Genomic DNA, 57,671 nt, shown 5'->3' with positions numbered 1-57,671 from the left:
GGGGCGGATGAGCGCGGCCGATCGCGCACGCATCCTGCTGAAGATCGCCGACCGGATGGAGGAGCGGCTCCCGCTGCTCGCGCTGGTCGAGACGATCGACAACGGCAAGCCGATCCGCGAGACGACCCATGCCGACCTGCCGCTGGCGATCGACCATTTTCGCTATTTCGCGGGCTGCCTGCGCGCGCAGGAGGGGTCGATCGCGGAGATCGACCACGACACCGTCGCCTATCATTATCACGAGCCGCTGGGCGTCGTCGGCCAGATCATCCCGTGGAACTTTCCGCTGCTGATGGCGGTGTGGAAGCTCGCGCCGGCGCTGGCGGCGGGCAATTGCGTGGTGCTGAAGCCCGCCGAACAGACGCCGATGTCGATCATGGTGCTGATGGAGATCATCGGCGACCTGCTGCCGCCCGGCGTGCTGAACGTCGTCAACGGCTTCGGCGTCGAGGCGGGCAAGCCGCTGGCGCAGAACAGGCGCATCGCCAAGATCGCGTTCACCGGCGAGACGACGACCGGCCGCCTCATCATGCAATATGCCACCGAGAACCTGATCCCGGTGACGCTGGAGCTGGGCGGCAAGAGCCCCAACATCTTCTTCGCCGACGTGATGAACGCCGACGACGACTATCTCGACAAGGCGCTGGAAGGCTTCGCGCTGTTCGCGCTGAACCAGGGCGAGGTCTGCACCTGCCCCAGCCGCGCGCTGATCCACGAATCGATCTACGACCGGTTCATGGAAAAGGCGATTGCCCGCGTGCAGGCGATCAGGCAGGGTAGCCCGCTCGACGCCGCGACCATGATCGGTGCGCAGGCGTCCAACGACCAGCTCGAGAAGATCCTGTCCTATATCGACATCGGCAGGGCGGAGGGCGCCAGGGTGTTGACCGGCGGGACGCGGGCGAGGCTGGGCGGCGAGCTGGACGCGGGCTATTACGTCACGCCGACGATCCTCGAAGGGCACAACAGGATGCGGGTGTTCCAGGAGGAGATCTTCGGCCCCGTCGTCGCGGTCACGACGTTCAAGGACTTCGAGGACGCGATGAGCATCGCCAACGACACGCTCTACGGCCTGGGCGCAGGCGTCTGGTCGCGCGACGGGACGACGGCGTACCGCGCCGGCCGCACCATCCAGGCCGGGCGCGTCTGGACCAACTGCTACCACGCCTATCCGGCGCATGCCGCGTTCGGCGGGTACAAGCAGTCGGGCATCGGGCGGGAGACGCACAAGATGATGCTGGACCATTACCAGCAGACGAAGAACCTGCTCGTCAGCTATTCGCCCAAGGCGCTCGGCTTCTTCTGACATCCTCGGCCGGGACGCCCCTTCCTCCACGCGCTTCCCGGCCTGCTCCGAACGGCGGCTCTCCGATCGCGAGGGCCGCCGTCTTCGTCCCCGGGAGACGCCGACGATGACCGCCCCGCCCCGTGTCCTCTCCACCGCCGATGCCGATGCGGTCATTGCGATGCTGATCGCCCGGCACGGGCCGTTGATGTTCCATCAATCGGGCGGCTGCTGCGACGGCTCGGCACCGATGTGCTATCCCGCCGGGGAGTTCCGCGTCGGCGGCCAGGACGTGCTTCTCGGCCATATCGGTCCCGATCGCGCGATCCCGGTGTGGATCGGCGCGGCGCAGTTCGAATATTGGCGCCATACCCAGGTCACCATCGACGTCGTCCCCGGCCGCGGTGCGGGCTTCTCGCTGGAAGGCCCCGAAGGCGTCCGCTTCATCGTGCGCAGCCGGGTGTTCGGCGATGCCGAGGTCGACGCGCTGGAGGCTGCCGGTCCACCACCACGCGGCGACGGGACGTGACCGCCCGGTCATCTGCTGCCATCATCCCGGACGTGCCGACCCACACCCCCCTTCGTGTCGCCGCATCGCGCGAGCAGGATCCCGAGCTGGCGATACGTGCGCTGTTCCGCGAACTCGACGTGCCCGAATTGTCCGGCATGCTGCTGTTCTGTTCCAACCGCTATCCGCTCAGGGACCTCGCCCGATCGATCGCCGGGCGCAGCGACGGGCTGACCATCGTCGGCTGCACCTCATCGGGCGAACTGACGCCGGGCGGCCTCGACGAAGGTACGCTGACCGCCATCGGCTTTCCCGCCCGCGATTTCCGCCTGACCGCCACCTGCTTCACCGATCTCGACCATTTCGACGCGAGCGACGCGCAGCAGCGGGTGCGGTCGTTGGTGGCGGAGGCGACCGAGGAAACGCGCCATTTCGACCGGCCGGTGAACCATGCCGCCATCTTTCTGGTCGACGGCCTGTCGCATCGCGAGGAAATGCTGACGCTGACACTGCAGGACGCGCTGGGCGACGTGCCGCTGATCGGCGGGTCGTCGGGCGACGGACTCGATTTCCGCGAGACGTTCGTGCTGCACGACGGCGTCTTTCGCCGCGACGCCGCGGTCATCGCCATCCTGTCGACCAACCGCCCGCTGTCCGTTTTCCGCGCGCAACATTATCGTCCCGGCGCGGCGAAGATGGTCATTACCGCCGCCGACACGACGCGGCGCATCGTCCATGAAATCAATGCCGAGCCGGCGGCCGCCGAATATGCGCGGCTGGTGGGAACCAGTGTCGATCGACTAGGGCCGCCGGTGTTCGCCGGTCATCCGCTGATGGTGCGCGCGGGCGGCGAATATTACGTCCGCTCGATCCAGTCGGCCAATCCCGACGGCAGTCTGACCTTCTATTGCGCGATCGACGCGGGGATCGTGCTGACGCTGGGCGAGGCCGACGATATCGTCGCGGGGCTGGACCGCCTGTTCGACCGGCTGGACGCCGACGTCGGGGGAATCGATCGCATATTGGGGTTCGACTGCGTACTGAATTCGATCGAGATCGAACAGCGGCAGGTCCGCGGCGCGGTGTCCGAGCTGTATGCGCGGCGCGGCGTCGTCGGGTTCAACACCTATGGCGAGCAGTTTCGCGCCCTGCACGTCAATCAGACCTTCACCGGCCTGGCGATCGGGCGACCGTGACGGGCCGAGCCGACGATGGCGCGCGCATCGCCGTGCTGGAAGCGCGGATCGCCAAGCTGGAGCGGATCAACGCCGCGCTGATGGACCGCGTCGAACGGTCGACCGACCTGCAGGGTAATGCCTTCTCGGTGTTCGAGACGGCGATCGCGCTGGAGAGCAAGGTGCGCGAGCGGACGGCGGACCTCGAGCGCGCGCTCGACGACCTTGCCGCCAGCAACGCGGCCCTTGCCCATGCCCGCGATACCGCGGATGCCGCGCGGCGGCGCATGGGCGATGCGATCGAGGCGCTGGACGAGGGGTTTGCGATCTTCGATGCCGATGACCGGCTGGTGCTGTGCAATCGCCCCTATCTGTCGCTGTGGCCGACACTCGCCGATCGTATCCGGCCCGGCGTCGCCTTCGGCGAGATCGCCGGTGCGATCTGCGAGGTGGGCCCCACCCTCGGTCGGCTGGTCGCTCCTGCGCGCTGGGTATCGGAACGTATCGGCCACCACCAGGTCGCCGACGGCGGCCATGTGATCGCACTGGCGGACGGCCGGTGGATCCAGGTCAACGAACAGCGCACCAGCGAAGGCGGCATCGTCGGCGTCTATACCGACATCACCAACATCAAGGCCGAGGATGCCCGTGAGCGGGCACGCGAACTCGCCGAGCGCGCGCTGGTATTGCAGGGGACGCTCGACGCCATGCCGCAGGGGGTGTGCGTTTTCGCGCCCGACCGTGCGCTCGTCGCCTGGAACGACCCGCTGCTGACGCTGCTCGACCTGCCGCCCCGGCATGCCCGCCAGCGCATCGCGGATCACGCCGCGCTGCTCGACTGGTGCAGGGCGAAACTGCCCCGTGCCGATGCCGCCGACACGCTCGGCTGGGTCGGCACGAGCGCCGCCGGGCGGGTCGGCACGGACGAAGTGGTCGCCGTCCGCCGCCTGTCCGATGGCCGATCGATCGAGATCCGCCGCCGGCCGATGGGTGACGGCGGCATGGTCATGAGCTTCGACGACGTGACCGAGCGTCTTCGCACCGCCGATGCGCTGGAACAGCGGGTCGCCACCCGAACGCGCGAGCTGGAGCAGGAGGTGCGCGAGCGACAGGCCGCCGAACTTGCGATGCGCGCGGCCAAGACGGCCGCGGAGCAGGCCAATCTGTCAAAGACGCGATTCCTGGCCGCCGCCAGCCATGACCTGCTCCAGCCGCTCAACGCCGCCCGTCTGTTCGTGTCCGCGCTCGCGGGCCGCCGTCTCGCCGCGGGCAACCGCAAGATCGTCGATCAGGCGGCGTCTGCGCTCGACTCGATCGAGGGGTTGCTGGAGGCGCTGCTCGAAATCTCGAAGCTGGATGCGGGCGCGATCACCCCGGAGTTCGGCGACATCCCCCTCGACGAGATGTTCACCGCGCTGCGTGCCGAATTCGCCGTGATCGCGACCGAACGCGGGCTGACGCTCCGCGTCGTGCCGACCCGGCTATGGGTCCATTCCGACCGCCGCCTGCTGCGCCGCATATTGCAGAACTTCCTGTCCAACGCCGTCCGCTATACCCGGCAGGGCAGCATCACCATGGCCGCGCGGCAGGATGGATCGGCGGTAGAGATCACCGTCGCCGATACCGGGCCGGGCATCGACGCCGCCCATCATAGCGAGATATTCGAGGAATTCCGTCGGCTCGACGCCGGCGCGTCGCAGGGCATCGGCCTGGGCCTCGCCATCGTCCAGCGCGCCAGCCGGATGCTGGATCACCCGATCGCCCTGAAGAGTGCGCCGGGCGACGGTGCGACATTTTCCGTCGCCGTCCCGCTCGCCGTCACGGGAACCGCGCGCCTGCCGGCCCCCGCGACACCGGTGCGCGGGATCGGGGTTTCGACGGTGCTGGTGCTCGACAACGAGGAATCGATCCTGGCAGGCATGAAGGCGATGGTCGGCGGCTGGGGCGTCCGCGTGCACACGGCCGCAAGCCTCGACGACGCGCGGGCGATGGTGCGCCGCACCCGGCTGCGTCCCGACGTGATCCTCGCGGATTATCATCTCGGCGGCGATACGCGGGGCGACGCCGCGGTCGCGGCGCTGCGCGCAGATATCGGCGCCGAGGTGCCCGCCGCGATCATTACCGCCGATCGCATGCCCGCCTTGCGCGAACGGCTGATCGCATCGGGGCTGCATGTCCTGCAAAAGCCGGTGAAGCCCGCCCAGCTACGGGCATTGCTGGCCAGCGTCCGCTAGCTGCCCAGGCCGACCTTGCTGGCCTGGATCACCGCCTGTGTCCGGCTATGGACGTTCAGCTTCGACAGGATGGCGGAGACATGCGCCTTCACAGTCGTCATCGACACGTCGAGGTCGTAGGCGATCTGCTTGTTCAATTTCCCCGCGACGACCAGTCCCAGCACCACGCGCTGCTGCGGAGTCAGCGTATCGATCCGTCGGCGGATGCTGGCGATCTCCGCCTCGGCAGCGGAACGCGGCCCGAAATCTTCGGGGATGAAGACGTTGCCCGACAGGATCGACCGGATCGCTGCGACGATCTGGCTGCGCTTCATCGATTTGGGGATGAAGCCTGCGGCCCCATGGGCGATGGCGCCGTTGAGGACATGACTGTCCGCGACCGCCGACACCAGCACGACGGGCAGCGCCGGGAACCGCTCGCGCAGGGTCGCGAGGCCGGAAAATCCCCGCGCATCGGGCATGTTGAGATCGAGCAGGACGAGGTCGAAGTCCCCCTCCCGCTCGACGATCCCGACCGCTTCGGCAACCGACGACGCCTCGAACAGGTCCGCCCGGTCGAAGGCGACCGCGATGACGGTGCGCAACCCGTCGCGCACCAGCGGGTGATCGTCCGCGATCAGGACTCGTTCCACATCCACTCTCCCCGTGGCCGACGATAGCGCCGCTTTCGACCAATGCGAGGTCCGGGTCGTAACGCTCGACACTCCTGCCGATCGATTGCGCCGTGCACGGACGGGAAAGCCAGGGACGCCGGTCGCCTGCAACCCATGTCCAGCCATGCCCGGACGGCGGACTTATTGCACTATCACCCCGACGTGACGCCATTCGTCACGCCGGGGCTTCCGTGAACGCGCGGCCGGCGCGTGTCGCGGGTTCAGCGCAGGTGATGGACCGGCTGAAGCCCGTAGACGGGGGTATCGATCCCCTCCATCCGCGCCTTCAGCTGGAGCGCGAGGTACAGCGAATAGTGGCGCGACTGATGCAGGTTGCCGCCGTGGAACCAGAGGTTCTCCTGCTGCGTGGGTTTCCACATGTTGCGCAATTCGCCCTCCCACGGTCCGGGATCCTTCGGCGTGTCGGAGCCGAGGCCCCAGACCTTCCCGACCCTGTCGGCGACCTCCTGGCTGATGAGGTCGGCGGCCCAGCCGTTCATCGAGCCATAGCCCGTGGCATAGACGATCAGATCGGCCGGCAGCTCGGTACCATCGACGAACCTGACGCCCGTCTCGGTGATCTCGTCGATCTCGACGCCGCTCTTCAGCCCGATACTGCCGTCGATGACCAGATCGCACGCCCCGACATCGATGTAATAGCCGGAGCCCCGGCGCAGATATTTCATGAAGAGCCCGGACCCGTCGGCACCGAAATCGAGCATGAAGCCGGCCTTCTCCAGTGCGGCATAGAAGTCGCGGTCCCGCTTCTTCACCTCGTCGTACACCGGCACGTGGAAGGCGTGCATGATCCGGTAGGGCAGCGAGGCGAAGGTCATGTCGGCCTTGCGGGTCGTCACGCCGTTCGCGACCGCATTCTCCGAATAGAGGCCGTCGAGCACCACGCCGGTAAGCATTTCGGAACGCAGGATATGCGTGCTGCTGCGCTGCACCAGCGTGACATCCGCCCCCGCTTCCCACAATGCCGCGCAGATGTCGTGGGCGGAGTTGTTCGCGCCGATCACCACGACCTTCCTGCCCGCATAGGCATCGGGGCCGGGATGCTGCGAACTGTGATGCTGTTCGCCCTTGAACCGCGCCATTCCCGGAATGTTCGGGATGTTGGGCTTTCCCGACATGCCGGTCGCCAGCACGAGTTGCGTCGGCCTCAGCACGACTTCCTCGCCGTCGCGATCGACGGTTACGGACCATGTTCCGGTCGCCTCGTCGAACGTAGCGTTCCGGGCGACGGTCCGCGACCAATAGTTCACTTCCATGATGCGGGTGTACATCTCCAGCCAGTCGCCGATCTTGTCCTTCGGCGCGAAGACCGGCCAGTTCTTCGGGAAGTCCAGATAGGGCAGATGGTCGTACCAGACCGGGTCATGCAGGCAGAGCGACTTGTAGCGTCCACGCCATTGATCGCCGGGTCGTTCATGCTTGTCGATGACGATGGTCGGCACGCTCAACTGACGCAGTCGCGCGGCCAGTGCGATGCCGCCCTGGCCGCCGCCGATGATGAGCACATAGGGCTGCTGCGTATATCCGAGCGCGGCGGCCTCGTCGGCGCGCTTCTCGGACCAGGTCTTGCGCCCGCGCTTGACGCCGTGTTCGGCGCCCATCGGGCGGGAAAAGCCGCTCGGCTCCTCATGGCCCTTCAACTCGGTCAGCGTCGTCAGGAATGTCCACGCCTTTCCGTCGACCAGACGCAGGACCGCCTCGCCGCGGCCGATGCCGGTTTCGAAGGCCAGCCACGCCGTGACCACGCCGTCCGCCGCTTCCGGCTCTTCCGCGATGCGGAAGGCGACGGTGCCCAGCCCCGGAAGCGTCGCCGCCAGCATGTCGCGCACGCCGTCCGGATTCTCGACGGTCTTCAGGTTCCAGGTGAAGGCGACGAGGTCGCGCCAGAAGCTGACGTCCGCGAACAGCGCGGCGGCGGCATCGGCGTCCCCTTTGGCGAGGGCGGCGTTGAACCGGGCGAGCCAGTCCTCGGTCTGTTGCCGGGCAGCGGACGTGGTTTCGGCGGTCGCAATCCTGCTCATCTCGTTCATATCGTGATCCTCTCGACTATCATGGTGGGGGCGGCGGTCAGGCGAAGACCATGCCGCCGTCGGTCATCAGGCTCCGGTCGGTCATGAAGGCGCGCTGGTCGGACGCGAGGAAGCGCGCGACGCCGACGCTGCCGTGCGGCTCAGAAGACCGCCGCGAGCTTGAAATAGGCAGCGTCGGTGATGGGCACGTTGCGCCCCGCGACGCTGCGCGCGTAGCGCGCCGTCACGGAAAACCTGTCGCCCAGCCCCACCAGCACGCCGGCACCGAGCGCGGTATCGCTTCCGGACGAAAGGGCGACCACGGTGTCGCCGATGCGGCTGCGCGCATTGCGTTGCCAGTCGATCGAGGCGAACGGCTCGAGGCGCGTGCCCGTCTTCACGCTCAGGCGGCCGTTGGCGTGGACGCTGTCGCCCTCGTCCACGATCGGCAGCCGCCCGTCATTCCGCGTGCCCCGCAGGACCACGCCGAGATCTCCCGTGAACGCAAGGCGCTTGCCCTGCCAGTCGAAGAAGACGGAGCTGAGATTGGCCCAGTAGTTGTTGGTGACTTCGCTCGCGCCGATGGGGATGCTCGCGAAGGTCTGGACGCCCGCCGTCGTATTGCCGGTCGGCTTGATCCACATGGCGAAGCCGGTCAGCGGATCGCCGAAGCCGCTCGCCTTCAGGCCCGGTCCGGTCAGGCGGACTTCGGGCTGGATATACTCCCAGGCGAAACCGACGTCGGGCAAGCCCTTGAACGTCCAGAACCTGACATATTTGGTCAGGCCGACGACGAGGGTCTGGTCGGGGCCTGCGACCTCGTTACCGCGGTCATCGAACCGACGCGCGCTATTGTCGTATTCGACATACTGGACCAGGGCGTCGAACGGTTTGAAGCCGTCGGCGGGAAGATTATATTCTTGCGGCCCGATGATCGCAAAGGTGATGTCGCGTGCGGACGCGGGGGTGGAACCGAGCGCGGACACGACCGCGAACCCGGCGCTTGCGATGCGCCGCTGAAAAATCTGCATGGGATTTCCTCTCTCGTGCGCTGCCGCTGACGGGCAGTCGGGCGTCAGGCGTCGAGATCGATCAGGATCTTCAGATGCTTTCCCGACGGGTCCAGCAGCGCGTCGAAGCCATCGGCGACCGCGGCGTCGAGGGCGATGCGCCGCGTGACGATCCGCTTCGCGGGGAGCGCCCCGCTTGCGATCAGGCGGATCACGCGCGGCCAGTAATGCGTCGGATAGGCCCAGGCACCGCGGATATCGATGTCCTTGAACGTCACCTGAAACCAGTCGACCGGGTTCTCGTGCGGATGCAACCCGGTCTGCACCACCACGCCCTGCTTGCGAACCGCATCGACACAAGCCTTCAGGGCATGTTCGTTGCCGACGCATTCGATCGCGACGTCGCATCCGACCTTGCCTTCGGTGCCGTCGCGCACGATCGTGCCGACATCGTCGCGCCGTGGATTGACCGTGATGACGTCCGGTACGATCCCGCGCGCGAACGCCAGACGCTCGTCATTGACGTCGGACAGGAACAGCTGCGTGGCCCCGGCGGCGCTCGCCGCCAGCAGGGTGAGCATCCCGATCGGTCCGGCGCCGGTGACGAGAACGCTGCTGCCCGCCGTCACGCCGCCTCGATCGGTGGAATAGACCGCGACCGCCGTCGGCTCGACAAGCGCGGCTTCCTCGTCCGTCATCGCATCCGGAATGGGGACGACATTATATTCGTTGAGCACGGCATATTCGCCCATGCCGCCCCATTTCCAGCTGAGGCCCGCGAGCGCGAGGTGGTCGCTCAGGTGGAACAGCCCGCGCGATGCGTAATAGTCGCCTTCCCGCGGCATGATAAGCGGCTGGATCGAAACCCGGTCGCCTGGCTTCACCAGCGTGACGCCCGCACCGACCGCCTCGACCACCCCGCCAAACTCGTGCCCCAGGATCTGCGGACCCGACACACCCGTATAGGGGTGCGGATCCTTCGGCACGAAGATCGGACCATAGGAATATTCGTGCAGATCGGTTCCACATATCCCGACGAAGCGATTGCGGACCAGAACCTGTCCCGGCGGCAGCTGGCGGTCGGGTGCGGCAACATCCTCGACCCGCAAATCCTTGGCGGCATGGAAACGCAACGCCTTCATCATTCTCTCCTCTCGTTGTTCCGGGGAGAGAGCGTCAGCAAGCGGTATGCCAAACGGCGTCACAAGGGCACGGGCGCGTCATCGGTCGCACCGGATGCCACAGGTGGTGTGGCGCACCTGTGGCATCCGGCCGGGCGATGCCACAGGCATGGTACCACGCATGCAAGGCGCATGTGCGTGGCACAGGCGTTGCCGCCGCCCGGGCGGGCGCCCGGCGCCCACCCCGGCCACGACCGGCGGCGGCATGATCCAAGCGGGAGGAGCGCATGCCGAACGGCACCATCGCGGTCGCGCCTGTCCGGCCGGGCCGCACGATGGACTCGACGAGCCCTGTACGCGGCGGGGCCAGAACACGCCGGGCAGCCGGGACGATGTGGATCGAGCAATCGCGAGGGCGGCTGCCGGGCGCGCCCTCGATCGCCCGCGACCCTCAATTGCCCGCGACGATGCCGTAACGTCGCATCTGGCGGTGGACGGTGGTGCGGTCGACGCCCAGGCGCCGCGCGGCTTCCGACACGTTCCCGTTGCAGGCGAGCAGAAGCGAGCGCAGCCGCCCCCCGGCATCGCCGCTGTCAGATGCGGAAGACGAACCGGCGAAACCATCCGGCAGATCGTCGATGTCGATCGTCCCGCACTCGCTGAGCGCAAGCGCCACCGAAAGGACGTTATCGAGTTCCCGGATGTTTCCCGGCCAGTCATGGCGCCGCAGCGCGACGCGCGCTGCGGGCGTGACGTCGACGGGCTCGCCGCCCGTCCGATGCCGATCGAGCAGCCGCGAAAGCAGCCAGTCGAAATCGGCCCGCTCGCGAAGGGGCGGCAACCGCAGGGTCGCGGCGCACAGCCGGTAGTACAGGTCTTCGCGGAACACGCCCTTCGCGACCAGTTCGGGGAGCGGCCGGTGAGAAGCGGAGAGCACCCGGATGTTCACGGGCCTGGGCGTGGCGGCGCCGACCGGCTGAACCTCACGCTCTGCGAGGACCCGTAGCAGTCGGCCCTGCAACATCATCGGCATGTCGCCGATCTCGTCGAGGAACAAGGTTCCCCCGTCGGCCTGTTCGATGAGGCCCTTGCGCCCTTTCGGTGCCGCGCCGGTGAAGGCCCCTGCGGCATAGCCGAACAATTCGCTTTCGATCAGCGTTTCCGGGATCGCGGCGCAGTTGATCGCGACGAACCGCCCGGCACGGCCACTGTCATGATGAATCGCCCGCGCCAGATGCTCCTTGCCCGTTCCCGTCTCGCCCTGGATCAGGATGGGCAACCCGGTACGGCTGAGCTTGGCGGCCTTGTGTTGCAGGGCGGCCATTTCCGGGGTCTTGTCACCCAGATTCCGGATCGCGGCGGGCAAAGCGCGCGCGACGACGGTGCGCTGCGCGGGCTTCGGTTCGATGGCGTGCGCGAACAGCCTGTCGCCGTCACGCGCGAAGACGATGCGTTCGTTCGTAGCCCGACCGCGCGTAAGGTCGGGAAAGTCGTCGATCCCGAGGTCGAGGAAACGGGAAACCGGCTTGCCGATCAACGCGCGGGGATCGCGCCAGTCGCCCCCGATCGCTCGGGCCAGAACCCGGGCGCCGCCGTTCGTCATGCCGGTGATCCGGCCATTATCGTCGATGGCGATCGCCGCCTCGGGATCGACCTCGATGAATTCGGGTGAGCGCGAAAATCGCAGAACCCACTGGTTGCGCGTCCCCGCCATCAGATGGGCAAGCTCGATCCTCCGCGCGGCCGCCTTGACCAGATGCAGGGCCAGATTCTGGCTGGTCTTCACCGACGGCGACGACAGGAGCGAGATGTCCAGCACTGCCGACAGCTCCCCGCCGGCGTCATAGATCGGCGCCGCCGTGCAGGACAACGCCGTGTGCATCGTGTCGAAGTGATCGGTCTGGTGGATGGTCAGCGCCTCCCCTGTGGCGAGGCACGACCCGACGGCACACGTCCCGCTGAGATCTTCGGTCCATTTGGATCCGAGATAGAGGCCCGCCTTGCGCAGATTTCCGTCGAACAGCGGGTCGCCGATGAAGTCGACGGTCACCCCGCGGCGATCGGCCAGCAGCAGCACATAGGCCTGTCCCGCGACCTGACGGTACAGGCACTCGAGCCCGGACCGCGCGATCGTGATGAGTTCCTCCGCCTGTTGACGATGTTCCTTCAGCCGTTCCGACGGCAGGATGACGGCCTCGCGTGCTTCGGCAGGATTCAGCCGATACCGATCGAGGCAGCGCCGCCAGGATTCGACCACATGCGGGTCCCGATCGGTAGAATGCCCGAGGCCGACGCGCTCGATCTCGCGAATATGGTCGCCGTGCGAATACATGATCGTTCGCGACGTCGTTCCGACGCCCGCGCCTCTCCAGACTTTACGCATATTGTGCATGGTTTTCGACGGGAGGCAATTGGTGCGCGCCGCAGCGACGCCGCAGGTCCGCGTGATCGCGAGCGGCAGCGACGGATCAGCGCGAAGCACCTTCGGCGAAGGCGGCGCGTTCCAGCCGCGCGCGCACCTCCTCCGCCGGACGACCGGCCGTCGCGCGCGATCGACCGGAAGCTATTCCCGTTCCGCGCACGATGCGGTGGCGGTCGCGGGTGCGGCTTCGCATCCGGTGCGACCCGCGAACGGGAAACTGACATCGTCGAGACGAATGTCCTGGGTAAGCGATGGATCGGCCCCCGATGACGTCGCTGCGGCGATCCGGTAGCTGTCGGAACGGATGCGCCAGCGCCGCCCCGCGACATCCGGAACCGCAAGGACGCGCGGATCGATGCGCATGCCGACGCGACGCACGCCGCCCGGCGGGAGATGCAGGCTATGCCATCCCGCCAGCCTGCGTGGCGCTTCCCAGCCGCCATGGGCCGGCCTGACGTAGAGCTGCGGCACCGCCGTCCCCGGTCGGGCGCCCACGTTGCGAACCGTGATGTCTGCGCGAAGACCGAGCCCGTCGCGGGCAAGCCGCAGATCCTCGAAGGCGAACTGCGCGTAGCCCAGCCCGTGACCGAACGCGAACGACGGGACATGCCCGCGCGCCTCGTACCAGCGGTATCCGACCGCAGCCCCTTCGGAATAGGCAACATCGAACGGCCGTTCGACACCCGCGGTCGCCACCGGCCGGTCCAGCACGGGACGGGGCAGGTCGGCGGTCCTCGCCGGAAAGGACACCGGCAACCGGCCGCCCGGCTCCGCAGCGCCGGTGAGTATCCGGGCGATCGCTTCGCCGCCCGCCGTTCCCGGATACCAGGCCTCCAGTATCCCGCCCACCCGATCGGCCCACGGCGTCAGAACCGGCCCGCCGGTCTGGAGCACGACGACGGTGCGCGGATTGGCCGATGCCATGGCCGCGATCAGCTCGTCCTGCCGGTCCGGCAGGGTCAGCGAGGCATCGACCGATTCCGTCGTCCACTGGTTGGCGAACACCACGACCACCTCGGCCGCCGCGGCGGCGGCGCGGGCGGCGCGCAGGTCGGTGCCGTCGACATAGTCGATACTGGCCCGGGGCAACAGCTTGCGCAGTTCGACGAGGGGCGACGAGGGGAAGTAGATCACCGGCCCCGGCCAGCCCTTCGGCTCGAGGTCCGGCACGGCGTTGCCACCCCGGGGAAAAACCCGGGACGAACCGCCGCCCGACAGGACACCGCGATCGGCATGGCCGCCGACCAACAGGATGCGGCGGGTCGACGGCGCCAGCGGCAGGATCGCGTCGTTCTTCAGCAGCGCCGCGCCGCGCTCCGCCATGGTGCGCGTGACGAGGGCATGGGCCGCGAAGTCGATCGTCGTCGGACCGCCCGCGACCGGATGGTCGAGCGCGCCGGTCGAGATCATGCCCCACAGGACGCGCCGGGCCATGTCGTCCAGCCGCTCGGCTGCGACCGTTCCGGCAGCAAGCGCCTGCACCAGCGGCGCGCCCAGATAGGGTCGGGTGTCGAACGGTTCGGCGGACTGCTGGTCGAGACCGGCATTGACCGACTTCACGGTCGAATGCACCGCTCCCCAGTCCGACATCACGAAGCCCCGATACCCCCAGTCGCGCTTCAGCACGTCGTTCAGCAGCCAGCCGTTCTCGCAGGCATAGTCGCCGTTCACCCGGTTGTAGCCGCACATCACGGAGGCCGGTTGCGACCGTTCGATGGCGATCTCGAACGCCAGCAGGTCGGACGCGCGGGCCGCCGCCTCGTCGATCTTCGCACTGAGGATCTCGCGACCGCTCTCCTGCGCGTTCAGCGCATAATGCTTGATGGTCGACATCACGTGACGCGACTGGATTCCGCGTATCTGTGCCGCGACGATGTCCCCGGCCAGCAGCGGATCTTCGCCGGCATATTCGAAGTTGCGCCCGTTGCGCGGTTCGCGCACCAGATTGACGCCACCCGCCAGCAGCATGTTGAAGCCGGAGCGCCGCGCTTCCTCGCCGATCATGGCACCGCCCGCCTCGACCAGATCCGCGTCCCAGCTGGCGGCCTGCGCCAGCCCGGACGGCAGCGCCGTCCGTTCGAGCCGGGTGGCGGCGCTGGCGACGGTCCCGACGCCCAGCCCGGCATTGGTCTGCCATTGCGGTTCGATTCCGAGCCGGGGAATGCCCGGGACATAGCCGGCCGACCCCGGCTTCGCGCCGCGCGGCGGAACATACGCGGGCCGGTTCGCCATCCTCGCAGGGAAATAGCCCCGCACGAGCAGCAGCTTTTCGGCCCGTGTCATCGCCGCGACGGCCAGCCGGGCGCGCACATCGGCGGGCAGGCTCCGGTCGCGCCAGTCCGGGCGCTCGACGCCCGGCGCGGACTGGCGTGCCGATGCCCATTGGTACGGCAGCACGCCGCCGACACCCGCCGCGCTCAGGGCGATCATGGTCGCGACGAAAGGGCGGTTCCTGGTCAATGCGGTTTCCTTGCTGCTGCGTGTCGCGCCGGTGTGGCGATCGCTCGGGCTATCGTCGGATGACGACGTCATCGATCCGGCCCTTCGAGTTCGCGGTCCGCGCGCCGATCCGTCCCGCGGCCGGAGCGGTGGCGGGAAGCGTCGTCGCGATCGCCTTCTGCCCGTTGAGCCAGACGGTGATCCGCTGTCCGGCGACATCGACGCGAAGCGTCGCGAACGTGCCGGGTTCGACCGCATGCTGCACCGAGCCGAGCGTGGTGAACCCGCTGCCGCTGCGCTGCAGCAGCTCGAGCCGGTCGTTTGCGTCGTTCAGCCGCGCCATCAGGAACGACGCGCTGTTCGCATAGCGCAGCAACAGGCCCGCATTGCCGACGGGCGTATCGACCGCGACCGTTCCGCCGACGCTGTAATCGGTCCAGCCGGCATCCCCGGTAATCGCCACGCCTTCGACGGACGTGCTGCGGCTTTGCAGCGCGCCGGGGGTGCCGCCGACGATCCAGTCCCCCGCGATGATGCTCCACAGGCCGAGGGTGCCCGCCTCGAACTGGTTGCTGTTCGCCGCGATCGCCACCGCATCGCCCTCGATCGCGCCACGATCAAGGCCGCCGGACGGAAGCACGCGACCGGCAAAGTCGATACCGCCGTTTTCGGTGATCGTCGCGGCGGTATCGCGCGACGCGGAACCGGGCGCGAGCGCATAGCTGGCCGCCGCATCGGCGATCGAGGTGGCATTGCCCGGTGCCATGAACAGCGGATCGCCGATGATCCGGTTCGCATCGGGAACCGTATTCGCCCGACTGCCGAAATAGCTGTTGGCATCGTAGGTGACGCCCGCGCCGGTTTCAAACGATCCGTCGCCGTAGAAGATGTTGTTGCGATACGTCACCGCCGCACCGCTGCCGCCGCGCGCCGCCAGCAGTCCCGTCTGGCCCCTGTTGCGAAAGAACACGTTGTTGTGCAGGTATATCGTTCCGGTGAACCCGTTGTCGAAATCGACCGCACCCTGATAATCCAGATCGTTCTGGGATATGTTGTACCGGAAGACGTTGCCGCTGGTACCGTTCATGACGAGCAGCGCGCCGCCTTCGTTGTCGTGGCTGTAGTTATACTGATATACGCTGTCGTTCACGCCGACGTCGAAATCCCATGCCTGGCCATCGGCGGCGATCCGGCGCGTGCGCGACGCCTGATTGTACTGGAACACGCCGCGATCGACATAATACATCCATTGCGCCGCCACGACCTGGACATTGGCCAGATAGCCCGCCGTCGCGCCGGTCGCCGTGGTGTAGCGACCGATCATGTCGGTCGTGTTGTATTCGACCAGCGGGGCCTGCGCGGCACGCACCAGTATCCCGTCGCGATGAATCCGGGTGACGGTGTTGCGGCGGATCAGGACGCGGCTGAACGCGGTCTTCACGCGCGTCCAGCCCGTCTGCACCAGAAATGCGTCGGTCATCGTCTGGATGCCGGTATCGGCAACATTGTCGACGACGTTGTTCTCGATCAGCACGTCGTCCCATGACGGCTCGGGATCGCCGGCGGCTGCGCGCCGGGAATGGAGGTTGATACCGCCGCCGCGACGGTCCGCGCCGAAGATGTCGTGAATGACGTTGCCGACGATATGGATGTGGCGCATCGCACCGGCACCGGCCCCGGTTCCGACGAACAGGATGCCGTTGCGCCGCCGCGACGTCGGCTGCTGGCCGCTGGTGATCTCGAGGTTGCGGACCTCCCAGTAGGAGCCGTTGACGACCCGCACGCCGAACCCCTCGCCACCGATCGCGGTGTCGGCGAAATCGATGACCGGCCGTGCGCCGCTGCCGTACCGGTCGACGACGATGGGCGCGCCGGGCGCACCGGATCCACGCAGGTCGAGCGACTGGCCGGTCCATACCGACCCTGCCTTCAACAGGATCGCATCGCCGGGACGCAATGTCGCGGCACCGGCGCGGGCCAGCGTCCGCCACGGCGATGCGGCGGAGGTGCCGGTGTTGGCATCGTCGCCCGCCACGGCATCGACATAATAACCGGTGCCCGACGCTGCGGTCGTGCCGGCGGCATTCGCCGAGGCCGGCGCCTGCCCGACGGCGGCGTCCGAGCGGGGGGAAACCGTGATGATCCCACTACCATCCGGTCCGCCGCCGCCGCCGGACGACACGATCGCCCACGCCGACCCGATCAGCATGGTTAGGCCCATCATGGCCGCGACGAAGCGGCGTTGCATGGTCGCCATGACTCTCTCCCGTTACGGCCGGCCGTATCGCCGGTCCTTGTGTATCCGGGCGCACCGCCCCGGTGTGTCGTTCGCATCAGTGATCGAGGGCCAGTACCTGCTTTTCCGCGTCCAGCCGCGCGCGCAGTTCGGCATAGGGCACGTCCTGCACCGCGACCCGGCGGCGGATCGCGAGGTCGGCCGCCGCCGCGGCCGACTGGCCGAGGATCATGAAGACCGGTTCCATCCGGATCGTGCCATAGGCGATGTGCGAGGCGGACAGCGCGACCGGCACCAGCAGGTTCGCCGCCTGTCCGCGTCGCGGCACGATCGCGTCATAGCCGATCGGATAGGCACGCTCGACCGGCACCTCGATATTGCCTTCGTTGCGGGCGAAGCCGCGCGCGTCGACCACGCGCTGCACATTGTGCGAATCCATCTGGTACGACCCCATGCCGACCGGGCGCGGCGTCGGCTTCGCGCCGCGCACATGCGGTTCGGCCATGACGAAGTCCGACACCATGCGCCGGGCCTCGCGCACGTACATCTCGCGCGGCCAGCCGCCGGTGGCGACGAATTCGTCCCGGCACAGGCCCCAGCGCGACATTTCCGCGCGAGTCTCCGCCGGCACGCCGGGATCGTTGGCCATGAACCACAGGATGCCCTGCTGGTAGCGCCGATGCTCGAGCGCGATCGCCGCCCGCTCCGCATCGCTGCCGTCGGGATAGCGGTAATTCATCCCGATATTATCCATCGAGAAGGCACCGAAATTGTTCACGTCGGCCTTGCCGTTGGGGATCCGGTCGAACTTCTGGAAGAAGTTGCGATAGCCCGCGTCCATGTACCGCTTCAGCAGCGCATATTGCCCGGCGTCATACCCTTCGGGCTTCGGCAGCGGCAGGCGGTTGGCGGCGACGTCGGTCAGGCACAGGCGATAGGTGTACGCCTGGATCTTCCTGTCCCCCGTACCGTCCGCCGCGACCGGCGCCGGACTGATCCGCGGCAGCAGGCCGCTGGCAGGATCGCCCGGCACGCGCCAGGGATCGATGTCGAGCGTGAACTGGTGGTTGGTGGAGTTGCGGACCTGCACGCCGTTCAGCGTTTCGCCATAGGTCGCATTGGCTTCGCGGCCGGTAGTGTAGGACACCCCGGCCGCCGCCATCAGGTCGCCTTCGTAGCTGGCGTCGATGAAGACGCGCCCGGCAAAGCGGCGGCCCTGCGTCGAGCGGAACGCGACGATCCGTGCGCCTGCCTTCTCGACCCCGCGCGCGCTTCGGTCGAGCGGCTGATCGCGCACCACCGTGACGCCGGAATCGCGCGCCCAGTCTTCGAGGATGCGTTCCGCTACCTTGGGTTCGAACTGCCACATCGCGCCGTCATCGACGAAATTCTCGGCACGCACCGGACGCGGCGCGTGGTTCCATGCGGCCGGATCGTCGTAGTGCAGCTTGATCCGGCGATAGAAGTCGAGCGCAAGGCCGCCGATCGCGCGGTGATTGCCGGTGTCGGACCAGCTGAGGCCGTTGGTCGTCATCCCGCCCAGATAGCCGTCGCGGCACACCAGCGTGACCGATCGTCCCAGCCGCCGCGCCTCCACCGCGGCGATCACCCCGCCTGCGGTGCAGCCGTACACGACGATGTCGGCGGGCGGCGAAACCGCGGGGCGGGCGGACGTCGCAGACGCCACCGACGACGCCGCGGCGAAGAGCATGGCAGCACGGATCATCGTCATCTCCTCAGAAGGTCGCCGCGATGCCGAAGAAGATCCGGCGATCCTCCCGCGTACTGAACAGGAGGCGCTCCGATTCCTGCAGATACTGCCGCTCGACCGACTTGGTGACGTTCAACGCCTCCAGCAGAAGCCGCCAGTTCTTCGTGAGGTTGATCTGGGCCGAGACGTCGAGCTGCCCACGCCCGTCGGCATAGGAGCTGCCGCCGGCGGCCGCACTGCCCTGTCCGACCAGATAGCCGTTGCGATATACATAGGCCGCCCGCAGCGATACCGTATCGTCTTCGTAGAAGCCGATCAGGTTATAGCTGTGCTTCGACAGGCCGGGCAGCGCCAGCGCGCGCGACGTCGCCTCGTCGATCAAGGGGGTGGAACTGTCGACAAAGGTATAGTTCGCCTGCACGCCCAGATTGCGCAGCAGCCCCGGCAGGAACCGCAGCGACTGCTGGTACGACAGTTCAAACCCCTTGATCTTGCCCGCCGATCCGTTGACCGGCTGCGTGATCTGGAACGTGCCGTAGGTTTCGGACAGTCCGGGGACGAATTCTTCCTGCGTGACGTTGATCGTGAAGGAATCGACGTTCTTGTAGAAGGCGGCGGCCGTGATCGCGCTGGACGGCGCGAAATACCATTCCAGCGATGCGTCGTATTGCGTCGCTTCAAACGGACGCAGGTTGGGGTTGCCGCGATTGCCGGTGCGCGACACCAGCAGCGGGATGAAGCTGATGCCGACGTCGTTCAGCCCCGGACGGGCGACCACCTTGGCCGCGGCGACGCGGAACGTCAGTTCGTCCGTGATCAGCAGCGCGGCATTGGCGCTCGGCAGCCAGAAATCGAACGTGGGCTTCAGGGACGCCGACTGCGTATCGGACAGGAAGCCCGACGACAGCCGTTCCTGCGACAGGTAGCGGACGCCGACATTGCCGTTGAACGGCATGGTGCCGATGCTCGTGTCGACATTGGCCTTGGCATATAAGGCCAGCGTATCCTGCTGCACGTTCTTGATCGAAACCCGCCCCAGCGCAATGGTGTCCGCCGCCGGGGTCGGCAGGCCCAGGGCGCTGCGGACCGCGACCGGATCGACGAAACCGTTCAGCACCCCGCCCAGCGAACCGGTCGCGACGCCGGGGAAGAAGGGGGCGGTGCCGGAATATGCGACGCCCGGCAATTCATCGACGGTCAGAATACCGTCGCCGTTGCGGTCGGCGCGCGACAGCACGCTCGCGGCGGACGGGACGTTCTGCGGCGCTTCCGAATAGAAGGACAGATGCTCGAACCGCGATCCGAGTTCGATCGAGCTGAGCGGGCCGAAGTTGGTATGGATCTTGAAGTCGACGCGACCATCATACCCCTCGTTGTCGATCAGGATCGCTCCGTCGAACAACGCGGTCAGCCGATACCGGTTGATGTCCTGCGTATCGAAGTTGCCCGTCAGGTCGACGCGCGGCACGTTGCGCCCGGCGTTGAAATCCGTCGCCGCGTTCGCGACGTTGCCGGCGCGCTGCACCATGATGTAGGTGAGCGAGCTGCCCGCCGCCGGCGAGGAGCTACCCTTGCTGTACGATGCGTCGGTCGACACCTCCACCACGGGGCCGCGATAGCTGGTCGAAAAGCCGACGTTGGTCGATTCCAGCGAGCTGGGCGCATTGTAGATCAGCGGTCGCACGGTCACGCCGCTGTACGTGCCGCCGGTGACCGTTCCCTGCTCGCTGACGGTCGCACCGGTGACGTTGTCGTTCAGCAGGATCTGCGTGTGGATCGGCGTGCGATCCTCGTCCAGCTTGGTGTAGGTGGCGTCGAGGACGATGTTCCAGCGATCGGTGGGGCGATACTGGAGCGCGCCGTTGAAGGTCAGGCGCTTCTGTTCGCGCTGTTCGATCTTGGCCTGCAGCCGGTTGGGGCGCACCAGCCCCGGATCGCGCACGCCGTCGCCGTTCGCATCGATATTGTTGGTCCGCGTCCAGCCGCCGGTATCGAACGTATAGCCGCGCGTGTCGATGCGATTATAGGCGACGGTGCCCAGCACGCCCAGCGTGTCGGTGAGCGGGGCCGAGACCAATGCCGATCCGCGGTAGCCGAGCTTGTCCGCCTGATCGGTATAGATGCCTTGCGCACGGCCGCTCACCACCAGGCCCTTCAGGTCGAGCGGGCGCTTGGTCTTGAGGTTGACCGTCGCCCCCAGCGCGCCTTCGGGCATGTCGGCGCTGGGCGATTTGGCGACGACGATGCTCGAAATCACCTCGGGACTGAGCGATTCCAGCGAGGCGTTGCCGCCCGCCGCCGGACCCAGGAACGTCCGTCCGTTGATCTCCAGCCGGTTCTGCGAAATGCCGCGCACGGTGAAGTTCGATCCCTCGCCCTGACTGCGGGTGATCTGCACGCCGGTGATCCGGCTCATCGATTCCGCGACGTTCTGGTCGGGCAGGCGGCCGATGTCCTGCGCGGTGATGACGTCGACGATGTTGCCGGCGGCGCGCTTGGCCTGCAGCGATTGCTGGAGCGACGCGCGGATGCCGGTGACGACGATGTCCTCGGCGGGCTCCTCCACCGGCGCCGCTGCCGGCGGCTGTGGCGGCGCTTCCTGCGCCACGGCATCGGGCTGCCGGACCGCCGCGGGCATCGCCGCGGCCTGGGCGATACGCTGATGACGGCGCACGATGAACGCGCCCTGCGCGCGCACCGCCTCCAGTCCGGTCCCCGCGAGCAGCATGCGGAGCGCCGCGTCGACATCGTGCGATCCCTGCACGCGGTTGACCTGCACCTTGTCCGCAAGCGCGGCGGACACCAGAATCTGGATGCCGGCCTGATGCGCGAACAGCGGGATGCCGCTGCGCGCGGGCTGGGCCGCTACATCGAACCGGCGTGTCTGTGCCGATGCCTCGCCACCCGCCATCAACAGACAGGCTGCCGCCGAAGTGCCCAGCAAGCAGGAACGCGCAAAACCGATCATGATCCCCCCTCTGCGGCGCCGTCCTTGTTGTGCCCCGCTTGCTTGCTATGAGGGGGGATGGCGCCGCTTTCCGTCAGCACCGGGCCATTATTTTTTCTGCGACAGCCTGATTTCGTCCGGGGTCGTCGTTACCGTCACGTTGAACGACGCCGCCAGCGTCGCCGCGAAGTCGCCCGGACGATCGATCTGGAACAGACCGATCAACCGTTCCCGGTCCAGCTCGCGATCGACGATCACGAGTTGCTGGCGGTTATAGCGGTTGAACTGCGCGACGGCGAACGCCAGCGTGTCATTCTCCAGCGCGATCTCGCCGTTGCGCCACGCCAGCGTCCGTTCGATGCGAGCCGGGGCCGTGCCCGTTTGCGGGACCATCGCCCCACGCGGGAAATAGGCGTAGTCCCCCGCATTCAGCAGCGTCAGCGTCCCGCCACCGCTCTGCGGCCAGACGGCCACGGTGCCTTCGGTCACGGCGATCCGCACGCCGTCCCCGCCCCGGTCGACCGAAAAGGCCGTGCCGATCGCGCGCGCCTGGGCGATGCCGGCATCGACGACGAACGGCCGCCTGGCGTCCTTGGCAACCTTGAACCACGCCTGGCCACGATCCAGCGATACCAGCCGCGTCTCGCCGAAATCGACACGCAGGGCGCTGTCCGTGTCGATCGCCGCGATCGACCCGTCCGCCAACGGCAACCGCCGGACCTCGCCCCGTGCCGTCGTGACCGTTTCGCCGGTCGTGGCGTGCCATCCGACCATCCCGGCGATGCCGGCGGCCATCGCGCCTGCCGATCCGGCCAGAAACCGCCGTCGGGGAATGCGTGCGGGCGTTTCGTACCCGTCCGGCTCCACGGCCCGCTCGACGACGCTCAGCGCCGCCATGGCGCGCAGCAGGGCGCCATGGCGGCGCGGGTCTTCGGCCAGCCAGCCGTCGAGCGCGATCTGTCCCGCACGATCCAGCGGATGACGCAAGGCCCATCGCAGCGCCGCCTCTTCAACGGGATCGTGCATGCGCTTCCCTTTCGCGGTCGGGCGCACGCCGCTCCGTTTCGGTCATCATGCGCAGGATGGCCCGGAGGCTGCGGCTCGCCTCATTCTCGACGACCGCTTCCGTCACGCCGAGCGTGGCGGCGATCTCCTTCTGGCTGAGACCCTCGACCCGTCGCATCAGGAAGATGCGCCGTGACCGTTCGGACAGCACGGCCAGCGCGGTACGGACCCGCTCCAGTTCACGCCGCGTACCCGCCGTCTGCTCGGGCGACGGCAGGTCCGTCGCGATGTCCATGGCCTCGGGACCGTCGATCGGTTCGATCCGCACGACCCGCGCGTTGCGACGCTGCCGATGGAGAAGGTTGCGGGCCATGGTGAAGAGATACGCCCGGGGTGCGTCGATATGCGCGACGTCGGGCAACTGCGCCAGGCGGCAATAGCATTCCTGCACGATGTCCTCCACGTCTTCACCGGCCACGAGCCGGCGTTGCAGCCACACTCGCAGGTCGCGCTCATGCGGCAGGATTTCACGCCCCACCCATTCCGCCAGTGCGCCGCGTTCCGTGGTCCTTCTCCTCTCTCGCCCTAACGAGGCGCCTGCATGACATTTCCGTCAGGCCGTCGATCTTTTCCAGGCCGTAGTGCCGATCCAGGGATTCCGTTCGGTCGCGTGATATGATTCAAGGCCTGCCCGCCAGCGCGGCGAGCCGGTCCTACCGCCCCGTCGCCATCGCACCTACCAGCATCGATATGACCGCATCGCCTACAAGCAGCGCTTGGGCATCGAGAGCGTCTTCGCACGCCTCAAACAATGGCGACGCATTGCCAAACGCTACGACAAGCTCGCCAGCATCATGCTATGGCCGAAATGATCAATTCGGCACTACAGCCAAGTCTCACGCCGTTGATCCACCATCAAAACCCCGGAGCAAACAGCTAGGCGTCGACGCTGAGATCGCGATCCGGCCGGGAACAACAGGCCAGAATATACCCTTCGTCGATCTCGTCGTCGAGGATTCCGCCGTTGTGCTCCATGCGGACTTCGCCGGATTGCTTCATGACCTTGCAGGTGCCGCACAGCCCCGATTCGCAGGCGGCGGGGATCCGCACGCCCGCCTGGCGTGCGGTCTGGAGCACGGTCTGGCCGGGTTCGCAGGTCGCGGTGACCCCGGAGGCGGCGAAGGTGATCGTCACCGCCGCATCCGTAGCGGGCTCGATGGGGGGCACCTGCTCGCTCGGCGCGTTGGTCGGCGCCTCACCGAAGCTTTCCTGATGGTAGCGGGCCATGTCCGCCCCGGCATCGCGAACGATGTCGCCTACCAACGCCATGAACGCATCGGGGCCGCAGCAGAAGATCTCGCGCGTCGTCAGGTCCGGCACGAGCGCGGCGAGGCGCGCGGCGTCGAGGCGACCGCGATGCCCGCTCCACGTTTCGCCGACCGGCTTGTCGCGGACGACCATCGCGAGCGACAGGTTCGGCATCTGCCGGTCGAGCAGTTCCAGTTCGCGGCGGAAGATGATGTCCTGCGGCCGCCTTGCGACCGTGACGAACGCGACGTCGCTGCCCGGCGCGCAATCGGCCATCCAGCGCAGCATCGCCATCATCGGCGTGATGCCCGATCCCGCAGATACGAACAGGTAACGCGCGGCCGGATGCGCGACATGGGTGAAATGCCCCGTCGGGCCATAGGCCCGCAGCCGCGCGCCGGGACGCAGATGCTCGAACATCCAGCGCGTGCCGACGCTGTCCGCCTGCGCCTTCACCGTCACCGCGATCGAACAGGGACGCGACGGCGAGGACGACAGGGTATAGGTCCGCAGCAGCGGGCCGCCCTCCGCCGGCAATTCCAGCGTCACGAACTGGCCGGGACGATAGCGGAACCAGCGGTCCCGATCCGAGCGGAAGGTGAAGGTCTTCACCCCCGGCGCCTCGTCGATGATGCCGGTCACTTCCAGATGGTGGAGCCGGTCGCTCCACGGCGACATCTCGTCGAGGTGGCGGTAGCCGCCCGTCATCGCCTGCTCCGCGCCCAAGGGATCACGCGACCCGCCGGATACGCTCGACGCCCGCGCCGTCCAGCCGGGACTCGATCGTGCGCGCGTACCAGTCGACGAACTGGATCACCCCGCCCTCGTGCAGCTCCGAATAGGGACCGGGTTCATAGGCGGGGGAGCGGATGCCGAGCGCATTCTCCTCGACGATGCGGCGGTCCTGGTCGTTGGTCTGCGTCCAGACATGCGTCAGCGTGTCGAGATCATAATCGACCCCCTCGACCGCATCCTTGTGGACCAGCCACTTCGTCGTCACCGCGGTCTCGTTCGGGCCGATCGGCATCACCCGGAACGTCACCGCATGATCGATCAGCACATGGTTCCAGGTCGTCGGATAGTTGAACAGCATCAGCGCGCCGATCCGCTGTGCATCGACCGTATCGGACAGGCCGCGCGCGACCGCACGGCGGCCGTTCATCGTATAGCTTTCCGCCTCGCGCAGCAGCGGTGCGCGGATCGCGCGGAACTGGCCGCTGTCGTGCATGCGGAACTGCGCGGGCAGCCCGGCGGCCTCGCACCGCGCCCAATGTTCCGCCATCTCCGGATCCTCCGCCCCGCCGGCGACGCCGGTGACGTTGGGCGATTCCGAATAGGTCTTGCAGAGTTCGGGATGGCTACCCGCACAGTGGTAGCATTCGCGATTGTTTTCCCAGACGAGCTTCCAGTTGCCCTTCTCGACGATCGTCGACTGGAAGGCGATCTTCGCATCGGACAGGTTGTGGGGCGCGAAATAGGGCCGCATCAGGTCGCTGAACGGGGCGAAGGCGGGCGGCTCGTCGGCGAGGCAGACGAAGATGTATCCCGCGACGCTCTCGCACGCGACCGGCTTCAGCGAATGCTGGCTCGAATCGAACCCCTCCCCCATCTGCCGCGCGAAGGCGAGCAAGCCGTCGAGGTTATAGGTCCATTGGTGATAGGGGCAGACCAGCTTGGCGACGGTGCCGCGTTCCGCATTGCACACGCGGCTGCCGCGATGGCGGCAGCTGTTGTGGAAGGCCCGGATGGTGCCGTCGCGATCGCGCAGCACGACGATCGGATAGGCACCGACCTGCAGCGTGAAATAGCTGCCCGGCTTGAGCAGTTCGCAGTCGTGCCCCGCGAACAGCCAGTCGCGATACCAGATCAGATCGAGATCGACGTCGAAGAACGCCTGATCGACATAGAAGGGTTGCGGCAAGGAATACCCGTCCTTGCGATGACGGATCAGGCTCAGCATCTCGCTTCGGACGTTCATTTCCTACCCTTCCCTTCCCCAATGCAACCAACGCCCCGCCGGACACCAGTCCGGCGGACGTCAAACCTGTTCCTCTCGCGCCGCTATTCCCCGCACATCCACCGGTGCCGATGACCGTGGAGGCTATTCAGAGTCGGTCCGGCGTCAATAGTATGATTGCGTCATCGCCGACCGCGGATCGCGACACGCCGACTGCCCCCGCGCCGTCCCCGTCCGCCGCCGGCCACGCAACCTCGACCTCGACATGATCGAGGATGCCGTTGATCGGTACGCTCGGCTTGCGCAGCGTGATGCGGGCACGCGCGACGCCGGTGAACCGCTCGCACAGTCCCCGCGCGATCTCCAGCGCGAGCGCCTCGATCAGCAACCGTCGCCGGCCGCGCACCACCCGCTCGATCTCGGCGAAGATCTCGCCGTAATCGACCGTCCCGACGATCGCCCGACCATCATGCGCCATGGCCGCATCGACCAGCACTTCGGCGTCGATATGGAAGCGCTGGCCGAGTGTCCCCTCTTCGTCGAACACGCCGTGATGCGCGAAGAAGGAGCAGTTCTTCAGGCGGATGAGATAGCGCACGATGCGGGACCGGCGACCGGTCAGCTCTTCGGCTTGCGGTTTTCCGGGTCGTAGAGCGGCCGGTAGCCTACCGACGCGACCTCGACCGGGTAACGCTCGCCGAAATATTCCACCTCCAGCTTTCGCCCCTCCTGACACAAGGCCCAGGGCAGATAGGCGAGCGCGATATTCCTGCCGATCGACGGACCATAGGCGATCGAGCTGGTGTAGGAACGCCGCCCCAGTTCGTCGACCGGCACCTCGCCCGTTTCGGGATCGATGACCGGCAGGATGCCGACCGGATAGCGCTTCACCCCCCTGGCATCGACATTGTCGGTCATCACCAGCGTGCAGAGCTTGGCCGGCTGATGCGCGCGGGCGCGATGCTCCAGATGCCGGGCCTTGCCGCGGAAGTCCGCCTCCTTGGCCTTGGGTCGCGCCAGATCGGCCTCCAGCAGGTTGTAATGCGTCAGCAGATCGGCGTTCTGCAGGCGCAGGCTCTTCTCCATGCGCCGGGAATTGGCGTAGGTTTCGATGCCGACCGCGATGACGCCGGTCGAGCGCAGCGCGTCCCACACCGCGAGGCCGTCATCATAGGCCATGTGCAGTTCCCAGCCCTGCTCGCCGACATAGGAGATGCGGAACGCCATCACGTCCCTGCCCGCGATGCGGACCGGCCGCACCGCTGCGAACGGGAAGTTCTCCAGCGACAGCGCCTCCGGGTCCTCGACCACCTTCTGCAAATTGACGCGCGCGTTCGGGCCCCAGATGCCGACGGTGACATATTGCTCGGTCACGTCCGTCACGGTCACGTCCAGCCCGCGGTCCTGCGCCACGCGGCGCATGTACTGGACGTCGCGCGGGCCCGCATCGGCACCGTTCACCAGCCGGCAGCGATCGGCGAGGCGGAAGACGGTGAAGTCGGCACGGACATTGCCCTCGTCGTCGAGGAAGTGGGTGTAGATGCCCTTCCCGACCTGCGCATCGCCGCCGACCTTCGCCGCGCACAGCCACTCCATCAGCGCGACATGGTCCGGGCCCTCAATGTCGGTGATGTGGAAGTGCGACAGGTTGATGAGCCCGCAATCGGCGCTGAGTTCGAGCTGCTCGGCGTTCGACACGCGCCAGAAATGGCGATTGTCCCACTCGTTCTCGCGCACCGGCACCTGATCGGCGTATTTCTCCAGCAGATGCTCGTTCGCGGCATAGCCGTGCGCGCGCTCCCAGCCGCCCAGTTCCATGAAATAGCCGCCCAGTTCCTTTTCCCGCTCCCAGAAGGGCGAGCGGCGGATGCCGCGACCGCCCGCGAACGGCTCGCGCGGGTGGACCGGCGGGTTGTAGATCTTGGCGGCGGTCTCGAGGCAGCGTTCCTCGATGAACTTCTCCTCGAGCTGATAGTCGGCGAAGCGCGCATAATCGATGCTGGCATGGTCGATCGCGGTGCGCCCGTCGGTCATCCAGTCGGCGACCAGCTTGCCCATGCCGGGGCCGTCCTTCACCCAGATGCCGACCGCATACCACAGCCCGCGCGCCTTGCGGCTCTCGCCGATCGACGGCCCGCCGTCGGTAGTGGTCTGGAGCAGGCCGTTGAACGAATGGCTCTCGTTATAGCCCAGCTCGGCGAGGATCGGCGTCAGCTCCATCGCCCGCTCGAGCGGCTCGATCACCTGCTCCATCTCGAGGTCGCGCTGCGAGGGCGAGAGACGCGCCTCCTCCTTTTCCAGCAGGTCGCGCGGATGGACGAGGCGCGGGGCGTGCTCCTCGTAATAGCCCCATTCGATCTGGCCGCCCTCGGTCGTCTTCGGATCGCCGGTGTCGCGCATATAGGCCGAATTGCCCTGGTCGCGCAGCAGCGGATAGCCGATGTCCTTACCCGTGCCCTCGAACTCGTTGTACGGTCCGAAGAAGGTCAGCGGATGGTCGACCGGGAACACCGGCAGGTCCTCGCCCGCCATTTCGGCGATCAACCGCCCCCACAGGCCGGTACAGACCACGACGTAATCGGCCATGATCGTGCCGCGCGTCGTCACCACGCCCTTGATCCGCCCGTCCTCGATGATCAGCGATTCGGCCTGGTTGTTGGCGAACACGGTCAGCGCGCCCGCATCGACCGCCTGGTCGATCAGCTTGCCCGCCACCGTCTGCGACCGCGGCACGACGAGGCCCGCATCGGGATCCCAAAGCCCGCCCTGTACCAGGCTTTCCTCGATCAGCGGGAATTTCGCCTTGATCCCCGCCGGATCGATCAGCTCCGCGCGGGTGCCGAACGCCTTGCCCGAAGCCACCTTGCGGCGGATCTCGTCCATCCGCTGGTCGTCGCCGACCCGCGCGACCTCGAGGCCGCCGATCCGCGAATAGTGACCCATCTTCTCGAAGAAATCCATCGAGTAGAGCGTCGTCCACGTCGTCAGATAGTCATGGCTGGTCGCGTAGCAGAAGTCGGAGGCGTGCGCGGTCGAGCCGATGTCGGTCGGCACGCCCGACTTGTCGATGCCGACGATATCGGTCCAGCCGCGCTCGACCAGATGGTGGACGATCGATGCGCCGACGATGCCGCCGACGCCGACGATCACGACACGGGCCTTTTCGGGAAGCGCAGCCATCTTCAATCCTTTGCGTCAGGGAGGGGGGCGGCGGGTGCGTCCGCGCCGTTGATCGACAGGTCGGGGTCCGCCAGCCGCTCGCGGCGATGCGCGGCGAGGACGGTATTGTGCATCAGGGTCATGATCGTCATCGGGCCGACGCCACCCGGCACCGGCGTGATCGCACCGGCCCGCTCGGCGGCGGCCGCGAATTCGACGTCGCCGACCAGCAGCTTCGCACCGTCGCGCACGATCCGGCTGGTGCCGACGTCGATCACGGTCGCGCCCGGCCTGATCCACGCGCCCCGGACCATCTCCGCAGCGCCCGCGGCGGCGACGACGATATCGGCCGCCGCGACCTTGGACGGCAGATCGCGGGTGCGCGAATGGGCCAGGGTGACGGTGCAGTCGCGCGACAGCAGCAGTTGCGCCATCGGCTTGCCGACCAGGATCGAGCGACCGATTACGATCGCGTCCAGCCCCTTCAGCGACCCCAGCCGCGCCTCCAGCAGCATCAGGCAGCCCAGCGGCGTACACGGCACGACGCCCGGCAGGCCCGAGGCGAGCAGCCCCGCGTTCGCGGGATGCAGCCCGTCGACGTCCTTTGCCGGATCGATCGCCGCCACGACGGTCCGGCCGTCGATATGGGTCGGCAGCGGCAGCTGGACGAGAATCCCGTCGACCGCCGCATCCGCGTTGAGCCGCGCGACGAGCGCCAGCACGTCGTCCTGCGAGGCGGCGGCGGGCAGGACGTGCTCGAAACTCTCCATGCCGAGCCGGCGCGCCATCCGCCCCTTGCTGCGGACGTAGATCTCGCTCGCGGGATCGGTTCCCACCAGCACGACCGCGAGGCCGGGGCGGCGGCCCGTCCTGCCCGCGAAGGTCGCGATCGCCTGCACGATCCGCGTGCCCAGCCGCTCGGCGAACGCCTTGCCGTCGATGATCGCCGCGGTCATCGCGGACGGCGGATCTGGGGGGAGCAAACCGCCCCGGTCACGGTGCGAACACCACGGTGCGGTGCCGGTTCAGCATCACCCGCCCTTCGAGATGATATTTGACCGCGCGCGCCAGCACCCGCGATTCGATGTCGCGTCCGGTCGCGACGAAATCCTCGCTGGTCAGGCTGTGGCTGACCCGCTCGGTTTCCTGTTCGATGATCGGCCCCTCGTCGAGGTCGGGCGTGACATAATGGGCGGTCGCCCCGATCAGCTTCACCCCGCGCTCATGCGCCTGATGATAGGGCTTGGCGCCCTTGAAGCTCGGCAGGAACGAGTGGTGGATGTTGATGACGCGACCGTAGAGCTTTTCGGACAGGTCGTTCGACAGGACCTGCATGTAGCGCGCCAGGACGACCAGCTCCGCACCGGTCGCCTCGACCAGATCGAGCAGCTTCGCTTCCTGCTCCGCCTTGTTTTCCTTGGTCACCGGCCAGTGATGGAAGGGAACGCCCTCGATCCCGGCAGCGGCGCGCGCGGCATCGTGATTGGAGACGATCGCGACCACGTCGGCGTTCAGCCAGCGAACCTTGATCTGATACAGCAGGTGATGCATCGCATGGTCGAATTTCGACACCATCACGATGATCTTCGGCCGCTGCGCGATGTCGGTGACCGACAGGTCGAGCCCGAACTGCGCATTGGCGGGCCGGAGCGCCTGTTCCACCGCCTCCCGCGTGACGTCGGGGGCGACCGTCACGGCGATCCGCAGGAAGAAGTGATCGGCCTGCCGATCCCAGAACTGGTTCGATTCGAGGATATTGGCGCCCAGTCCCGCCAGTGCGGTGGTGACGGCGGCGACGATGCCCGGCTGGTCCGGGCAACCGAGCCGGATGACGTAGGACTTCTCGTTCATGGACAGGCCTCGTTCGGATGATGCGTTCGGTCGGCTCAGAGCTGGCGCTCGAGCGCGGGGACCAGCTCGAACAGGTCGCCGACAAGGCCATAGTCCGCGACCTGGAAGATCGGCGCGTCCGCGTCCTTGTTGATCGCGACGATGATCCTGGCGTCCTTCATGCCCGCCAGATGCTGGATCGCGCCGGAGATGCCGCAGGCGACGTACAGATCGGGCGCCACGACCTTGCCGGTCTGTCCGACCTGCCAGTCGTTCGGGGCATAGCCCGCGTCGACCGCCGCGCGCGATGCGCCGACCGCGGCGCCCAGCCGGTCGGCGAGCGGAAGGATCGTCTCGCGAAACTTCTCCGCCGAACCCAGCGCCCGCCCGCCGGAGACGACGATGCGGGCCGCGCCGAGATCGGGACGGTCCGTGGCGGCGAACCGGTTCTCGACGAACCGCGACAGGCCGGGATCGCCCGCCTCGCCGATCGTGACGATCTCCGCCGCGGTTTCGCCCGCTGCCGTCGGTGCGAAGGCGGCGGTGCGGACCGTCACGACCTTCACCGCGTCGCCCGACCGGACCGTCTGCACCGCATTGCCGGCATAGATCGGACGCTTGAACGTATCGGGCGCGACGACCTCGATGATGTCGGACAGCTGCATGACGTCGAGCAGCGCGGCGACGCGCGGCAGGACGTTCTTGCCCGTGCTCGTCGCCGGTGCGACGACGGCGCCATACCCCGCCGCCAGCGCGACGATCAGCGCGGCGGTCGGCTCGGCCAGCCGCTGTTCCAGCGCCGCCCCCTCCGCCAGCAGCACGCGGCGTACGCCGGCGAGCCGCGCCGCCGCTGCGGCGACGCCCTGGGCGTCCTGCCCGGCCACGAGGATGTCGACCGCATCGCCCATCTGCGATGCCGCGGTCAGCGCCCGCGCGGTCAGTTCGGAAAGGGTGCTGTTGTCGTGCTCGGCGAGCAGCAGGATAGTCATGTCTGGTCTCCCGATCACAATTACAGGACGCAGGCTTCGGCCTTGAGCTTGTCGACAAGCTCGGCGGCCGAGGCGACCCGGACGCCCGGCCCGCGCAGCTTCGGCTCCTCGGTCGTCAGCACCGCCAGCCGCGGCGTGACGTCGACCCCGAAGTCGTCGACCGACATTTCCTCCAGCGGCTTCTTCTTGGCCTTCATGATGTTGGGCAGCGTCGCATAGCGCGGCTCGTTGAGGCGCAGGTCGACCGAGACGACCGCAGGCAGCGCCACGTCGAGCACCTGCAACCCGCCATCGACCTCCCGGGTCACGGTTGCGCGGTCGCCGGCGATCGCGATCCGCGAGGCGAAGGTCGCCTGCGACCAGCCGAGCAGCGCCGACAGCATCTGTCCGGTCTGGTTGGAATCATCGTCGATCGCCTGCTTGCCGAGCAGGACCAGTCCGGGCTGCTCCTTGCCCGCCACCGCCGCCAGCAGCTTCGCCACCGCCAGCGGCTCGGGCATCGCCTCGGCCCGGATCAGGATCGCACGATCCGCACCGACCGCCAGCGCGGTGCGCAGCACCTCCTGCGCCTGGACCGGCCCGATCGACACGACGACGATCTCCGTCGCGATGCCGGCCTCCTTCAGCCGCACCGCTTCCTCGACCGCGATCTCGTCGAAAGGATTGATCGACATCTTCACATTGGCGAGGTCGACGCCCGACCCGTCGCCCCTGACGCGAATCTTGACGTTATGATCAACCACGCGCTTGACCGGCACCAGAACTTTCATGCTGCTGCTCCCCCCACCACGATCATGTCGTGACGATGCGATATTCCCCTTGAACATCAGTAGCTTTGCGGCAAGTGTTGCAGTGCGGCAAAGAACAATTGCGTCAGAACGCCACAAACTCTACGACATGTGACAGAAAGAGGTCGACACGGCGGAGGCGCGATTGAAGACATCGGCAAAGGCACTGGCCGCTTCGCAGCACCGCCGCGCCGCGGGACTGCGTCTGTCGGTGGGTTTCATCCTCGCCCGCCGGTTTACCCTGTGCGCCTTCGCCAATTTCGTCGACGTGCTGCGCCTCGCCGCCGACGAGGGCGACCGTAGCCGCCACATCGCCTGCGACTGGAAGGTCATATCGGACACGGGCGCCCGCATCCCCTCCAGTTCCGGAATCAGCATCCAGCCCGACGAACAGCTCGGCTGTCCCAGCAGGTTCGACTATATCGTCGTCGTCGGCGGCCTGATCGACGAGATCGAGGGGTTCGGCTGGGAATATGCCGCCTATCTCCGCAAGGCCGCGGCGCTCGGCATCCCGCTGGTCGGCGTGTGCACCGGCGCCTTCCTCCTGCACGCGGCGGGTCTGCTCGACGGGTATAAATGCTGCGTCAGCTGGTTCCACCACCGCGACTTCCTCGAGAAGTTCGACGGGCTCGACCCCGTTTCCGACCGCATCTTCATCGTCGACCGCGATCGACTGACCTGCTCGGGCGGGGCGAGTTCGGCCCATCTCGCCGCCTATCTGGTCGACCGGCACGTCGGCCGGGCGCAGGCGAGCAAGAGCATGCACATCATGATCATCGACGAGGCGCTGGGCGGCGAGAAGGCGCAGCCGGGCACGATGCTCGATTACCGCACCGACGATCCCATCGTGCTGCGCGCGCTGATGATCACGCAGCAGAATATCGACATGCCGCTGTCCGTCGCCGACATCGCTGAGCGGATGGGCAAGAGCAAACGGCAGCTCGAACGCCGGTTCAAGACCGCGCTGGGGGTATCGCCGCAGGTCGCGTTCATGGACATCCGCCTCTCGCTGGCGAAGCACATCCTGCAGACGACCGACAAGTCGATCACGACGATCGCGGTCGAATGCGGTTTCTGCGATTCCTCGCATATGAGCCGCATGTTCCGCCGCCGCTTCGGCCGGTCGCCGCTAGAAGTACGCACCTTGCCGACCGGCGCGCGAAGCGCGGCGATGGGCGACGCGGGTATCGCCGCTCAGCCCGGCGCGGCCTGATCCGGCGCGCCCGTGGCGGGCGGCATCAGCCCCAGCGCCCGCTTCAACGGGTCCAGCCACGGCTCGAACGGCCGCCACTGCGCCATGCCGGTGCGATAGATCGGCTGGCGGACCTGTTCCGAACTGGCGGTCCGCACCGACCGCCGGGTCTTGTGAAAGTCGAGGCAGGACGGCTCGAACGCCAGCCCGCAATGGTCGAGGATGCGGCGGACCTGCCCCTCCAGATCGGCGATCATGTCCTCATATTGCACGCGCAGCACCTTGCCCGGCAACACCGCGTCCCAATGCGCCATCAGCCGTTCGTAGCCGCGATAATAGCGCCCGACCTCTTCGAGGCCGTAGGTGAACTCCTGCCCCTCGGCGAACAGTTGCTTGAAGCCGGAGAAGCAGCAATCCATCGCGTCACGCCGCGCATCGATGATCCGGGCGTTGGGCAGGATCAGGTGGATCAATCCGATGTGCCGGAAATTGTTCGGCATCTTGTCGGTGAAATGCGGTCGCCCGGTGCGATGGATCCGCGTCTCTTCCAGAAACTCCCGCCCGAAGCGTGCGAGGTCTTCGCGCGGCTGATCGGCGAGGCAATCGGGATAGATCTCCCGCTCGTCGGCGCGGCGGCGACCGTTCAGCCGATGCGCCAGCGCCATGATGTTGGGCAGCTCCAGCGTCCCTTCGACGCGGCTGTGCGAGGCAAGAATCTGTTCGACCAGCGTCGATCCCGCCCGCGGCAGGCCGACGATGAAGATCGGCGCGTCGCTCGGGTCGCCCGATCCGGCCAGCCGTGCGAGCAGCTCGGGCGTGAAGACGCGGATCTGCGCCGCCATCTCCCGGTCCATCGCATCCGCGTCGTAGCGTGACTGTTCGCGGCGCAGCCGGTTGCCCGCGTCGTACTGCGCGAAGGCGGCGGCGTGGTCGCGCCGGTCCTCATACGCCTTGCCGAGCGCGAAGTGAAGGTGCGCGCGATCGTCGATCGAGGTGCCGGGCGCGTCGGCGGCGGCGGCCATGGCGTGCATCTCGGCATCGGTGAAGCGATAGGTCTTGAGATTGGCGAGGCTCCAATAGGCATCGCCGAAGTCCGGCTGCACGCCATAGGCCGCGCGATAGGCGGCGACGGCCTCCTCCTGCCGTCCGATCGTCTTCAGCGCATGGCCGCGCGCCAGATGCGTTCCCGCCGCCGCCGCACCCGCCGCGACCAGTCGGTCGTAGATCGCCAGCGCCGCGTCATAGCGGCCGATCGCCGCGCTTTCGTTCGCGAGCGCGTTCTGGAACAACGGATTGCCGGGATCGATCGCATGCAGCCGCTCGGCCTGCGCATGGGCCGCGGCGAATTTCTGGCGCTTGTGCAGCACCCCGACATAATCGAGCCGCGCCAGCGCGTAATCCGGCTCGAACGCCAGCGCGCTTTCGAGCAGGAATTCGGCATCGTCATAGACATGCAGCCGCGTGCCGATGTCGGCGAGCAGCCGCATCGCCTCGACATCGGTCGGATGCGCGCGCAGATAGCGACGGCACAACTCCTCGGCGGGTTGCAGCCGCCCTTCGTAGATCATGCTGGCGACCGCCAGCAGTTCCTTCGGCAGCGCGCCCAGATAGGCAACCTCGCCCCGCGCGCGTTCCGCCTCGCGCGGATCATCGCCATTGAGCGCGATCAGCGCGCGCCAACTGGCGATCAGCGTCGGATTGCCCGCCACGGCGCGGTCATAGGCCGCGCGCGCCTCGTCCGGTCGGTCGAGCGCGACCAGCACATGCCCGCGCTCCTGCGCCGCCCGCGCATAATCGGGATGGGCGGCCGTCAGCCGGTCCAGCGTGGCGAGCGCGTCGTCCGGCTTGCCCTGATACCGCTGCGCGACCGCCATCACGTACAGCAGATCGCGATCATCGGGCACGGCGGCCAGCCCGTTCCGGGCCAGCATCTCCGCCTCGACCAGCCGTCCTGCCTGAAGCGCGTTCTTCGCCTGATCCGCCGTCATCGCGTTCGTTCGATCTCCGATAGGAACGCCGGTTCCCGGCATCGTCGCGGATGCCGGGAACCGACGCCGGGGTTACATGTCCACCGTCACCTTCAACCCGATCGTCCGCGGCCGGTTGGTCGTGATCCGCGGAATCTGGTCCTGGTTGTTGTAGAACAGTTGCGCCCGCGTGTCGGTCAGGTTCTCGCCATAGATTTCGAAGCGATACTTGCCGACCACGAAGCCGCCGCTGGCGTCGAACGTGCTGTACCCGTCCTGCCGGACCCGCAGCGCCGAAGCGAGCGAGTTGTAGCTGTGGGCGGCCAGCTGCGTCCCGACCTGCGCGAACCAGCTCCGATCCTCCGCCAGGACGCCGTCGTAGCGCAGCCGCAGATTGCCCTGGACCTTCGGCGTCAGCGGCAGCTGGCTGCCGACCGGGGCCAGTTCGATCACGGTCGACTGCGTACCGGTCAGCTTCGCATCATTGTACGATACCGCGCTGAACAGCGTCAGCGGCGGCGCGAGCTTGATCGTCAGGTCGCCCTCGAACCCGTTGATGCGCGCGTTCGCCGCATTGTCGATGAAGGTCAGGTTGGACACGTTGACGGTATCGAGGCGCGAGACCTGGATATTGCTCCAGTCGACCCGATAGAAGCTGCCGTTGAAGCGGACCTTCCGGTCGAACAGGTCCGTCTTGAACCCGATTTCATAGTTCTTGACGGTATCGGAGACATAGTTGACCGGCACCGTCGGATAGGCCGGGTTGAACGACGGCGCGCCGCCGCCACGGTTGAATCCGCCCGGGCGGAACCCCTCGGAATAGGTGGCGTAGAACAGCAACTGCCCGTCGGGCTTGAAGGTCAGCGTCGCCTTGGGAACGAAGCCCTTCTCCCGCAGCTTGGGGCGATTGTAGATCCGCCCGCCGGCGCCGGGAACGGTGGAGTCGGTGCCGAGGTTGGCGAAGTTCGACGAGCCGTAGAACTCCGTCGTCTGCCAATAGTAACGACCGCCGCCGCTCAGGATCAGCGTCTTGGGGACGATATCGAACGCCGCCTCGCCATAGATCGCCTTCTGCTCGCCGATCCGCGTGACGTCGTTGAAGAAGGCGACACCGGCCGGCCGCGTGCGGGGATCGATGTTCCGCGCCGCCGCGATCGGGGCGTTGCGCGCGAAGCCGAGCTGCGGCGTCGCCTCATAGACGTAATCGTCCAGCGCCTCGAGCTTCGTCCGGTCGTAGAACAGACCGGCCGTCAGGCGGATCCGCAGGTCCTGCGGCGTGGAAAGCCGCGCCTCCTGCGTCAGGCGCCGGATGCGCTGGTTGCCGCTATATCCCTTGACCGGATTAAGGCAGCGCCGCGGCGTCGTATAGGTACAGGTGTAATAGGCCGCGAACGCGCCGGTGTTGGTATAGCCGGTATAGTCGACCGCCTGCGCGATCTTCCGATCCAGATACGCGCCCGTATAGACGAGATCGAGGTCCTTCAGCCGGCCGTTGACGGTCCACGCGGTCTGGCTGAACTTGTCGCGCAGGAAGTCGGGGAAGAAGCGCGTCACTTCGAGGTCGCCGACCTTGGGATCGTAGTCGAACACGCCGTCCGTCTCGAGATTCTGCCGCGCATGGGTGACGAGGACGTCGAGACCGGGCGCCACGTCATATTTCGCACTGAGGCGAATACCGCGGTAGCTTGCGTCGTTGAAGTTCTTTTCGACGAGGTTGCTGTTGTTCGCCGTTTCATACGTCGTGCCCGGTGCCGACGGCAGCGCCGGGTTGACCGCCGGGCTGGGCGTATATGTCCCGGCGACGTTGTCGATGTAGCCGCCCTTGTTCGCCGAATAGAACACGCCGCGCACGGCCAGCCGGTCGGTCAGCGGAACGTTGACGAAGCCCTCCACCGCGTTGCTCATGTCGCCGCTCTTGGTGAACTCGGCCGAGCCGGTGACGCTCGCGCTGAACCCGCTCATGTCGGGCTTGTTCGTGATCAGCCGCACCGTGCCGGCCATCGAGCTGGCACCGAACAGCGAGCCTTGCGGTCCGGGCAGAACCTCGATGCGCGCCATGTCCGTCACATAGACGTCGAGGTTGCGGCCCGGCGACGTCACCGGCTGCTCGTCGAGATACATGGCGACGTTCGGTTCGGAGCCCTGCGCGCCCGACAGCAGCACCGTGACCGCGTCGGTGGCCTGGCCGCGGATGTACACGTCGTTCTGGCCGGGGCCGCGGCCGCCCGAGCGGACGCTCGGCAGATACTTCACATAATCGTCGAAACTGGCGATGTTCAGGTTGTTCAATGCCTTGGTGTCGAGCGCCTGCACCGACACCGGTACGCGCTGGATGCTCTCGCTCCGCTTGGTCGCGGTGACGACGATGTCCTGGATACCGTCGGCCGAACTCTCCGTGGTGGCCGCGCTCTCCGTCGTCGGTGCGGCGGCGCCGTCCGTTGCGGTCTGCGCCCATGCCGGCTGCCCACCCAGCACGACCATCGTCAGTGCAGATGTCGCGTACAACCCAAGCATACGCGATACGTTATGATCCCTTTTCATTCCCGCCTCCCTCAATGAAACCTGACGACCAATCTGCTTGGCCGTCGCAAATTCCTCCGGCGTGATTATCGATTGTTTTGTTATCGTTCTTACCTGCGGCCCGAATATTGACGGTGCCGCTACACTCACCAGCCCATCGGGCCGGGAATTCTTGACCGTTCCTGTTGCGCGCGGCTGCGCCGCTCAGTGCGACCGGGCGTCCGGCGCATGGTCGGGCGCTCGCGACACGAGCAGTGCGTCGGGCGATCGCGACAAGGCGAGGTGCCGCTCGAACTGCGCGAGCACGTCGGCGATCACCTGATCGTGGCAAAGTCCCAGAATATCGTATCCCTGCCCGCCGCATGCGAAGAAGGTTCGCGCCTCGAACCGGTCCTCGACCGCGATCGCATCCGCAGCCGACAGGGTCGCGCGCGGACGGGCCGTTGCCCGCGCGCCGTAGACGAAGCAGCGCTGCCCCGGGGTCGGGGACTCCAGCCAGACGCTGTCCTCGTCCCGGCGGACGGTGGCCGACCGGCCGCGATCGCTCAGTTCGCCCGCGACCGCCTGCAACGCGGGCAGGACGGTTTCGGCGAGGAAGCCGCGTACTTCGTCGGCGGTCGGCGTGTGCAGCGCGAAACCGAGCCGCGCCTGCCACGAGCGGTTCGACACAGGCCGGGCATAGTCCGCCACGGCGCGGCCCGGCAGCGCATATTGCGCCATGTCGGCGCGCATCCCGCGAAACAGGCCATAGACCAGGGTCAGCATCACGATCGCGAAGGGCAGCGCGGCGATGATCGTCGCCGCCTTCAGCGCGGCGAGGCCGCCCGCCAGCAGCAGGATGATCGTGACCAGCGCTTCCAGCACGCACCAGAACAGCCGCTGGGCGGAGGTCGTCACCGTCTTTCCGCCCGACGCGATGATGTCCATCACCAGCGAGCCGGAGCTTTGCGAGGAGATGAAGAAGATGCCGATCATGAAGACGGCGAGCGCGGTGGTGGCGCTGGAGAACGGCAGATAGTCGAAGAACTTGAACAGGGCGATCGAGACATTGTCCCGGACCGCCGCCGACAGCGCGCCATCGGCGATGCCGTGATCGAGGTACAGCGCCGTGTTGCCGAAAACCGTCATCCACACGAAGGTGAAGATCGACGGCAGCAGCAGCACCGCCAGGATGAACTCCCGCACCGTCCGCCCGCGCGAGATGCGCGCGATGAACATGCCGACGAACGGCGCCCACGACATCCACCATGCCCAGTAGAACAGCGTCCAGGCGTTGATCCAGGCGTTGGGCGCATAGGCATAGACGTTGAAGGTGCGGGGCACGAACGTCGTCAGATACAGGCCGATGTTCTGGACCAGATCGCGCATCAGCACGATCGTCGGTCCGGCGACCAGCACGAACAGCATCAGCCCGATCGCGAGCAGGATGTTGAGCTCGCTGAGCCGCTTGATCCCCTTGCCCAGCCCCGACAGCACCGACAGCGTCGCGATGGTGGAGATGACGACGATCAGCAACACCTGCACGCCGACGTTCATCGGCACCCCGAGCAGATAGTTCAGCCCGCCGTTCACCTGCTGCACGCCGAGGCCGAGCGACGTCGCGAGCCCGAAGACGGTGCAGCAGATCGCGAAGATGTCGACCGCGTCGCCGATCCGGCCGTGGATGCGGTGCTTCAGGATCGGGTACAGCCCCGACCGGATCGTCAGCGGCAGATTGTAGCGGTAGCCGAAATAGCCGAGCGACAGGCCGACGATCGAATAGATCGACCAGGCATGGATGCCCCAATGGAAGAAGGTGATGCTCATCGCATCCTGCTGTGCCGCGACCGATCGCGCCACGGCATCGGGCGGCAGCACGTCGTGCATGATCGGCTCGGCGACGCCATAATACATCAGGCCGATGCCCTTGCCCGCGGCGAACAGCATCGCGACCCAGGAAGCGAAGCGGAAATCGGGAACGCAATCGTCGGGACCGAGCTTCAGGTCGCCGAACCGGCTGAAGGCGAGGATCGTTACCGACAGGAGGAAGATGCCGACGGCGAGCATGTAGAACCAGCCGACTTCGGCCAGGATACCGGCCTCCACCCTCGACAGGATCGCCTCGGCCTGGTGCGGCAGGAACGCTCCCACGCCCGACAGGACCGCGATGACGCCAACCGAGCCGTAGAATACCGGCGGATTGATGACGAACCTGCTCACCCCCAACTGTGCCCCCTTTTCTTCGTCGATTGCCTTCCCGCCCGTTGCCCTGATGGCCCGGCCGGGAAGCACGTCATTCCCCTGCTTGTGATCCTTGGTGGCCCGGCTCCGATCGTTCGTCGTGCACTCGGCTTGGCATGGAGAAGAGCATGGCGCCCGTCGCTCGGACCATCAGGACTGCGACATGAAGCCGTCACGAATGCGTCACTGCAAATATATTTCGGATGCAGAACGAACGCGCAGTTCGAGTTCACGCGATAGCGATCGCGATGCGTTCAGCTACCGCACGCCGCGAACGGATCGGCTTGTCCTGCGGCGTTCGCTCAGGGCAGCGCGACGACGCGCACCGCATGCCCGCGTCCCTCCAGCCACGCCACCAGCGCGGCGAAGGACAAGGCGACCGTCGCGGTATTGCGCAGCGGATGCACCGCGATCCGCTCGGCCTGCTCGAACGCGGCATCGAACACCAGTGCAACCGCGCCCGGCGCCGCATTCGCGATCGCCAACGGCGTCACCGCGCCCGGCGTCACGCCCAGCACCGTCTCCATATCCTCGGCCTTGCCGAACGAGAATTTGCCCGCTCCCAGCAGCTCCGCAAAGGCCTTCAGATCGGCGCGGCGGTCGCTCGGCAGGACGATCAGCCACAATTTCCTGTACTTGTCCTTCAGGAACAGGTTCTTGGTATGCGCGGCCGGCAGCGCGGCATGGATCGCGGCGCTTTCCTCGACCGTGAAGACCGGCGGATGTTCCAGCTTCTCGACCGCGATGCCGGCCGCTTCGAGTTCGGCATAGAGTTCGTCTTCGGTCATCATCCGCCCCTCAACATTCCGGGAAGCTGACCGCCAGCCCGCCCTGCGACGTTTCCTTGTACTTGGCGTGCATGTCGGTGCCGGTACGCATCATCGTCTCGATGACCTGATCGAGCGAGACGATATGCGTCCCGTCGCCACGCAACGACAGCGACGCGGCGTTGATCGCCTTGATCGCGCCGAACGCATTGCGTTCGATGCAGGGGACCTGCACCAGCCCGGCGATCGGATCGCAGGTCATCCCCAGATGATGTTCCATCGCGATCTCGGCGGCATTCTCCACCTGCAGATCGGTCGCCCCCATCGCGGCGGCGAGACCGGCGGCGGCCATCGCGCTGGCGGTGCCGACCTCGCCCTGGCACCCGACCTCCGCGCCGGAGATCGAGGCGTTGAGCTTGGTGAGGACGCCGATCGCGCTGGCGGTCAGCAGGAAATCGTGCATGCCCGTCCGGTCCGCACCCGGCCAGAAATCGCGATAATAGCGCAGCACCGCCGGGATGACGCCCGCCGCGCCATTGGTCGGCGCGGTGACGACGCGCCCGCCCGCGGCATTCTCCTCGTTCGTCGCGATCGCGAACAGGCTGACATGGTCCATGATGGCGTGCGGCGCCTGCCGGTTGCGGAAGCGGTCGCCGTCCAGCTTCTGGCGCAGCGCCCGCGCGCGGCGCGGCACCTTCAGCCGCCCGGGCAGGGTGCCTTCGGCCTGCATGCCGCGGTCGATGCAGGTCATCATCACGTCGATCACGCGATCGAGATACTCCTCCAGCTCGCCCGCGGAGGCGCGCGACCGTTCATTGGCGCGCATCACCTCGGCGATGCTCAGGCCATGCGAGCGGCAGATCGCCAGCAACTCGGCCGCGCGACGGAAGGGAAAGGGCGGGCACGCCTCGTCCTCGGTCAGCGTGGTGTCGCCGACCAGATCCTCCGGCACGATGAACCCGCCGCCGATCGAGCACCAGCGTTCGCTGAACACGACATCGCCATCGGGGCCGAGCGCCGAGAGCCGCAACGTATTGGGATGGACCGGCGTCTCGCCGACGCGGTCGAACACGATATCGGCATCGGGATCGAAGGCGATGGTGCGCCCGGCGACGATCAGCCGCCGCTCGCTGCGGGTCTGTTCGACGATCCGGTCGATATCCTCGGGCGCGATCGCGTCGGGCAGGAATCCGGCCAGGCCCAGGACCACCGCCTTGTCGGTGGCGTGGCCCGACCCGGTCCATGCCAGCGACCCCAGCAGATCGACCCGGACGCCGGCAAACGACACGCCGCGCAGATTCTGCGCGAAACTGTGCGCGGCCTTCATCGGCCCGACCGTATGCGACGAGGACGGTCCGATACCGACGCGGAAGAGGTCGCGGACGCCCAGCATCGCGTCTACGCCTCGGATTCGGCGACGCGCAGCAGCCCCTCGGTATAGCGCGCGAACGACCGCCACACCTCGACATGGAAACGGTCCGGCGCGCGCCGCCACAGGACGACCTCCGCCTTGTCGTACATCGTCCGCGTGCACATACCGACCGGAAAGGCGGTGAGCGCCAGGTCCAGTGCGCAACCGCTCGCCAGCAGCCTCTCTGCACCGATGCGGCCGTCGGCCACCTCCAGCGCCACCTGCCGGTGGCCGACGTCGACCAGCGCGCACAAGGCGTCGCCCAGCCGTGCCTGGAGCGACGCCACCCAGTCGTCCGGCGCATCTGCGGACAGCAGCAGCCATTCGTCCGGCCCCAGCCACAACGCCGCCAGCGAATCGTCACCGACCGAGCGGCAGGCTTCCGCCGGCAGGGCGATACCCAGCCGCTCGCCAACGGTATCGAGCATCGCCGCCGGGCAGCGCAGCACCGCACGGCCGAAATGACCAAGCGGCCGGATCGCAGCGCTGGCTGCCGTGAACGGCGAGACGGGGGACAGGTCAGACATCGATGCGGGTGCCTTCCGGATCGTAGAAGATGGGTGAGACGATCTCGACCGCGATCGGTCCGCCGGGCATCGGGACGCGCAACGTCTCGCCGATCCGTTGACGGCCGTCGCGTACCAGCGCCAGCGCGATCGGCGCGTCGATGGCGGGGCTGTGATAGGCCGAGGTGACATGGCCGATCGGCGTCGTCGCCGCCGACGGCACCACGATCTGCGCCCCTTCCTCCAGCACCGTCCGGCCGTCGACGCTCTTCAGGCCGACCAGTTGCTTGCGACCCGGCGCCGACAGCGCCGGGCGCGCCAGCGAGCGCTTGCCGACGAAATCCGGCTTGGCCTTGCCGATCGCCCACGACAGGCCGACATCGTCGGGCGTGACCGTCCCGTCGGTTTCCTGGCCGACGATGATATATCCCTTCTCGGCGCGCAGGACGTGCATCGTTTCGGTGCCATAGGGGACCATGTCGAACGCCCTGCCGCGTTCCCAGATCGCCTCCCACACCTGTCGGCCGTAACCGCTCGGCACGTTCACCTCGAACCCCAGCTCGCCGGTGAAGCTGACGCGCATGAGCCGCATCGGCACGCCGCAGATGCGCGCGTCGGCGATGCTCATGTGCGGGAATGCCGCCGCTGACACGTCCAGCCCCTCGATCAGCGGGGCCAGAACCTCGCGCGCGCGCGGCCCCTGCACCGCGATCACCGACCATTGTTCGGTCGTCGAGGTCAGCCAGACGTTTAGATCGGGCCATTCGGTCTGGAGATAATCCTCCATCATGCCCAGCACGCGCGCCGCACCGCCGGTGGTGGTGGTGACGTGGAAGCGATCCGCCGCCAGCCGCCCGACCACCCCGTCGTCCAGCACGAAGCCGTCCTCGCGCAGCAGGACGCCGTAGCGGCACCTGCCGACGCCCAGCTTGGTCCAGGCATTGACGAAGAAGCGGTTCATGAACTCGGCCGCATCCGGCCCGACGACCTCGATCTTGCCCAGCGTCGAGGCGTCGAAGATGCCGACGCCGCGCCGCACCGCGGCGCATTCGCGCGCGACCGCGGCATGCATGTCCTCACCGGCGCGCGGGAAATAATGGGCGCGCCGCCAGTTGCCGACATCCTCGAACGCCGCGCCCTGCCCCTTCGCCCAGTCGTTGATCGCGGTGATCCGCGCCGGATCGAACAGGTCGCCGCGCGCATGGCCCGCCAGCGTGCCGAACGTCACCGGCGTATAGGGCGAGCGGAAGGTCGTCAGGCCGATCTGCGGGATCGACCGGCCGGTCGCTTCCGACACGATGCCGAGCGCATTGATGTTGGACAGCTTGCCCTGATCGGTCGCCATGCCGGTCGTCGTGTACCGCTTGACGTGCTCGATCGACAGGAACCCCTCGCGCGTGGCGAGCAGGATATCCTTGGCGGTGACGTCGTTCTGCCAGTCGACGAACGCCTTCGCCTTGGTCAGGTCGCTCGACGTCGGGGCCGCGCCCATATAGCCGCCGGTGCCCTGCGCGTGGCGCAGTTCGACCGTCGCGACGGCTGCCGCCGCCGACGGGGCGAAGCCCGCCGCCGACGCCGCGTCGCGCCCGGCCGCGATCCCGTCGCCCAGCGCATCGGCAAGGGCGAAGCGACCGCGACACGCGCCCGCCGATCGCTCCGCCTCGGCGGATACGTCCGGCAGATAGGCCTGCGACGCCTCGTCCCACGCGAGCTTGCCGCGCGACTGCGAGAACAGGTGGACGCTGGGCGTAAAGCCCCCCGCCATCAGCACCGCGTCGCAGCGATGGCGGCGCGTCGTGCCCCCGGCGGTGATGGTGATCGACGCGACGCGCAGGCCGCCGGTCGTGCCGTCGATCTTCGCATCCGTCACCACCGGCAAGCCCGCCTGCCGCGCCGCGTCCGACGCCGCCGAGCGCGGGCGGATGTCCGCCACCGCCGCGATCGTCACGCCCGCCGCCGCCATCTCGTGCGCGACGCGATAGGCATTGTCGTGTGCGCCGACGACGACGATCGTCCGCCCCACTGCGACGCCATATTGCTGCAGATAGGTGCGTGCGGCATCCGCCAGCATGATGCCGGGCCGGTCATTGTCGGGGAACACCAGCGGGCGTTCGATCGCGCCGGTCGCCAGCACCACCTGTTTCGCACGGACCTGCCACAGCCGTTCGCGCGGGGCGCCCTCGGCCGGGGACGAAAGATGGTCGGTCAGCTTCTCGGTCAGGCCGATCCAGTTGTGCGGGTAATAGCCGAACGCGATCGTGCGCGGCAGCAGCGTGACGTTCGGCAACGCGGCGAGCGCCGCCACTTCCGCGTGCAGCCAGTCGGTCGCCTGCCGACCGTCGATGGTCGTGTCGACCGCCGCCAGCAGCGATCCGCCGAACCGTGCGCGATCGTCGCACAGGATCACCCGCGCGCCCGCCTCCGCCGCCTGGCGCGCCGCCGCGATCCCCGCCGGGCCGCCGCCGATGACCAGCACGTCGCAATGCGCGTAGCGCTGCGTATAATGGTCGGGATCGGGCAGGGTCGGTGCGACGCCCAGCCCGGCCGCCTCGCGGATGCGCGGCTCGTACAGCCGGTCCCACGCCTTCTTCGGCCACATGAAGGTCTTGTAGTAGAAGCCCGCCGGGATGAAGCGGCTCAGCAGCTTGTCGTTGACCGCCATGCGGTCGTTCTCGAGGCTGGGGTGCCGGTTCTGGCTGACCGCGTCCAGCCCGTCGTACAGCTCGACCTGCGTCGCCAGCAGATTGGGCGCATAGCGTGCCGCATCGCGACGGATGCCGACCAGCGCATTGGGCTCGTCCGCCCCCGCGCCCAGGATGCCGCGCGGGCGGTGATATTTGAACGACCGGCCGACCAGATGGACCCCGTTGGCGAGCAGCGCGGAGGCGAGCGTATCGCCCTCCAGCCCCGCATAGCGTTTGCCGTCGAAGGTGAAATGGATCGTCTGGTCGCGGGTCACGCTGCCGCGTGCGATGCGGTGTTCGGGGGATTTCATGCGCGATCCACCTCCGGGGGCTGTTCGCCGACCTTGTACGTCGCGAGGAACGTGTCGCTGCGCGTGTCGCGAATGGCGTTGAAGAAACGGGCACAGCCGTGCAGGTGCCGCCACCGCTCGGCATGGATGCCCTTCGGATTGGACCGCGTGTAGAGATAGGCGGTCCACTCGGCATCGCTCAGGTCGGCCGGCCGGACCGGGCGATCGATATGCGCCTCGCCGCCATAGCTGAACTCCAGCTCGGGCCGCGCGCCGCAATAGGGGCAGGTGATAAGCAGCATCGCTACGCCTCTCAGTGCGCGACGGCGGCAGCAGCCGCCTCGTCGATCATGAACCCGTCGCGGAAACGCTCGATCGTGTACGGCGCGTTGATCGGGTGCGGCGCGTCGTTCGCCATCGTATGCGCCAGCAGATGCGCGGCGCCCGGCGTCGCCTTGAACCCGCCCGTGCCCCAGCCGCAATTGACGTACAGCCCCGGCACCGGCGTCTTGGCGATGATCGGCGAGCGATCGGGCGTCACGTCGACGATCCCGCCCCAGCTGCGCAGCATCCGCATCCGGCGGAACTGCGGGAACAGCTCGCAGATCGCCTCCAGCGTGTGGGTCGCGATGTGCAGCCCGCCGCGCTGGGTATAGCTGGTATAGGCGTCGGTGCCCGCGCCGATCACCAGCTCGCCCTTGTCGGACTGGCTCATATAGGCGTGGATCGTGTTCGACATGACGACGCACGGGAAGATCGGCTTGACCGGCTCCGACACCAGCGCCTGCAACGGATAGCTTTCCAGCGGCAACCGGACGCCCGCCATGCCCAGCACCACGCTGGTATGCCCCGCCGCCGACACGCCGATCCGGCGCGATCCGATGAAGCCGCGCGTGGTCTCCACGCCCGACACCGCGCCGCTGGCGTCGCGGCGGATTCCGGTGACTTCGCAATTCTCGATGATGTCGACGCCCAGCGCATCGGCGGCGCGGGCATAGCCCCAGGCGACGGCATCATGCCGCGCGGTCCCGCCGCGCCGCTGCAACGCCGCGCCCAGCACCGGATAGCGCATGTTGGGTTCGATATTGAGCGGCGGGCAGAATTCCTTCGCCTGCTCCGGCGTCAGCCATTCGTTGTCGACGCCGTTGATGCGGTTGGCGTGGACGTGGCGCTTGAACACCTGCACGTCGTGGATGTTGTGCGCCAGCATCAGCACGCCGCGCTGCGAGAACATGACGTTGTAGTTGAGCTCCTGGCTCAGCCCCTCCCACATCTTCAGCGCGTGATCGTACAGCGCCGCGCTTTCGTCGAAAAGATAGTTGGAGCGGATGATCGTCGTGTTGCGGCCGGTATTGCCGCCGCCGATCCACCCCTTTTCCACCACCGCCACGTTGCGGATGCCGAACCGGCTGGCGAGATAATAGGCCGCGCCCAGCCCGTGCCCGCCGCCGCCGACGATGATCGCGTCATAGGACGCCTTCGGCGTGGCGCGCCGCCATTGCGGCTGCCAGCCCTTGTGACCGCCCAGTCCCTGCCGGAACAGCGAGAATGCCGAGAAGCGCTGCATCAGCCGCGCGCCGTTTCATAGATCGGGAAGCGCGCGCACAGTGCGACCACGTCGGCGCGGACCTCGTCGATCAGCGCATCGGGCACCTCCCCTTCCGAGGCGGCATCGAGGATGCGGTTGATCAGGCGACCGACCTCCTGGAAGGCCGGAACATCGAAGCCGCGGCTGGTCAGGGCGCCGCTCCCCAGACGAATGCCAGACGTCACGAAGGGTTTCTCCGGATCGAACGGGATGCCGTTCTTGTTGCAGGTGATGCCGGCTTCATCGAGGACGTGCTCGGCGCGCTTGCCGGTCAGCTTCTTGGGCCTCAGGTCCACCAGGACGACATGCGTGTCGGTGCCGCCCGACACGATCGTGTAGCCGTTCGCCTCGAGCACCGCGGCGAGCGCCTGCGCGTTCTCGACCACGCGACGTGCATAGTCGCGGAATTCGGGCCGCAGCGCCTCGCCGAACGCGACCGCCTTGGCCGCGATGACATGTTCCAGCGGCCCGCCCTGGATGCCGGGGAAGATCGCGGAGTTGAACTTCTTGGCCAGCGCCTCGTCGTTGGTCAGGATCATCCCGCCGCGCGGACCGCGCAGCGTCTTGTGCGTGGTCGTCGTCACGACATGCGCATGATCGAGCGGATTGGGATGCGCGCCGCCCGCCACCAGCCCGGCGAAATGCGCCATGTCGACCATCAGCACCGCATCGACCGAATCCGCGATCTCGCGGAAACGGGCGAAGTCGATCTGCCGCGGATAGGCCGAGCCACCGGCGATGATCAGCCGCGGATGATATTCGCGCGCCAGTTCGGCAACGGCGTCGTAGTCGATCCGCTGGTCGTCCTCGCGGACGCCGTAGGAAACGGCGTTCAGCCACTTGCCCGAAAAGGTCGGGGCGGCGCCGTGCGTCAGGTGCCCGCCATGCGCCAGGCTCATCCCCATCAGCGTCTCGCCCGGCTTCATCAGCGCGAATTGCACCGCCATGTTCGCCTGCGCGCCCGAATGCGGCTGGACGTTGGCGAATTTCGCGCCGAACAGGCGACAGGCGCGGTCGATCGCCAGCTGCTCGGTGACGTCGACATGCTCGCACCCGCCGTAATAGCGGCGGCCGGGATAACCCTCCGCATATTTGTTGGTCAGGACCGACCCCTGCGCCTGCAGCACCGCGGTCGACACGATGTTCTCCGACGCGATCAGTTCGAGCTTGTCGCGCTGCCGCCCCAGTTCGGCATTGATCGCGGCGTCTACCTCGGGATCGGCAAGGGCCAGCGCCCCGCCGAAAAACGCCTGTCCCGCGTCGCCGCCCCGATTGCTCGTATCCGCCATGATGGACCCCCTGTCTCTGCGGACGAGGATGCGGTTTCACCGGGTCCACCGCTGGAACAGGCGCGCCGCCGATCGCGGAGATTTGCGACAGCCTGCCGAAGCGCGGAACATGACAGGCCGCGCTGCGTTCGGTCGCGCCGCAGGGTCGTGCTGGACCAAGGCGATTACGCGGATGCGGCGCAACCCGGTATCGATATCATCGAGTCCGCCCTCGACGGGACCATCTTCATACTGCCGGGCGAGCCGCGCCGGGTCTGCCGGCGGCGATGGTCGAACCGGCAGACCTTCAGGCGTGGCGCATCGGCGGCATCAAGGCTGGGCGCGTACCCGGCGGGCATACCATCCGAAGAAGGCGATGACGAGATAGCACAGCGCGGGCAGGCCCAGCGCCACGGCGAGGCTGCCCGACATGTCGGCGATCATGCCGCTGACGAGCGGTACGACGGCGCCACCGAAGATCGCGACGTTGATGATGCCCGATCCGTCGGCCGAACGGCTTCCCAGCCCCTCGCAGGCGAGACCGAAGATCGTCGGGAACATGATCGCGTTCATCAGGCCGACGGCAAGCAGGCTGGCGGCGGCAACGGTGCCCGTCGTGGTGGCGGAAACCAGCAGCAGCACGATCGCCCCTGCCGCCACCGCCGCCAGCAGCTTGCCGGGGTTGATCATGCGCAGCAGCCCCGACCCCACGAAGCGGCCGATCATCGCGCCGCCCCAGTAGAAGCCGATCAGTCGCCCCGCCGCCTGTTCCGGCAGCCCCAGGACGCGATCCTGCATGATGTAGCTGACGATCAGCGACCCGATCGTCACCTCCGCGCCGACGTAGAGGAAGATGCCGAGCGCGCCGAGCCCGAAGCGGGGGCGCTTCAGGAGGTCCAGTCCGGCCAGCCCTTCGCTCGCCTCGTGCCTTTCCCCTTTCAGGCGGTTGCGGAACAGCCAGACCGCGGCGGCGACGACGGCCAGCGCGGCGGCGATGCCGAGATAGCCGTGAACGATCGCGCGACTTTCCGCGACGCGGTAGTTCGCCAGCGCCTCCCCGGACAGCTGGGCCGCCGAAACCTGCGCCAGCGAACCGAGGATCAGGACCGAACCGATGATGGGAAAGATCGTCGTGCCGACCGAATTGAACGCCTGCGCGAAGGTCAGGCGGCTGGTCGCCATTTCCGGTCTGCCCAGCATCGAGATCAGCGGATTGGCGACGACCTGCACGATGACCACGCCGCTCGCCAGTACGAAGAAGGCGAAGAGGAACAGGGCATAGATCGCCATCTGCGAAGCCGGGATGAACAGCAGGCACCCGGCCATCATGATGACGAGCCCGGCGAATGCCCCGCGCATGTAACCGATCTTCTTCACCAGCTTGGCGGCGGGGATGCCGACGAGCAGATATGCCGTGAAGAACCCGAACTGCACCAGCATCGCCTGCGTGAAGTTGAGCGTGAACAGCTCCTTCAGCTTCGGGATGATGACGTCGTTGAGGCTGGTGATGCCACCGAAGATGAAGAAGAGTGCGAAGACGAACACGCGCAGTTCGGGGGCATCGATAAAGTCGTCACCCTTCCTGGTTGCGCCACCGACTGCAACTGCCATGGAATGTACCTCCTTAAAGCGGGAAAGAAAGCTGCATGAGCGACGTGATGGTCAACCGGCCGGTCGCCGGTGCTTCGCCGAAGCGATGCTGGTGGACAAGGCCGCTGTGCAGGCAATTGGCCGGATAGAGGATCATCCGGTTGAACCCGAGGTCGATCGCACGAACCTGCGCGAAGGCCGGGGTCGATCCGTCGGCATAGCGTCGGTCGGGCAGGCCATGGTGCCGGGCGTCGCGCGCGAGCTCTGCCGGCCAGCGGGCCGCGCTTGCCGGGTCGATGCGCTGCAACCCGGTGCGTTCGTGACGATAGAAGGCGGTACCGCGATGCGGCGGGTGACAGAGATAATGGACCGCGGCACAGATCGAGGGGTCCGCCGTGTCGAAATGCGGGATATGCTGGATCGGTGCGAGGCCCGCGGGATCTTCGGTGACGCTGGCGAACGTGACGTCGCACACCGCGACCCGACCGGCGGTGCCGATGACGTCGGCCGCCGTCGCGGACAGCCATCCGGCATAGTCCGGCGGCACGGCGGCGCGGACGCCGGGGTACATGTCCCGGTCGCGGCGCGCGAACGGCGTGGCCCGCGCGGCGGCGACCAGCGCATCGGGCGCGGGATGCGCGTCGTCCACGATCCACAAGGGCACGACCGCCGCGTCCATGGTGTCACAGGCCGCCGTCACGCCTCCATCCGGGTCCATTGCGCGGCGGCGCGATCCAGCGCGTTGCGGCGGCGGACCAGGTCGGCGACCTTCTCCAGCGACAGCATCATCGCCATCAGCGCCAGCAGGTCGTCGAAGTCGGGGATGGCGGAGCGCTGACGCGCCAGCGCCGCATCGTCGATCGCATACAAGCCGTCGACATCGACCCGCTCGCCGGAGTCGAGCATGATATCGAGCCGGGCCGGTGTCACGAGATCGGGCCGCAGTGCGAGATCGACCAGCGCGTCCGTCCGCGGCGCCTGCACCGCCATGTCCGACAGCAACGCCACGATCCCGCGGATATAGTCGCTGTCGGTGCCGTCGCCCTCGACGATCGCCGCATCCCCGCCCGCGTCGATCGCGGCGCTGTCGCGGTCGAGGCACAGCTGACCGCCACCCGACGCCACGTCGACGGTATAGAAGGGCTGCCGCAGGAACCGGGAGGGGACATGGGCGGCGTCGAGCGCGCTGCCCGTCCAGTAGAGATTCTCCTGCGCACGCAGCCCCAGCAGCGCGGCGGGATAGAAGCGTGCCGTCTCGGGATGCTTGACCAGGAAGACCGGATAGCTCGCGCAGGCCTTGCGCAACTCGTCCTTCGACAGCGCCACGAGATGGGTTGCGCCCGCCGGACGTCGTCGCGCCGCTTGCACGGCCTACCAGCCCGCGCTGCGCGCCGCTCCGGACAATCACGATGGGTCAACATCACGTCATCACGCCCTAGAGTCGCGGCAGGTCGAGCGTCTGCAACTTGGTCAGCAGCGCCCGATTGCTCGGTAGCGCGGCGCCCCAACGGGCCTTCATCTGCGCATTGCGCCGCAGCGCCTCCTCCGCCGCCCGCCGGTCGCGCAGCGCGGGCTGCAGGAAGCGCAGGTCGGTGCGGAAGCCCATGCCGTAGAGCACATATTGATAGCTGGCGGCCGGGAACATCTCGTGCGTGCTGCTGAAATCCTGGTCGCCCGGCGGGGTGTAGCGCCACAGCGCCAGCTGGTCGCGCAGGCTCTGTGGAATCGTTTCGGGATCGCGGTTGTCGATCCAGAAGCGGGAATCGGTGCGCTCGCTGAGCATATAGTGCAGCTTCAGGAAGTCGACGATCCGGTCCCAGCGATAGCGGGTCATGGTGTTGAACCGCTCCGCCACGATGTCCATCACCGGGCGCGTCGCCGGGAAGGACGCGGCGAGATAGTCGGCGGACAGCTCGATCAGCACGATCGCCGACGCCTCGAGCGGTTCGAGGAAGCCCGCCGCCAGCCCGATCGCGATGCAATTGCGCTTCCAGAAGGTTTCGCGATGGCCCGAGCGGATCGTCAGCTCGCGCACCGGCAGGTCGGCGATCCTCGGCCCGACATAGGCGGCGAGTTCCGCCATCGGATCCTCGTCGGCGGCGTGGCGGCTGGAATAGACATAGCCGACGCCGCGCCGCTCGCGCAGGCCGATGTCCCAGATCCAGCCGTGCCGCTGCGCGGTCGAGTTGGTCTGCGATGCGATCGGGGCGTCGGGGTGCTCGTAGGGCACCTGCACCGCCAGCGTACGGTCGACGAACAGGTCGCCATGCGCCCTGGTCGAGACCGAGGCGATGTCGCCGCCTTGGCAAGGTTCACGCGCGTCACCTCGTCCACGACGTGGCGCACCCCCAGCGTGTCGACGCAATGCGCCTTCATGAACTCGGCGAAACGTCCCGCATCCAGATGATAGGCATAGTTGGCGATGCCGCCATATTCCGGCGAGGTCATCAGCTTGGGCGCAAGATCGCACTCGCACAGATGATCCTGAAAGCAGACCGCATCGGAAAACGGCGGAACCGCCGCGCCCGTCGCCGCCTCGTGCCAGAAGGGCGCGAGATCGACCGCCGGGAACCCTTCGGGCAGAACGAGCGGATGATAATAATGGTCGTCGTCCGCGCCGGTGCGCCAGCGGGAAAATCGCGCGCCCTGCTTGAACGAGGCCTGGCAGGCGCGCAGGAAGGCCGTTTCGGAAATGCCGACCTTGCGCAAGGTGTTGCGCATCGTCGGCCACGTTCCTTCGCCGACGCCGACGATCCCGATGCGCTCGCTTTCGACCAGCGTGATCGCGAGCGTCGGCGCATCCGCGCTGCGATGGCGAGCGGCGAGAACGGCGGCGGTCAACCACCCCGCCGTCCCGCCGCCGACGATGCACACGGATCGCAGAAACGCTGTCATCATCACCCCTTGCCGTCGCGCCGGATGGCGCGGACCGGCATCGCACCGCCGGGGCGGACGGAGCCGGAGCCCGCCCGCCCGCGACGGCGCCTGTTCAGAACGTCAGGCGTACCCCGAAATTGAAGCGCCGTCCCGTGTCTTCCGCATACAGGAACTGGTTGGTGTAATAGGCATATTTGAACGCCCTCGCATTGGTCAGATTGGCCGCCTCGACGAACACGCCGAAGTTCGGGTTGATCGCGTAATTGGCGCTGGCGTCGAGCTGCGAATAGCTCTTCACCTGCGTCACGGCCTGACCTGCCCCGTTGAGCGGCGGCGGCGCCAGATACTGCAGGAACTTGTCGCGCCAGTTGTAGGCGACGCGCAGCTCCAGCCCGTTCTTGTCGTAGAAGGCGACGGCGTTCGCGGAGTTGGACAGGCCGGTCAGGGCGAACTTGTTGCTCAGATCGCGCACGTTGAGCGGGCGGTTGCTACCCACCAGCGTTCCGTTCACCTGGAAGCCGAAGCCGGTCTGGCCGAAGATCTGCTGCCACGCTGCCTCCAGCCCCCGGACGATCGCATCCTCGCCGTTGACCGGCGCGGTGATCGCGAACTGCGCGGGCAAGCCGGTGCCGGGATCGAGCAACGGGCTGCCCGCCGCGTTCGCGACCGTGCCCGTCCGCTGGTTCAGGACGATGAAGTTGCTGACGTTCTTCAGATAGCCGCCGAGCGACACATAGGATCCGGGGGCGTAATAATATTCCGCCGAAAGATCGAGGTTGCTCGACTTGAACGGCTTCAGCCCGGCATTGCCGCTGTTGGCCGCGAAGTTGCCGGGGCGCAGCGTGGTGAGCATCGTCACCGGGGACAGCTGTTCCAGCGTCGGACGGGTGATCGTCTGCGACGCCGCGAACCGCACCGTCAGATTGTCCCGGACGTCCCACCGCAGCGACATGTTGGGCAGGATGTCGGTATAGTCGCTGCGAGCGACCGTTCGCGCCGTTCCCGACGCGGTCGAGCCATATTGCGTCTGGTCGTTCGCCAGCCGCACCAGTGCGGTACAGGCCGTCGCCAGACCGTTCACGTCGGCCTTGGTATGCTCGATACGGACGCCCGCGACGATCGAGAACGGCGCGTCGGCCAGCGTACCGGCGAACTCCGTCTCGACATAGCCGCCAAAGATCTGCTCCTTGACCAACGTGTCGCTGACGAGCGGCGGCGCGAAGGTGAAGTTCCGCTTGGTCGCGCGTTGCTGGGCGGTGATCGCGTCGAACAGGGCCTGCCCGTCGAAGGTCTGCCAGCTGGTGACCTGCCGGTCGGCCCCGCCGACCCCCTTCAGGAAGTTCGATCCCGCGCCGTACACGGAAATCGGCACGTTGCCCGGCGCGTTCAGATTGTAGCCGCACGTCGTGCAGCCCGTGCCGCCGTCATTCGAGTAGAAGGACGTGCGCTTGCGATCGTTCGAGAAATAGGCGCCGGCGCTTGCCTTCGTCAGCCCCTGATCCTCGCCGTCATACTTCACGTCGAACCGGCCCTGCCACCGCTTGTCGTCGGTGCCGAAGCCGCGCAGCAGCATGACGTGCTGGCACAATTGCTGGCCGGCGCCTGCGACGTTGCCCGACGGCGTGCCCGAATTCGCCGGGGTCGTGCCGCAGCGCGCGTTGGCATTGGCATAGGTCGGCAGCGTCTCGGTGACCCATGGCAAGGTCGCCGAATCCGAGCGATAGCGCACCGACCCGGTCAGATACCCCAGCAGCGCGAGATAGGCCTGCGTGCCCCCGTTCGGATTCTGCGTGGCATGCGAATAGGTGCCGTCCACGGACAGCGTTACCGCATCCGACGTCTTCCAGTCGAAATTGACGCCGAACTGCCTGGTTTCCGTGCGCTTGTCGTTCTTCTTGAAATGGAAGTCCGTCGCGATGCCGGTCGACCGGGTAAGATCGGTCGCGGTGCCGTTGGCGTCGGTGCGAACGTTCGTGAGGTTCGACGCGGTGAACCAGTGGCCATAGGAACGCGCGGCGGTATCGTTGATGAACTTGGACTACAGCGCGTCGCCGGTGATCGTCAGGTCGTCGCTCGGCCGGAATTGCAGCACCAGCGTGCCGCCGAGCCGCTGCCGATCCTCGCTGGTCACCTTCTTGTCGAAATTCTGCGGAATGAACAGGTTGCCCTGCGGGTTCGACGCCGTGACCAGCGAGGCGCCGCCGTTGACCTGCGCTGCCGGCGCCGACGGGTTGACCAGCCAGCCGTCGGTCACCGCCTGCTTGAGCTGGGTGAAACGACGCTGACAGCGGCCGCTGATGAGGATGCCGAACGTGTCGTCGGCAAAGGTGCGCGCCGCCAGGAACGAGACGTCGGGCGCGAACTTGCCCGAATTGACGTCGTAATTGGCGCCTGCCGACGCGGAAAACTTGCCGTCGCTCTAATCGAACGGACGCGCGGCCTTGATATTGATCGTCGATCCGACGCCGCCCGACTGGAGCCGGGCCGTCGATGACTTGTACACGTCGACCCCCGCGACCAGCTCCGACGCCAGCGTGTCGAACGAGAAGGCACGGCCGCTGGCCTGACTGGGATCGGTGGGTGTCGCGATCTGACGGCCGTTGACCAGCACCGTGTTGAATTCCGGACCGAAGCCGCGGACCGTCACGAAGGCGCCTTCGCCGCCCGAGCGATCGATCGACACGCCGGTGATGCGCTGGAGCGATTCGGCGAGGTTCGCGTCAGGCAGCTTGCCGATGTCCTGCGAGGCGATGGCATCGACGATGCCGCTGGATGAGAGTATGTGGCAGGCAACCGGCCGATGGATGGCGATGACGTCGGAACCCGGCAGGTGACCCGCCTGCAGGATCTGGCTGCGCTCGCGGGCTGTTCGACTGCGACCGTCTCGCGCGCGCTGCGCGACGATCCCCGGATCAACGTGGAGACGCGGACCCGGATCTGGCAGCTTGCCTATGACGTCGACTATCCGCTGGCCAAGTATCTCGGCGGCCGCAGCGGCGCCCCCGCATCCAGTTCACTGTCGATCGTGATTCCCCGCCGGCCCTCGCGGACGGTCAGCCTGCGCGAGCCGTTCCTGCTCGAGCTGCTCGCCCAGATCGGCGACGAGGCACGCTTTCACGAGATCGACCTGCGACTGACCCACTTCGCCCCCTCCAACGAGGTCGAGCTGAACGAGTTCTTCGATTCGGTCGTCGGCGATCCGGTCATCGTTCTCGGGCAGGGGCTGCTGCACGAGGCGCTCAACGAGGTGGCGAAACGTCGCCGCAACATGGTGGTATGGGGCGCGCGGCAGGAGGAGCAGAATTATTGCTCGGTCGGCACCGACAATTACGCGGGCGGCCTTCGTGCGACCCCGCATCTCATCAGCCAGGGGCGGCGCAACCTCGTCTTCCTCGGCGACATCATCGGCCCCGAGATGACGCAGCGCTATCGCGGCTTCTGCGAGGCCACGGCGGCGGCCGGGGTTTCGGCGACGCTCGTCAGGTCCCGGCTCGACGTGAACGTCGCGGCGCGGGCGATCCAGGGCCATCTTGCGCGCGGGACGCGGTTCGACGGCATCGTCGCGGTCAACGACGTGTCCGCGATCGGGGCGATCAACGTGCTCATCCGCAGCGGACTGTCGATCCCCGACGATGTGTCGATCGTCGGCTATGACGATATTCAGCACTGCCATTACGTGCGGCCCATGCTGTCCACCGTGTCCCAGAACGTTACCGGCAGCGCGCGCTCGTCGCCAAGGCGATGCTGGGCAACGTGACGGAAGCGGACAGCGAGATCATCCAGTCCGGTCTCATCCTGCGCGATACGTGATGCGACGGAACGGCGGGGCGCGCTCGCTGTCGCGGTGCGGCATGTGGTGTTTGATGCGTAAGCGTGGCGTGAGGACCGCAGTTTATGCGGCTTGGGCTGTTGGCTGATCTGTCTGGGGCACCCAGTTCCACGGCATCAGCTCGTCCCAGCGGGTGGCGGGCCAGTCGCCGGCGACCC

Annotated in this window: 41 protein-coding genes and 2 pseudogenes (1 of these 43 running past the window's edge); 7 read left to right on the top strand and 36 right to left on the bottom strand. The window is 67.3% G+C overall.

The window, feature by feature from the left end; translation table 11 throughout:
• The 4 genes from adh to ABLE43_RS18060 form a co-directional block, all read left to right on the top strand.
• Positions 1–1,306 carry the 3' portion of an aldehyde dehydrogenase gene (gene adh, locus ABLE43_RS18075; RefSeq protein WP_348979718.1) on the top strand. 215 nt of this gene lie to the left of the window's left edge, so 1,306 of the gene's 1,521 nt are visible here — the last part of the coding sequence; its start codon lies off the left edge, out of view; it ends in the stop codon at positions 1,304–1,306.
• A 106-nt stretch (positions 1,307–1,412) separates the two neighbouring features.
• Positions 1,413–1,814, top strand: coding sequence for a DUF779 domain-containing protein (locus tag ABLE43_RS18070; protein ID WP_348979717.1), 402 nt, complete (start codon positions 1,413–1,415; stop codon positions 1,812–1,814).
• Positions 1,811–2,989, top strand: coding sequence for an FIST N-terminal domain-containing protein (locus tag ABLE43_RS18065; RefSeq protein ID WP_348979716.1), 1,179 nt, complete (start codon positions 1,811–1,813; stop codon positions 2,987–2,989). The genes ABLE43_RS18070 and ABLE43_RS18065 overlap by 4 nt, the downstream gene beginning before the upstream one ends.
• Entirely contained in the window at positions 2,986–5,202 is a 2,217-nt protein-coding gene (locus ABLE43_RS18060) for a hybrid sensor histidine kinase/response regulator (protein WP_348979715.1), read from the top strand. Before ABLE43_RS18065 ends, ABLE43_RS18060 begins: the two co-directional genes overlap by 4 nt.
• On the opposite strand, the gene ABLE43_RS18055 is transcribed toward ABLE43_RS18060, so the two are convergent.
• From ABLE43_RS18055 to ABLE43_RS18005, 11 genes are all read right to left on the bottom strand, one after another.
• Entirely contained in the window at positions 5,199–5,834 is a 636-nt protein-coding gene (locus ABLE43_RS18055; RefSeq protein ID WP_348979714.1) for a response regulator, read from the bottom strand. The genes ABLE43_RS18060 and ABLE43_RS18055 overlap by 4 nt on opposite strands.
• A gap of 242 nt (positions 5,835–6,076) precedes the next feature.
• Positions 6,077–7,903 carry a flavin-containing monooxygenase gene (locus tag ABLE43_RS18050; protein ID WP_348979713.1) on the bottom strand — a complete coding sequence of 609 codons (1,827 nt, stop codon included), beginning with the start codon at positions 7,901–7,903 and terminating at the stop codon, positions 6,077–6,079.
• A gap of 140 nt (positions 7,904–8,043) precedes the next feature.
• The gene (locus ABLE43_RS18045) at positions 8,044–8,913 is read right to left on the bottom strand and encodes a transporter (protein WP_348979712.1); all 870 of its coding nucleotides are present in this window, start codon (positions 8,911–8,913) and stop codon (positions 8,044–8,046) included.
• Positions 8,914–8,957: 44 nt separating this feature from the next.
• Entirely contained in the window at positions 8,958–10,034 is a 1,077-nt protein-coding gene (locus tag ABLE43_RS18040) for a 2,3-butanediol dehydrogenase (protein ID WP_348979711.1), read from the bottom strand.
• 430 nt (positions 10,035–10,464) lie between these two features.
• A complete protein-coding gene (locus tag ABLE43_RS18035; RefSeq protein ID WP_348979710.1) occupies positions 10,465–12,345 on the bottom strand; it encodes a sigma-54-dependent Fis family transcriptional regulator in 1,881 nt (626 codons plus the stop codon).
• Positions 12,346–12,576: 231 nt separating this feature from the next.
• Complete coding sequence (locus ABLE43_RS18030) at positions 12,577–14,895, bottom strand: beta-glucosidase family protein (RefSeq protein ID WP_348979709.1); 2,319 nt, start codon at positions 14,893–14,895, stop codon at positions 12,577–12,579.
• A gap of 49 nt (positions 14,896–14,944) precedes the next feature.
• On the bottom strand, positions 14,945–17,131 hold the full coding sequence (locus ABLE43_RS18025) for a 3-keto-alpha-glucoside-1,2-lyase-like domain-containing protein (protein WP_348979708.1): 2,187 nt from the start codon (positions 17,129–17,131) through the stop codon (positions 14,945–14,947).
• 76 nt (positions 17,132–17,207) lie between these two features.
• A complete protein-coding gene (locus tag ABLE43_RS18020; RefSeq protein WP_348979707.1) occupies positions 17,208–18,836 on the bottom strand; it encodes an FAD-dependent oxidoreductase in 1,629 nt (542 codons plus the stop codon).
• 10 nt (positions 18,837–18,846) lie between these two features.
• Positions 18,847–21,789, bottom strand: a complete 2,943-nt coding sequence (locus ABLE43_RS18015) for a TonB-dependent receptor (RefSeq protein ID WP_348979706.1) — start codon at positions 21,787–21,789, stop codon at positions 18,847–18,849.
• Between the two features lie 87 nt (positions 21,790–21,876).
• A complete protein-coding gene (locus ABLE43_RS18010; protein WP_348979705.1) occupies positions 21,877–22,794 on the bottom strand; it encodes a FecR family protein in 918 nt (305 codons plus the stop codon).
• Entirely contained in the window at positions 22,778–23,311 is a 534-nt protein-coding gene (locus tag ABLE43_RS18005; RefSeq protein ID WP_348979704.1) for an RNA polymerase sigma factor, read from the bottom strand. Before ABLE43_RS18005 ends, ABLE43_RS18010 begins: the two co-directional genes overlap by 17 nt.
• A gap of 157 nt (positions 23,312–23,468) precedes the next feature.
• Here ABLE43_RS18005 and ABLE43_RS18000 point away from each other — a divergent pair.
• Positions 23,469–23,645, top strand: a pseudogene (locus ABLE43_RS18000) (transposase); the annotation flags it as partial.
• Between the two features lie 64 nt (positions 23,646–23,709).
• On the opposite strand, the gene ABLE43_RS17995 reads toward ABLE43_RS18000, so the two are convergent.
• The 8 genes from ABLE43_RS17995 to ABLE43_RS17960 all read right to left on the bottom strand — a co-directional run bounded on the left by ABLE43_RS17995 (position 23,710) and on the right by ABLE43_RS17960 (position 32,786).
• Complete coding sequence (locus tag ABLE43_RS17995; RefSeq protein ID WP_348979703.1) at positions 23,710–24,789, bottom strand: FAD-binding oxidoreductase; 1,080 nt, start codon at positions 24,787–24,789, stop codon at positions 23,710–23,712.
• Between the two features lie 22 nt (positions 24,790–24,811).
• Entirely contained in the window at positions 24,812–26,059 is a 1,248-nt protein-coding gene (locus tag ABLE43_RS17990; RefSeq protein ID WP_348979702.1) for an aromatic ring-hydroxylating oxygenase subunit alpha, read from the bottom strand.
• A 127-nt stretch (positions 26,060–26,186) separates the two neighbouring features.
• Positions 26,187–26,636: a dihydroneopterin aldolase gene (folB, locus tag ABLE43_RS17985; RefSeq protein ID WP_348979701.1), complete on the bottom strand. Its 450-nt coding sequence runs from the start codon at positions 26,634–26,636 to the stop codon at positions 26,187–26,189.
• Between the two features lie 20 nt (positions 26,637–26,656).
• Positions 26,657–29,218 carry a GcvT family protein gene (locus ABLE43_RS17980; RefSeq protein ID WP_348979700.1) on the bottom strand — a complete coding sequence of 854 codons (2,562 nt, stop codon included), beginning with the start codon at positions 29,216–29,218 and terminating at the stop codon, positions 26,657–26,659.
• 2 nt (positions 29,219–29,220) lie between these two features.
• Entirely contained in the window at positions 29,221–30,153 is a 933-nt protein-coding gene (gene folD / locus ABLE43_RS17975; protein WP_348979699.1) for a bifunctional methylenetetrahydrofolate dehydrogenase/methenyltetrahydrofolate cyclohydrolase FolD, read from the bottom strand.
• 37 nt (positions 30,154–30,190) lie between these two features.
• On the bottom strand, positions 30,191–31,048 hold the full coding sequence (gene purU, locus ABLE43_RS17970; protein ID WP_348979698.1) for a formyltetrahydrofolate deformylase: 858 nt from the start codon (positions 31,046–31,048) through the stop codon (positions 30,191–30,193).
• 35 nt (positions 31,049–31,083) lie between these two features.
• A complete protein-coding gene (locus tag ABLE43_RS17965) occupies positions 31,084–32,016 on the bottom strand; it encodes an electron transfer flavoprotein subunit alpha/FixB family protein (RefSeq protein WP_348979697.1) in 933 nt (310 codons plus the stop codon).
• 20 nt (positions 32,017–32,036) lie between these two features.
• The gene (locus ABLE43_RS17960) at positions 32,037–32,786 is read right to left on the bottom strand and encodes an electron transfer flavoprotein subunit beta/FixA family protein (protein WP_348979696.1); all 750 of its coding nucleotides are present in this window, start codon (positions 32,784–32,786) and stop codon (positions 32,037–32,039) included.
• A gap of 163 nt (positions 32,787–32,949) precedes the next feature.
• Here ABLE43_RS17960 and ABLE43_RS17955 point away from each other — a divergent pair, with 163 nt between their 5' ends.
• Positions 32,950–34,017, top strand: coding sequence for a GlxA family transcriptional regulator (locus ABLE43_RS17955; protein WP_348979695.1), 1,068 nt, complete (start codon positions 32,950–32,952; stop codon positions 34,015–34,017).
• On the opposite strand, the gene ABLE43_RS17950 is transcribed toward ABLE43_RS17955, so the two are convergent.
• The 17 genes and pseudogenes from ABLE43_RS17950 to ABLE43_RS17870 all read right to left on the bottom strand — a co-directional run bounded on the left by ABLE43_RS17950 (position 33,999) and on the right by ABLE43_RS17870 (position 56,448).
• Complete coding sequence (locus ABLE43_RS17950) at positions 33,999–35,984, bottom strand: tetratricopeptide repeat-containing sulfotransferase family protein (protein ID WP_348979694.1); 1,986 nt, start codon at positions 35,982–35,984, stop codon at positions 33,999–34,001. The genes ABLE43_RS17955 and ABLE43_RS17950 overlap by 19 nt on opposite strands.
• Before the next feature lie 72 nt (positions 35,985–36,056).
• A complete protein-coding gene (locus tag ABLE43_RS17945; protein WP_348979693.1) occupies positions 36,057–38,477 on the bottom strand; it encodes a TonB-dependent receptor in 2,421 nt (806 codons plus the stop codon).
• A gap of 210 nt (positions 38,478–38,687) precedes the next feature.
• Positions 38,688–40,682 carry a BCCT family transporter gene (locus tag ABLE43_RS17940; protein ID WP_348979692.1) on the bottom strand — a complete coding sequence of 665 codons (1,995 nt, stop codon included), beginning with the start codon at positions 40,680–40,682 and terminating at the stop codon, positions 38,688–38,690.
• A 323-nt stretch (positions 40,683–41,005) separates the two neighbouring features.
• The gene (locus tag ABLE43_RS17935) at positions 41,006–41,491 is read right to left on the bottom strand and encodes a prolyl-tRNA synthetase associated domain-containing protein (protein ID WP_348979691.1); all 486 of its coding nucleotides are present in this window, start codon (positions 41,489–41,491) and stop codon (positions 41,006–41,008) included.
• A 10-nt stretch (positions 41,492–41,501) separates the two neighbouring features.
• Positions 41,502–42,863 (bottom strand): L-serine ammonia-lyase, encoded by a 1,362-nt coding sequence (locus ABLE43_RS17930; RefSeq protein ID WP_348979690.1) that lies wholly within the window; start codon positions 42,861–42,863, stop codon positions 41,502–41,504.
• 5 nt (positions 42,864–42,868) lie between these two features.
• A complete protein-coding gene (locus ABLE43_RS17925) occupies positions 42,869–43,408 on the bottom strand; it encodes a sarcosine oxidase subunit gamma (RefSeq protein WP_348979689.1) in 540 nt (179 codons plus the stop codon).
• Positions 43,401–46,382 carry a sarcosine oxidase subunit alpha family protein gene (locus ABLE43_RS17920; RefSeq protein WP_348979688.1) on the bottom strand — a complete coding sequence of 994 codons (2,982 nt, stop codon included), beginning with the start codon at positions 46,380–46,382 and terminating at the stop codon, positions 43,401–43,403. The genes ABLE43_RS17925 and ABLE43_RS17920 overlap by 8 nt, the downstream gene beginning before the upstream one ends.
• Complete coding sequence (locus ABLE43_RS17915; protein ID WP_348979687.1) at positions 46,379–46,663, bottom strand: sarcosine oxidase subunit delta; 285 nt, start codon at positions 46,661–46,663, stop codon at positions 46,379–46,381. The genes ABLE43_RS17920 and ABLE43_RS17915 overlap by 4 nt, the downstream gene beginning before the upstream one ends.
• A gap of 11 nt (positions 46,664–46,674) precedes the next feature.
• Positions 46,675–47,928: a sarcosine oxidase subunit beta family protein gene (locus ABLE43_RS17910; protein WP_348979686.1), complete on the bottom strand. Its 1,254-nt coding sequence runs from the start codon at positions 47,926–47,928 to the stop codon at positions 46,675–46,677.
• Positions 47,928–49,238, bottom strand: coding sequence for a serine hydroxymethyltransferase (glyA, locus tag ABLE43_RS17905; RefSeq protein WP_348979685.1), 1,311 nt, complete (start codon positions 49,236–49,238; stop codon positions 47,928–47,930). The genes ABLE43_RS17910 and glyA overlap by 1 nt, the downstream gene beginning before the upstream one ends.
• A gap of 309 nt (positions 49,239–49,547) precedes the next feature.
• Positions 49,548–50,828 carry a sugar MFS transporter gene (locus ABLE43_RS17900; RefSeq protein ID WP_348979684.1) on the bottom strand — a complete coding sequence of 427 codons (1,281 nt, stop codon included), beginning with the start codon at positions 50,826–50,828 and terminating at the stop codon, positions 49,548–49,550.
• A 13-nt stretch (positions 50,829–50,841) separates the two neighbouring features.
• Positions 50,842–51,507 (bottom strand): DUF6445 family protein, encoded by a 666-nt coding sequence (locus tag ABLE43_RS17895; RefSeq protein WP_348979683.1) that lies wholly within the window; start codon positions 51,505–51,507, stop codon positions 50,842–50,844.
• Positions 51,504–52,175, bottom strand: a complete 672-nt coding sequence (locus ABLE43_RS17890) for a SapC family protein (protein ID WP_348979682.1) — start codon at positions 52,173–52,175, stop codon at positions 51,504–51,506. The genes ABLE43_RS17895 and ABLE43_RS17890 overlap by 4 nt, the downstream gene beginning before the upstream one ends.
• Positions 52,176–52,242: 67 nt before the next feature.
• Positions 52,243–53,702: pseudogene (locus tag ABLE43_RS17885) on the bottom strand (tryptophan halogenase family protein).
• A gap of 94 nt (positions 53,703–53,796) precedes the next feature.
• Complete coding sequence (locus tag ABLE43_RS17880) at positions 53,797–55,713, bottom strand: TonB-dependent receptor (protein WP_348979721.1); 1,917 nt, start codon at positions 55,711–55,713, stop codon at positions 53,797–53,799.
• 9 nt (positions 55,714–55,722) lie between these two features.
• Positions 55,723–55,938 carry a hypothetical protein gene (locus ABLE43_RS17875; protein WP_348979681.1) on the bottom strand — a complete coding sequence of 72 codons (216 nt, stop codon included), beginning with the start codon at positions 55,936–55,938 and terminating at the stop codon, positions 55,723–55,725.
• A gap of 165 nt (positions 55,939–56,103) precedes the next feature.
• Positions 56,104–56,448 carry a TonB-dependent receptor plug domain-containing protein gene (locus ABLE43_RS17870; RefSeq protein ID WP_348979720.1) on the bottom strand — a complete coding sequence of 115 codons (345 nt, stop codon included), beginning with the start codon at positions 56,446–56,448 and terminating at the stop codon, positions 56,104–56,106.
• A gap of 66 nt (positions 56,449–56,514) precedes the next feature.
• Between ABLE43_RS17870 and ABLE43_RS17865 the strand changes: the two genes are divergently transcribed.
• Positions 56,515–57,441: a LacI family DNA-binding transcriptional regulator gene (locus ABLE43_RS17865; RefSeq protein ID WP_348979680.1), complete on the top strand. Its 927-nt coding sequence runs from the start codon at positions 56,515–56,517 to the stop codon at positions 57,439–57,441.
• The last annotated feature ends 230 nt before the right edge of the window (positions 57,442–57,671 follow it).

The sequence above is a fragment of the Sphingomonas silueang genome, assembly GCF_040049155.1.
GTDB classification, from domain to species: Bacteria; Pseudomonadota; Alphaproteobacteria; order Sphingomonadales; family Sphingomonadaceae; genus Sphingomonas; species Sphingomonas silueang.
This window is presented reverse-complemented; position numbering and strand designations above follow the sequence as displayed.

Excerpts from the sequence above, each read along its gene's own strand:
- ABLE43_RS18040 (WP_348979711.1), bottom strand. The coding sequence starts at position 10,034 with ATGAAGGCGTTGCGTTTCCATGCCGCCAAGGATTTGCGGGTCGAGGAT.
- ABLE43_RS18015 (WP_348979706.1), bottom strand. The coding sequence starts at position 21,789 with ATGATCGGTTTTGCGCGTTCCTGCTTGCTGGGCACTTCGGCGGCAGCC.
- ABLE43_RS18010 (WP_348979705.1), bottom strand. The coding sequence starts at position 22,794 with ATGCACGATCCCGTTGAAGAGGCGGCGCTGCGATGGGCCTTGCGTCAT.
- ABLE43_RS18070 (WP_348979717.1), top strand. The coding sequence starts at position 1,413 with ATGACCGCCCCGCCCCGTGTCCTCTCCACCGCCGATGCCGATGCGGTC.
- ABLE43_RS17920 (WP_348979688.1), bottom strand. The coding sequence starts at position 46,382 with ATGAAATCCCCCGAACACCGCATCGCACGCGGCAGCGTGACCCGCGAC.
- ABLE43_RS17965 (WP_348979697.1), bottom strand. The coding sequence starts at position 32,016 with ATGACTATCCTGCTGCTCGCCGAGCACGACAACAGCACCCTTTCCGAA.
- folD (WP_348979699.1), bottom strand. The coding sequence starts at position 30,153 with ATGACCGCGGCGATCATCGACGGCAAGGCGTTCGCCGAGCGGCTGGGC.
- ABLE43_RS18045 (WP_348979712.1), bottom strand. The coding sequence starts at position 8,913 with ATGCAGATTTTTCAGCGGCGCATCGCAAGCGCCGGGTTCGCGGTCGTG.
- ABLE43_RS18020 (WP_348979707.1), bottom strand. The coding sequence starts at position 18,836 with ATGATCCGTGCTGCCATGCTCTTCGCCGCGGCGTCGTCGGTGGCGTCT.
- ABLE43_RS17900 (WP_348979684.1), bottom strand. The coding sequence starts at position 50,828 with ATGGCAGTTGCAGTCGGTGGCGCAACCAGGAAGGGTGACGACTTTATC.
- glyA (WP_348979685.1), bottom strand. The coding sequence starts at position 49,238 with ATGGCGGATACGAGCAATCGGGGCGGCGACGCGGGACAGGCGTTTTTC.
- ABLE43_RS18025 (WP_348979708.1), bottom strand. The coding sequence starts at position 17,131 with ATGGCGACCATGCAACGCCGCTTCGTCGCGGCCATGATGGGCCTAACC.
- ABLE43_RS18050 (WP_348979713.1), bottom strand. The coding sequence starts at position 7,903 with ATGAACGAGATGAGCAGGATTGCGACCGCCGAAACCACGTCCGCTGCC.
- purU (WP_348979698.1), bottom strand. The coding sequence starts at position 31,048 with ATGAACGAGAAGTCCTACGTCATCCGGCTCGGTTGCCCGGACCAGCCG.
- ABLE43_RS18035 (WP_348979710.1), bottom strand. The coding sequence starts at position 12,345 with ATGTATTCGCACGGCGACCATATTCGCGAGATCGAGCGCGTCGGCCTC.
- ABLE43_RS17960 (WP_348979696.1), bottom strand. The coding sequence starts at position 32,786 with ATGAAAGTTCTGGTGCCGGTCAAGCGCGTGGTTGATCATAACGTCAAG.
- ABLE43_RS17930 (WP_348979690.1), bottom strand. The coding sequence starts at position 42,863 with ATGCTGGGCGTCCGCGACCTCTTCCGCGTCGGTATCGGACCGTCCTCG.
- ABLE43_RS17945 (WP_348979693.1), bottom strand. The coding sequence starts at position 38,477 with ATGCTTGGGTTGTACGCGACATCTGCACTGACGATGGTCGTGCTGGGT.
- ABLE43_RS17915 (WP_348979687.1), bottom strand. The coding sequence starts at position 46,663 with ATGCTGCTTATCACCTGCCCCTATTGCGGCGCGCGGCCCGAGCTGGAG.
- ABLE43_RS17995 (WP_348979703.1), bottom strand. The coding sequence starts at position 24,789 with ATGACGGGCGGCTACCGCCACCTCGACGAGATGTCGCCGTGGAGCGAC.
- ABLE43_RS17935 (WP_348979691.1), bottom strand. The coding sequence starts at position 41,491 with ATGACCGAAGACGAACTCTATGCCGAACTCGAAGCGGCCGGCATCGCG.
- ABLE43_RS17950 (WP_348979694.1), bottom strand. The coding sequence starts at position 35,984 with ATGACGGCGGATCAGGCGAAGAACGCGCTTCAGGCAGGACGGCTGGTC.
- ABLE43_RS17910 (WP_348979686.1), bottom strand. The coding sequence starts at position 47,928 with ATGCAGCGCTTCTCGGCATTCTCGCTGTTCCGGCAGGGACTGGGCGGT.
- ABLE43_RS17990 (WP_348979702.1), bottom strand. The coding sequence starts at position 26,059 with ATGAACGTCCGAAGCGAGATGCTGAGCCTGATCCGTCATCGCAAGGAC.
- ABLE43_RS17925 (WP_348979689.1), bottom strand. The coding sequence starts at position 43,408 with ATGTCTGACCTGTCCCCCGTCTCGCCGTTCACGGCAGCCAGCGCTGCG.
- ABLE43_RS17980 (WP_348979700.1), bottom strand. The coding sequence starts at position 29,218 with ATGGCTGCGCTTCCCGAAAAGGCCCGTGTCGTGATCGTCGGCGTCGGC.